Genomic DNA, 52,100 nt, shown 5'->3' with positions numbered 1-52,100 from the left:
TCCCTGACCAAACTTTGATAACGAGAAACCGACATGCTCGATTCCAAACTGTTACGTAGCAACCTTCAGGACGTAGCGGACCGCCTGGCTTCCCGTGGCTTTGCCCTGGATGTCGCGCGCATCGAAGCGCTGGAAGAACAGCGCAAGACCGTCCAGACCCGCACCGAAGCACTGCAGGCTGAGCGTAACGCGCGTTCCAAATCCATCGGTCAGGCCAAGCAGCGCGGCGAAGACATCGCGCCGCTGATGGCGGACGTCGAGCGCATGGCGGGCGAACTGAGCGCCGGTAAAGTCGAGCTGGACGCGATCCAGACCGAACTGGATTCGATCCTGCTGGGCATCCCGAATTTGCCGCACGAATCGGTACCGGTCGGCGAAGACGAAGACGGCAACGTCGAAGTCCGCCGCTGGGGCACGCCGACCGCTTTCGACTTCCCGGTTCAGGATCACGTGGCCCTGGGCGAGAAGTTCGGCTGGCTCGACTTCGAAACCGCCGCCAAGCTGTCCGGCGCACGTTTCGCCCTGCTGCGTGGCCCGATTGCCCGTCTGCACCGCGCACTCGCGCAGTTCATGATCAACCTGCACGTCACCGAGCATGGCTACGAAGAGGCTTACACGCCTTATCTGGTTCAGGCCCCGGCGCTACAAGGCACCGGTCAACTGCCGAAGTTCGAAGAAGACCTGTTCAAGATCGCTCGCGAAGGTGAAGCCGATCTGTACCTGATCCCGACCGCCGAAGTGTCGCTGACCAACATCGTGGCCGGTGAAATCGTCGATTCGAAGCAGCTGCCGATCAAGTTTGTTGCCCACACTCCGTGCTTCCGCAGCGAAGCCGGCGCGTCGGGTCGTGACACTCGCGGCATGATCCGTCAGCACCAGTTCGACAAAGTTGAAATGGTCCAGATCGTCGAGCCGTCGAAGTCGATGGAAGCGCTGGAAGGCCTGACCGCCAATGCCGAGAAAGTCCTGCAACTGCTGGAGCTGCCTTACCGCACTCTGGCGCTGTGCACCGGCGACATGGGCTTCAGCGCGGTCAAGACTTACGACCTGGAAGTGTGGATCCCGAGCCAGGACAAGTACCGTGAAATCTCGTCGTGCTCCAACTGCGGCGACTTCCAGGCCCGCCGCATGCAGGCGCGTTTCCGCAACCCGGAAACCGGCAAGCCTGAGCTGGTGCATACCCTGAACGGTTCCGGTCTGGCAGTCGGTCGTACCCTGGTGGCCGTGCTGGAAAACTACCAGCAGGCCGACGGTTCGATCCGTGTGCCGGACGTGCTGAAGCCGTACATGGGTGGCCTTGAGGTCATCGGCTAAATGAAATATCTGCCGCTGTTTCACAACCTGCGCGGCAGTCGTGTGTTGGTCGTCGGTGGGGGGGAGATTGCCTTGCGCAAGTCCCGCCTGCTGGCCGATGCCGGTGCGCTGCTGCGGGTGGTCGCACCTGAAATCGAAGCGCAACTGCGCGAACTGGTCGCCGCCAGCGGTGGCGAATGCCTGCTGCGTGGCTACGCCGAAACGGATCTGGATGGCTGCGGGCTGATCATTGCCGCCACCGACGACGAAGCGTTGAACGCGCAGGTCTCCGCCGATGCCCATCGGCGTTGCGTGCCGGTAAATGTGGTCGATGCGCCGGCGCTGTGCAGCGTGATTTTCCCGGCGATCGTCGATCGTTCACCGCTGATCATCGCGGTCTCCAGCGGCGGCGATGCGCCGGTGCTGGCCCGGCTGATCCGCGCCAAGATCGAAACCTGGATTCCCTCGACCTACGGCCATCTGGCCGGTCTGGCCGCGCGGTTTCGCGATCAGGTCAAAGGCCTGTTTCCCGATGTGCAGCAACGTCGCGGTTTTTGGGAAGACGTGTTCCAGGGGCCGATCGCCGACCGGCAACTGGCAGGACAGGGCGCCGAAGCCGAACGTTTGCTGCAAGCCAAGATTGACGGCGAAGCCATGGTTACGACCGGTGAGGTGTATCTGGTGGGCGCAGGGCCGGGTGATCCGGATCTGCTGACCTTCCGCGCCTTGCGCCTGATGCAGCAAGCCGATGTGGTGCTGTACGACCGCTTGGTGGCTCCGGCGATTCTTGAACTGTGCCGCCGCGATGCCGAGCGGGTTTACGTTGGCAAGCGTCGCGCCGATCACGCCGTGCCGCAGGATCAGATCAACCAGCAATTGGTGGATCTGGCCAAGGCCGGCAAGCGTGTGGTGCGGTTGAAGGGCGGGGATCCGTTCATCTTCGGCCGTGGCGGCGAAGAGATCGAGGAACTGGCGGCCCATGGCATCCCGTTTCAGGTGGTGCCGGGGATCACGGCGGCCAGCGGTTGCGCGGCATATGCCGGGATTCCGCTGACTCATCGCGACTACGCTCAGTCGGTGCGTTTCGTCACCGGGCACTTGAAGGACGGTTCGACCGATCTGCCGTGGTCGGACCTCGTCGCGCCGGCGCAGACGCTGGTGTTCTACATGGGGTTGGTGGGATTGCCGATCATCTGCGAGCAGTTGATCAAACATGGTCGTGCGGCCGATACCCCGGCAGCGCTGATCCAGCAGGGCACCACGGTCAATCAGCGGGTTTTCACCGGCACGCTGGCCGACCTGCCGCGGCTGGTGGCGGAGCATGAAGTGCATGCGCCGACGCTGGTGATCGTCGGCGAAGTGGTGCAACTGCGCGAGAAACTGGCGTGGTTCGAGGGCGCTCAGGGTCAGATCTGACGACTCTGAAGGGATCGTTCCCACGCGGTGGGAACGATCCTGCTCTCAACCTCGGCGCCAAACCCCTTTCCCGCCCAACCGGTCCCGGTCATGGGCAACAGTGAAATCCTGCTCCGGCCCCTTCGGCACAACCCCGGTCGGGTTGATGGTCTTGTGGCTGCCGTAGTAGTGGTTCTTGATGTGCTGGAAATCCACGGTCTCGGCAACGCCCGGCCACTGGTACATCTCCCGCAGCCAGTTCGACAGATTCGGATAATCGCTGATCCGCCGCAGATTGCATTTGAAGTGCCCGTGGTACACCGCGTCGAAACGAATCAGCGTGGTGAACAAGCGCACGTCCGCCTCGGTCAGGTATTCACCCGTCAGATAACGGTTGGCGCCCAGCACCTGCTCCAGATGATCCAGTTCGGCAAATACATCATCGAACGCTTCTTCATAGGCCTTCTGTGAGGTGGCGAACCCGGCGCGGTACACGCCGTTGTTCACGGCAGGGTAGATCCGCTCGTTCAGCGAATCGATCTCACTGCGTAATGGCGCCGGATAGAAGTCCAGATCGTTGCCGGTCAAGTCATCGAACGCACTGTTGAACATGCGGATGATCTCCGCCGATTCGTTGCTGACGATGCGCTTGAGCTTCTTGTCCCACAGCACCGGCACGGTGACGCGGCCGGTGTAGTCGGCGGTGTCGGCGGTGTAGCGCTGGTGCATGAAATCGAAGTGGTCGAGTTTGTCGCCGGTCGAACCGAGGTTCTGATCGAAGGTCCAGCCGTTTTCCAGCATCAGCCAGCTGACGACGGAAACGTCGATCAGGCTTTCCAGGCCCTTGAGCTTGCGCAGGATCAGCGTGCGATGCGCCCACGGACAGGCGAGAGAGACATAAAGGTGATAACGCCCGGCTTCGGCGGCAAAACCGCCTTCACCGCTCGGGCCCGGCTCGCCATTGCGAGTGACCCAGTTGCGGCGCTGCGCCTGTTCGCGCTGGAACGCGCCGTCCTTGCTGCTTTCGTACCACTTGTCCTGCCAGCGGCCGTCGACGAGTAAACCCATGATCAAGACTCCAGAAACCAATAATTCGTTGGAGTTGAGTCTATTCCGATGAGTTCGAACAAAAAGCGCAAAGATCGGGCGTTAATGATCGGTTAAATCGATTTATCCCGCGCGGCCCAGTATTGCTCCGCGGTTTCAAAAGCCTGTTCACGGCTTTGGCCGAGGCCGCGCAGCGCCAACGCCATGGTCGAGATCAACGCCATTTGCGGGTAACTGTCGACCACATCGCCGCGCCAAACGGCCTTCAAATGCTCGATATCCAGCGACGCCGGTTTGACGTGACGCTGCGCCGACAGCTGCGGCCATTCCTCGTCCCAGCTCTCGCCGCCGGTGGTGCCGTACAAGTGGCTGTCGGCATCCGGGTTGATCTCGATCTCGCCGCCGTCGCCCTTGATCACGATCGCCGTGTCGCCGAGCAGGCCGCTGGCATCGCGGTGCACCGCCTGATAGCCGGGGTGGAAAATACTCTGCAGGCCGCAACGCGCGCCCAGCGGATTGAGAATCCGCGCCAGTGAGTGAATCGGCGAGCGCAGGCCGAGGGTGTTGCGCAGGTCGATCATCCGTTGCAATTGCGGCGCCCAGTCCACCAGCGGCATGAACGCCAGACCACCGTTGTCCAGCGCCGCGCCAACCTGTTGCCAGTTGCGGCACAGCGGAATGTTCAGCTCACCGAGCAATTGTTCGGAGTACAAGCGCCCGGCGGTGTGTGCGCCGCCGCCGTGCATGAAAATGCGCAGGCCGTTCTGCGCCAGGCACTTGGCGGCCAACAGATACCACGGCAGGTGACGCTTCTTGCCGGCGTAAGTCGGCCAGTCCAGATCGACGTTCAGCGCCGGGGCCTGCAAGCGCTCGCGAAGGGCCTCGGTGAAACCGGCCATCTCCTCGGCGCTTTCTTCCTTGTGCCGCAGCAACATCAGGAACGCGCCGAGCTGGGTTTCTTCGACCGCTTCGTCGAGGACCATGCCCATGGCTTGCCGGGCTTCCTCGCGGGTGAGGTCGCGGGCGCCGCGCTTGCCCTTGCCGAGGATGCGCACGAACTGGGCGAATGGATGCTCGGCGGGCGTTTCGAGGGTCAGCGCTGGATAGTCGGTCATAGGCAATTCGTCGGTTTGGGCAGGCCCGCCAGTTTCGCGGCGAGTTTGGCAGGGGTGCCTTTGAACAGTCGGTTCAGGTGCAGGCTGTTGCCTTTCTCCGCGCCGAGCTTGAGTGCGGTGTACTTGATCAGCGGCCGGGTGGCCGGTGACAGCTGGAATTCGGCGTAGAAGCTGCGCAGCAATTCGAGGACTTCCCAGTGTTCCGGGCTCAGTTCGATATCTTCGGCAGCGGCGAGGGCGCTGGCGACTTCGGCCGACCAGTCGTTGAGGTCGACCAGAAAGCCGTCCTTGTCCAGTTCAATGGCGCGGGCGCCGATGGTCAACGCATTCATAGCCAGCTGTTGACCTTGTCGTGGTGGATCGACAGCTCGACGAAGGCCGGATAATCGATGGCTTCGGCCCAGTCCGGAACCTGCACGGCACGGGCTTGCGCGTCTTCGGCCAGCACGAACAATTTCACCTGACGTATTTCCAGCGCACTGAACGGCGCGGTGCCAGGCTGCAGCGCATAAACGGCATCGCCAGACAGCAACAGTGCATCGGCAGAACCGAGCAGGCGCAGGCAACTGGTCAGGCGTTCGTCGCCGAACGGGGAGTGGGACAACACATGCAAAGTCGACATCAGAGGGTGATCACCTGGTCGTAACGGTCAATGAGGGCGGTGATTTGCTCGGCGGCCAAAGGCTGCGCCTCGTCCAGCGAACGATCGCCGAGGCCGCGAACACTGGCGCTGTCGGCGCAGTAGAACAGCTCTTCGACGCCAAACATCGGCAACGCTTGCAGGTTGGCGCTCAGGTCTTTCTGTTGCAGGGCCTTGGCGTTTTGCCCGGCTGCCAGTTGCAGCACGCCGTCGTCGAGAAACAGCAGACCGATCGGCAGATCGAAGGCGCCGCCGGCCAGCACGATGTCCAGCGCTTCGCGGGCGCCGGGACCGGACCACGGCGATTGACGGCTGATAATCAGAAGGGATTTGGCCATGTCATGCGCCTCCGAAACAGATGAGGCGGTCGGCATCCTGCACCGCGTCATGCAACTGACCGAGGCCGGACAATTCCCACGGCGCGCTGACGGCCACGGCATCACGCTGATAACGCCCGGCTTCCTCGGTATTCAACACGCCACGGCGCAGGGCGGCGGCGATGCACACCACGCCGTCGAGGTTTTGTTCGGTGATGAAATTGCGCCACTGCTTGGGCAGGTCCAGTTCGTCCTGCGGCGTGACCACGGCGTCGGATGCGTTGTGGACCCCGTCCTGATAGAAAAACAGCCGGACAATCTCATGCCCGCCGGCCAGCGCGGCCTGAGCGAACAGCAGGGCGCGGCGCGAGGAGGGCGCATGGGCGGCGGAAAACAGCGCAATGGCAAACTTCATGACGGACTCGATCAGCAAAACTGCGGCCATGATAAAGCTTTCTCGGCGGGGCGGCGAAGTGGATGTTTCCCGCGCCCGTCTCGATACGAGCAGGCGTCCTTCAGCGTGGCATGTAGCCCAGCTGCCAACGCCGCGGAATCTTCAAGGTCACCAGCCCCAGAACGGCGGCGAACAGACCGCTGACCAACATCGCCTTGAGCCCCAGATGATGTTCCAGCACCGCCCCCAGAATGGCCCCGACCAGCATCCCGCTCCACGGCACCAGTTGCACCCGCCAGCCACTTCGCCGTTCGCCGAGCACCCAGCGGCCCAATCCACGGCCGAATCGGGACAGGGCGCCGGTGACGTACGTCAGCCCGACCGGCAGGCCGTTCACTTCTTCCACCGCCGCGTTGAGCATGCCCATCGCAATGATCGCCGCCAGCAGGGCCGGCAGTTGCGTGTCAAAGGGCCAGGCTGCCAAACACAGCAGGGCGGCGATGGACAACAGCAAGGGCAGAGCCCGTCGACCACCCAATCGACTGACCACGACCCCTAGGGCATTACCGACAATGAACGTCGCGACCAGCAGGATCAGCCTTAATGTCAGTCCGCTGTCGCCATCACTGATCGCCACCGCCAGCCGCGTGGTGTTGCCGCTCATGAAGGAAACGAAATCGCCGCTGGCCATGAAGCCGATGGCGTCGGTCATGCCGGCCAGTACCGACAGGCTGGCGACCAGCGCCAGCCCCACACGGCCGCGCCATTTCTGTATATGAAGATGTCCGGGGCTGGCGCGGTGGGTCGAAATGGAAGGCAGCATCGAGGCAGCGTCCTTGAGCGGGGTTTACGGTTCTATGCCATACAGATCGCAATATTCCAGCCAGTCCATGCCGGCCATTTCCGCCACTTCGCGATGCACCTCCAGGCGTTGTGCCTGATACTCTTCGGGCGTCGCGGCGGTGAGCTGCAACGTCAGCTCCCAGGCAAACAAACCTTGGCTTTCGGCCTCGGCTTCGAAGGCTTCGTGCAGACGTTCTTCGCGGTACTGCGCCTGGGTTTCGCCTTTGGCCTGTGCCAGCAGCGGATTGAGGTGGTCAAGGGCTTCGCGCAGTTCCGGGCGCGCTTCTAGAAACAGTTTCAGAGCCTGTTCGTGTCGTTGGTCTGTAGGCGCCATTGGCTTTCCTTGTAAGGCTGATGACCGTTAATGTGCCGCAGCGGCCGGCATGTGTCGCGCTCTAAATGCAGTAAAGCAGAACGATTTTTGGCGTTGCGGTGGTACAGTCCGGTTTTTTCCGAATGAGCGAATGCAATGCGAATGCTGATGGTGGCACTGGCGGCAGCCCTGCTGGCCGGTTGCGCGGGTTCGGCGATGGAAGACGCCCGCACGCAAACCCCTTACAAGACCCTGAATTCGGACAAACCCGAAAAAGTCGTGGCCCAGTGCGTGCAATTTGCCTGGCAGGACGAAGCGGTGTTCGGCGTGGACGCGGCGGCGTATCTGCAACCGGGCAAGAAGGGCGGTTCCACGGTCTATACGCGCTCGGCGGAGTCGTTTGTCGACTTGACCACGGATGCGTCCGGTACCGTATTGAATTACTACGCGCAGAAGGATGATTTTGTGGCCAAGCGCCGCTTGGCGGCGCTGGCGACCTGTCTGTAACGGGCGGCTGGATGCGTTGATTTTGCGACCCTCACCAGCCTGCGGGCGAGGGTCGCTGAAATCAATCAATCAAGCGTTTCTGGAAGAAATGCCGCTTGTGCCCCAGCGGATAATCCACAATCTCGCCACATTCGCTATAACCCAGTTTTTTGTAGAACCCGGGCGCCTGAAAATCAAAGGTATCGAGCCAGATCCCAACGCAGTCCTTTTCCCGTGCAAACTCCTCGACCATGTTCATCAGCTTCGAGCCGATGCCCTGTCCCCGGCCTTGTTCCGGCACCGCCAGCAACTCGATAAACAGCCATCGATAGAACGTGTGCCCATAGAGGCCACCGAGGATCGCGTCGTTATCGTCGCGCACCAGCAGCGCGACCGGTTCGTACAGCGACGGCCCGGCCTTGGCAATGTTGTAGGCACGCAGCGGCGCCAGGATGGCCGCGCGCTGTTCTTCGGTGGGGTCCTGCGACAGCTCGATCCGCAACGTCATGTTGTCTTCCTTGTAGTAATGAATCGGCAGCCTATCGCGCCACAGCCGATTGAAGCAATCGCTTGGAACCGTCGCTCCTGCGCCGCGGTCTAGCCCTTCAGGGCGTCCATCCGGTACGCGTTTGCCTGGGAGATTCCATGAACATTTTCGAAGCCCTGCGTGAAAGCCACGATCGTCAGCGGACCTACGCGAAATCGTTGATCAAGACCAGCGGTGACACCCCGGAAAGGGTTGAGGCCTACAAACAGCTGAAAGCTGAGCTTCAGGCCCACGAAACCGCCGAAGAGCGCCATTTCTATATTCCGTTGATGGAGATCGACAAGGGTGTCGACCTCAGTCGCCATGCCATTGCCGAACACCATGAAATGGACGAGATGATGGAAGAGCTCGACGAGACCGACATGTCCAGCCCGGCCTGGCTGGCGATGGCAAAAAAGCTCGCGGATAAGGTCCATCACCACTTGCAGGAGGAAGAGCAGAAATTCTTCCAGATGGCCGGCAAGCTGCTCGACGACAAGCAAAAGGAACAGCTCGCCGGGCAGTATGAAAAGGAGTTCAGAGCGCAGCTTCCCTGAACCGGTGAACGCAGGTGTTTGTAATGACGCGGTGTAGTCTTTTTGCCATGCGTTGAGTGAGCGTCGTCGCAGCGAGCTGTGTTTATATACAGTGTTTTCGGCATTTTTGAAGTTTCGCCGAGGCCGACTGCGACAAAACCGCCGATGGACAAAAAATCCCCCTCCGTTAGCTTGAAGGCCTCTCCTCGGACTGGAGAGTTCTTAAATCAACGGAGTGAAAAACATGAACCAACCACAAGCTCAAACCCAACTGCGACACGGTCGCGTCATTTCCCCTGCAAGCCGCGGCGCGGTGGCCATCGAGCAAGGATTGCTCGGTGGCTGGCAGGTCAATGAAATGGAGGGCGGCAAGAACTTCCCGGCACTCGCGGCTGGTCCGTTCCCCGCGCCGTTCGAAAGCGACAACCCGAGCGTCGTACCGCCCGCTGACGGCTATATTCTCAGTGGCGGCAAGAACGACGCACGTGACTGTGTGAACTTCACCGCAGAAGAAATGAGCAAGAAACTCGGGCGCCCGTTCTCCTGGCCACTGCTCAATGTCACTCCCGGCCAGACCCTTGAGGTCAAATGGGAATACACCGCGCCGCACACCACTCGCGGTTACCGCTGGCTGATCACCAGAGATGGCTGGGACCCGAAACAACGCATCACCCGAGCGCAATTGGAAGCGCAACCGTTTGCCGAGGATTTCTATCCGCAAGTGCCGTACTACAGTCATGCGGCGGAATTGAAAGCCAAGGTCACCCACACGGTGCAACTGCCGGGCAACAAGCAGGGGCATCACGTCATCGTTCTGATGTGGATCGTCGCCAACACCGGCAACGCCTTCTATCAGGCCTTCGATGTGGACTTCAAATAAGTCCGCAACGTCCACCCACACGTTCTGAAGGATTAGAACATGTCAAACATTGACTTCACCCTATTGAATAACCAGGCCAGCGATGCGGCATCGCTGATGCCGAGCCTTGCCGGCAAGAAGATCCTCATGGGTTTCTGGCACAACTGGCCGGCCGGCCCGAGCGATGGTTACCAGCGCGGCCAGTTCGCCAACATCACCCTGGAAAACGTCCCGAAGGAATACAACGTGGTCGCGGTGGCCTTCATGAAGGGCAGCGGGATTCCGACCTTCAAGCCGTTCAACGTCTCCGATGCCGAGTTTCGCCGTCAGGTCGGCGTGCTCAACAGTCAGGGGCGGGCGGTGCTGATTTCCCTGGGCGGTGCCGATGCGCACATCGAGTTGCGCGCCGGTCAGGAGCAACCGCTGGCCAATGAAATCATCCGTCTGGTGGAAACCTACGGCTTTGACGGCCTGGACATCGATCTTGAGCAGAGCGCGATTGATTTCGCTGCCAACAAGACCGTCCTGCCGGCCGCGCTGAAACTGGTCAAGGATCACTACGCAGGCCAAGGCAAGCATTTCATCATCAGCATGGCGCCGGAGTTTCCGTACCTGACCACCGCCGGCAAATACGTCGGATATCTGCAGGCGCTGGAAGGCTATTACGACTTCATCGCTCCGCAGTTCTACAACCAGGGTGGCGACGGGGTCTGGGTGCCGGAAGCCAATAACGGCAGCGGAGCGTGGATCGCCCAGAACAACGACGCGATGAAAGAGGATTTCCTCTATTACTTGACCGAGAGCCTGGTGACCGGCACTCGCGGTTTCACCAGGATCCCGGCGGACAAGTTCGTCATCGGCCTGCCGGCCAACGTCGATGCCGCCGCCACCGGTTACGTGATCGACAAGACCGTGGTCGGCAACGCGATGAAACGCCTGGCGGTCAAAGGGCATCCGATCAAGGGCCTGATGACCTGGTCGGTGAACTGGGACAATGGCACCAGCAAGGATCGCGTGCCGTACAACTGGGAGTTCTGTCGGCGTTATGGGCCGCTGATTCACGGCGCGCCCTCTGCGGCACAGGGTGCTGATGCAGCGACGGTGAACGTGGCACATCAGTAGTCAATGAAGGAAAGCCCGGTAGCGCTGCCGGGCTTTTTTTCGTCGGCGGTTTGCATCATTTCACCTACCATGGCCTTCTTCCGATGACAAAAAAGGATCACGCGTCATGTCCAACACAGCCGAGCGGGTCAACATCGTCGATACCCAGGTGTTGTCCCACGACTGGTATCTGCTGAAGAAAATCACCTTCGACTATCACCGCAACAACGGTGACTGGCAGCGTCAGACGCGCGAGGTCTACGACCGTGGCAATGGCGCGGCGATTCTGCTGTTCAACCGCGAGCAACGCACCGTGGTGCTGACCCGACAGTTCCGCCTGCCGGTGTTCGTCAACGGTCACGACGGTTTGCTGATTGAAGTGGCGGCCGGACTGCTCGAAGGCGCGGCGCCGGAGCAGCGCATCCGCGACGAGGCCGAGGAAGAAACCGGTTACCGCGTGCATGACGTGAAGAAGGTGTTCGAGGCCTACATGAGCCCCGGCTCGGTGACCGAGAAATTGCACTTTTTCATCGCCGAGTACGATGCCTCGTCAAAGGTCAGTGAAGGGGGCGGTCTGGAAGAGGAAACCGAAGAACTGGAAGTGCTGGAGTGGCGTTTCGACGACGCGCTGGCGGCATTCCAGCGAGGCGAGATCTGCGATGCCAAGACCATCATGCTGCTGCAATACGCGGCGATGAATAACCTGTTTGGCGGTTAAAACAGATCACCGGTTTTACCGATGCCTGACCACTGGACACCTTCCAGGGTCAGCAGACGCTCCTTGGCTTCCAGGCCTCCGGCAAACCCGGTCAGTTTTCCTGAGGCGCCGATGACCCGATGGCACGGCGCAATGATCGAAATCGGATTGCGCCCGTTTGCCGCGCCGACCGCACGCACCGCACTCGGGTGGCCGATCTGTTCGGCAATCTGGCTGTAGGTGCGGGTTTCGCCAAACGGAATGGTCAGCAACGCGGCCCAGACCTTTTTCTGGAATTCGGTGCCGGCAAAGTCCAGCTCCAGATCGAACGCGTTTCGCGTTCCTGCAAAATATTCTTCCAGCTGTCGCGCGGTTTTCAGCAACAGCGGATTGTCCGGTGCCTCGCTCATCGGCCCCAGGCGCACCCGGTTCGGTTTGTCGTTTTCCCAGAGGATGGCGGCCAGACGTGAGCCGTTCGCGACCAGCTTCAACTCGCCGACAGGCGAGGGCAGGGTGATGAACGTGTAGGCCATGGGCAAAACTCCGGGATGGGGCGGGAAACAGCGCCCAGCATACTGCCGGATCGGGGAGGCGCAAACCGCAATCGCGACCATACTGGCTGGTGCTCTTGAAGCGCTTTCCTACCTTATAAAAAGAAGAGACCGACTCATGAAGTACGAACCTTTTGCCAAATCGCTGATTGCGACCTCATTGGCGCTCAGCTGCCTTATGGCCCATGCGGCTTCGGTTGCCCCGGTGGCCGCCGAAAACGGCATGGTGGTCACCGCCCAGCACCTGGCCACTCACGTGGGTGTCGACGTGCTGAAAAGTGGTGGCAACGCGGTGGATGCGGCGGTCGCCGTGGGTTATGCACTGGCAGTGGTTTACCCGGCGGCGGGCAACCTCGGTGGCGGTGGTTTCATGACCATTCAACTGGCGGACGGACGCAAGACCTTCCTCGACTTCCGCGAAAAAGCCCCGCTGGCCGCGACGGCCAACATGTACCTCGACAAGGACGGCAACGTCATCCCTGATCTGAGCACCCGTGGCCACCTCGCGGTCGGCGTTCCGGGCACCGTGTCCGGCATGGAGCTGGCACTGAGCAAGTACGGCACCAAACCGCGCAAGGAAATGATTGCCCCGGCCATCAAACTGGCTGAAGAAGGGTTTGAACTGGAACAGGGCGACGTCGAGCTTTTGGAGTACGCCACGGACGTGTTCAAGAAAGACATCAAGGATTCCGGCGCGATCTTTCTGAGCAACGGCGAGCCGATGCAGGTCGGGCAGAAACTGGTGCAGAAGGACCTGGGTAAAACCCTGCGCACCATTTCCGAAAAAGGCGCCGACGGTTTTTATAAAGGCTGGGTGGCCGACGCCATCGTTACCTCCAGCCAGGCCAACAAGGGCATCATTACCCAGGCCGACCTCGACAAATACAAGACCCGCGAACTGGCCCCGGTGGAGTGCGACTATCGCGGCTATCACGTCGTATCGGCACCGCCGCCAAGCTCCGGTGGCGTCGTGATTTGCCAGATCATGAACATCCTCGAAGGCTACCCGATGAAGGATCTGGGCTTCCATTCGGCCCAAGGCATGCACTACCAGATTGAGGCGATGCGCCACGCGTACGTGGATCGCAACAGCTATCTGGGCGACCCGGATTTCGTGAAGAATCCGATCGAACACCTGCTGGACAAGAACTATGCGACCAAGCTGCGTAACGCGATCCAGCCGCAGAAGGCCGGTGTGTCGGCGGAACTCAAACCCGGCGTCGCGCCCCATGAAGGCAGCAACACCACGCACTATTCGATCGTCGACAAATGGGGCAACGCGGTCTCGGTCACCTACACCCTCAACGACTGGTTCGGCGCAGGCGTGATGGCGAGCAAGACCGGGGTGATCCTCAACGATGAAATGGACGACTTCACTTCCAAGGTCGGCGTACCGAACATGTACGGCCTGGTGCAGGGTGAGGCCAACGCCATTGCTCCGGGCAAGGCGCCGCTGTCCTCGATGAGCCCGACTATCGTCACCAAGGACGGCAAAGTGGTGATGGTGGTCGGTACGCCGGGTGGCAGTCGCATCATTACCGCGACGTTGCTGACCATGCTCAACGTCATCGACTACGGCATGGGCCTGCAGGAAGCGGTCGACGCTCCACGTTTCCACCAGCAGTGGATGCCGGAGGAAACCAACCTCGAAGACTTCGCCGCCAGCCCCGACACGAAGAAGATTCTCGAGAGCTGGGGCCACAAGTTCGCGGGTCCGCAGGACGCCAACCACATCGCTGCGATTCTGGTCGGTGCACCGTCGCTGGGGGGTAAACCAGTCGGAAAGAACCGCTTCTACGGCGCCAACGATCCACGGCGCAACACCGGGTTGTCATTGGGTTACTGAGCGGAGTAAAAAGGGGGCGGGCACAGGTCCGCCCCTGTCCAAGGACCGATCAAGGAAGGCTCACCATGACCACCGCATTGCTGATCATCGATGTCCAGCGCGCCCTGTGCGCGGGCGAATACGAGTGCCACGACGCCAAACGGGTAATCGACACCATCAACGGCCTCAGCGCCCGTGCGCGCCAGTCGGGTGTGCCGGTGGTGCTGATCCAGCACAACGAAAAGGACAGCCCGTTCGCCCACGGCGCCGAAGGCTGGCAATTGGCTGAAGGCCTGAACACTGCACCTGGCGATCTGCGCGTCGACAAGACTGCCAACGACTCGTTCTACCAGACCAATCTGCAGAAACTGATCCCCCGGGAAGACTTCGATCGCCTGGTGATCTGCGGCATGCAAACCGATTACTGCGTCAACGCCACCGTGCGTCAGGCCCATCAACTGGGCTACGACGTGGAGCTGGCGGCCGACGCCCATACGACGGTCGACAACGGCAACATGAGCGCCGAAGACATCATCGCCGAACACAACAAGGACTGGGCGCACCTGACCGGTTCAGTGGCGCGGATCGATGTGAAGCCGGCGGCTGAAATCAGATTCTGAGTCGTTCTTGCACAAGAGCCCGGTTGTCCGCCAGCAACCGGTGAAAAATCAGAGCATCGATAGCCCGAGCCCGGCATACTGCTGCCGCCTCAGGAATGGAATCTGTCGATGCTCGCTTTCAATCTCCGTCACGCCTTGCTGCTGACGTGTCTCGTATTTGCTACCACGTCCCACGCTGCCAGTTTTGACTGTACTGGCGCTTCCAGTCCCGTTGAAAAAGCCGTTTGTGCGGATCCGTATACCTCGAGTCTCGATGAGAAACTCGGGGCGCTCTGGCGGACAACGTTGGCGCAGGTGGCTGACCCGCAAGCGCTCAAGGCTGATCAGCGTTCATGGTTGAAACAGCGCAATCAATGCGCTGCCAATAGCTCCTGCCTGCGCCGTGAATATTTGATGCGTCTGAAAGCGCTTGAATACGTGGCCAAGCCTTTCAGCTGGGATGCCACCTGGCAGATGATTCCGTGGGGCGTTTCATCGGCGGCAGAAGTCATAACCAAGCGTGTGGACGCCACGCATATTGCCTTTGATGTTTCTGCGTCAAATGGTGGCAACTCTGGTGACATGGACGGTGTGGCCACAATCGACGGTGCCGTAGCGCATTTCGCTGAAGGCAACTGCACCCTGAAATTCAGCGCCCTCAACGGTTTGCTGGATGTTGATTCCGATGGCGGTGAGGGGGCTTGTGGTGGCGGGATGGGCGTTTACTACGATGGAAGGTATGTGGCATCTGACCAACCGATCGCGATTGAATACGACTTGCTGAGCCTTGGCGTCGTGCGTACGCAGCAAGAAGATCAGGCATTACGCACGTTGCTCAAAAATGACTATCAGACGCTGCTGCAAAATAGCGGCTCAATGGCAGCCGGCGAGACCTCTAGTGATGTGCCGGGGGGTGAGGTCAATGAGTTCTGGCTGCGAGGTCTGGCTTCCAGCAACGCGGCGATTCTGATGAGCGCGCCGGGAGGCCGAGTTTGGCTGGTGCTATTGGTTTTCGATGAGCAACGCAAAGTCAGGGCGCGGTATTACACCAACGTTCCCAAATGGAAAAAGCGGGTGCCTGATGTGCTGCTGGCGTGGCATGAACGCTTGGCGGGAGAGGCGACACTGCCCCTGGACCTGATGCCCTGACTCTCACGTTCAGGTCGCAAACATCAACCTGCGAACATCACTCACCGGCTCGGACACGGCACCGCTCAACACCAGCCGCGTAATCGTCTGCGCCGCCACCGCATAATCCTCATCCTGCGGCACCTCCCGCCCGGTGATGCGCCCCATCTGCCAGCCAATGTTGGTGTAGGTGCGCGTCGCCGACCAGATGAACAACATCAAATGCTCGGGATCGACCGGCGCCAGCAGACCACGGTCGATCCAGCTGCGCAGGCACTCGACATTCCGCCGTGCCTCACCGTGCAATAGGTCGCGGCATTCGTCGGGCAACTGACGGCCGCCGAGCAGCAACTCACTACTGAAAACCTTGGCGATCGCCGGATGCTCGCGGGCGATGCGGATGCGGGCGGCAACGTAGGCGCGCAGGCCAATCAGTGGGTCGTCGCTTTCGCGCAGCACCGCCGAGGCTTCCAGCAACGGTTCGACGAAGCCGAGCAGCACTTTGCCGTAGAGGTTTTCCTTGCTCTGGAAGTAGTAATACAGGTTGGCTTTGGGCACACCGGCGCGTGCGGCGATGTCGCGGGTCTGGGTCGCGTCGAAGCCGTTGGCGGCGAATTCTTCACTGGCGGCGGCCAGGATCAGTTGCTGGTTGCGTGCGCGGATGCTGCTCATGGACGGCATGGAGGTCTGGCCATTTCGGGTTCGAAATATACAAAACTATATAGCGATTAGGCCAGCGAACTCGTTTCTCGGCGCTATGCTGGTTTCAATTTCAATAACGTCAGGAAAAGGCCAATGACTCTCCGGGCCCTGCGCGCCACGACGACTCACCTCGACGCGGTGGCGAAGCTGTTCGACGCCTATCGCGGCTTTTATGGCCAGCCGTCGAACCTCGAGCAATCGCGAGCCTTTATTGCCGAGCGCATGGCCGGCAATGAATCGGCGATTTTTCTGGTTGAAGATGAAAGCGGTGAGGCGCTGGGATTCGTCCAGCTATACCCGACGTTTTCTTCGATTGACGCCCACCGCATCTGGCTGCTCAGCGACCTGTTCACCACGCCGGCCGCCCGTGGCCGTGGAGTGGGGCGGCTTTTAATGAACACCGCCCGCGACTTCGCCGTCGAAACCGGCGCCAAGGGACTGGTACTGGAAACCGCCACCGATAATTTCAGCGCCCAGGGTTTGTACGAATCACTCGGTTGGGTGCGCGATACGGGCTATTACACGTACACCCTCGATTTGCGCCAAAGCTGAGCTGGCGCACTCTTTTTCACGTTTTTCCCGAATCAGGTCTTTTCCTGAACGTAGACGATCACTAGAATCCGCCCCGGTGCTCCGCAATGGAGGCTCTTTGATATCACTTTTAGGGAAGACATCATGCAATTCGGGAAAATCCTGGCGCTGAGTCTGGTGCTCGCGCTGGGCGGCTGTGCCAGTTTCACCCAGGACGAAGTGGCTCCGGTCACGCTGCCATCGATGGCCAGTTATGCCAACAAGCCAAACATCTATGTCGATTTCGACTTTTACCAGGGCGAGCCGAAAAGCGCTTCCGCCGTGGAAATGCCACAAGCTCGGGACATGCTCAAACCGCAATTGCAAACCGTCCTGAAGGATTCGGGTTTGTTCGGTCGTGTGACCTTCGACCAGTTCGAGAAGCAGCCAGGTGACTACAGCCTGCGTCTGAAAATGTACAACCATCCACCGAATGGCGGTCAGCTGGTGCTGGCGTTCATCAGTGGTCTGAGCATGACGATCATTCCAGCCTATGCCACCGACCAGTACACCATGAGCCTGGAAACCCTCGATCAGCAAGGCCAGCCGTTGTCTACCGCCAGCAACCATGACGCGGTCGGCACCTGGATGGGCATCTGGTTCCTCCCGCTGGCGTTCAATACGCCGAAAGCGGCGGTGACCGATACATTCACTCGGCAGGTCAATGCGCTGCTCAAGGAATGGGCCGACAGCAACCGTCCGAAGTATTCGGGCATCTGACTCACTCCAGCGAGTGGGCAAAAAAAGAGCCGCAATCGCGGCTCTTTTTTTTGCCCTTACTTCAGGGCCTGAATGAACTGTGGATCGCTGTACAGATTTTTCAGCAAGTCCTGCAGCATCGGGTTGTAGGCGTTAGTCGCGTTGGGAATCGCGATAAAGCCGAAAAAGCTGCTGTTCCATTGATGACTGACGTCTTTGGTGGCGTCGTACACCACATCGTTGCCGTTGCGCAGAGTGAAGCGCGCGGCGATGGTGCCATCACCGGTACCCATGCCGGCGTTCAATTGGTTCTTTACAACCAGCACTTGCAGATGACGGGGCGACTGCGGATCGAGCAGACCGGCCTTGCGCAGTTCTTCGGTGATCGCGTCCTGGATATGCGCCGGGATGCTGCCGGTCGGCGACTTGATCGGGTTGGCGCGGACCATCAACGAGCCTTCGCCCGATTCAGCGCTGACCTGTGGATTGCTGATCGCGTGCAGCGGCGGGGTTTGCTTGAGCTTCTGAACATTGTCGAAGCTTGGCTCGTAACGGGCCATGGTCATGCCACAGCCTTGCAGGAGCAGAGCAAACAACGGGATCAACAACAGCGATTTTTTCACGGCAGTTCCTTGCGCGTAGAAGAGGGGGGCGAATTATGGGCAGAGTGCCATCATTGAGCAACTCTGATTGCCGTCTCTCATTCACGTTGCCGCAACAAGCCTTCGATCTGCGCCAGTTCCCAGGTACTCAACAGACTGACCGGATCGGTGCCGAAGCGCTGCCGGGTGTCGAGCGTCCATTCGCGACCGTCCGGGCACAGACAATCAGCGCAGTGATGCAGGCGCTGGCCGTCGAAGTCCAGTTGCAAGCGCCAGCCTTCAATGTCGACCGCAACCCGATCCGCTCGCGCGTCCATCACCCGCAAGGCACACACGCCCAGCGCGGCATCGCGCAAGCGCTGGCACACTTCGCGGCTGGTCAATTCGCTCGGCATCCGAGGCTCCACTGGCAAAAACTGCGCGCCAGCATAAAGCGCGTGCCGACGGTTGTCAGCGATGACTGGCCCACGCCGGTGCATTTGCGTAACATCCGCAACCCTCTTTTTCCGCGGCGCTCTTTTGCGCCAATGCATGCGGCCGCGCCCGTCGGCCGCTCTGTCAGGTAAGCCATGAAACCGATTCGTCTGCGCGCCGATGTCCTGGCCGGACTCACCACCTCGTTTGCCCTGTTGCCCGAATGCATTGCGTTCGCGCTGGTGGCTCACCTCAATCCGCTGATGGGCCTGTACGGCGCCTTCATCATTTGCACGCTGACCGCGCTGTTCGGTGGCCGGCCGGGCATGGTCTCCGGGGCGGCCGGTTCGATGGCGGTGGTGATCGTCGCGCTGGTGGTGCAGCACGGCGTGCAGTACCTGTTGGCGACGGTGTTGCTCGGCGGCTTGATCATGATGGCGTTCGGGCTGTTGCGGCTGGGCAAACTGGTGCGCATGGTGCCGCACCCGGTGATGCTCGGGTTCGTCAACGGTCTGGCGATCATCATTGCATTGGCGCAACTGGAGCATTTCAAGAGCGGCGAACAGTGGCTCAGCGGCACGCCGTTGTACCTGATGACCGGGCTGGTGCTGCTGACCATGGCCATCGTCTACATCCTGCCGCGCCTGACCCGCGCGGTGCCGCCGGCACTGGTGGCGATCCTCGGCGTAGGCTTGCTGGTTTATCTGCTTGGCCTGCCGACTCGCACCCTCGGCGACATGGCGCACATCGCCGGCGGCCTGCCGAAATTTGCGCTGCCGGACATCCCGTGGAATCTCGACACACTGCGCATCATCGCGCCTTACGCGATTCTGATGGCGCTGGTCGGTTTGCTGGAAACCCTGCTGACCCTCAACCTCACCGACGAAATCACCGAAACCCGTGGCTACCCGGATCGCGAGTGCGTGGCGCTGGGCGCGGCAAACGTGGTCTCCGGTGCATTCGGCGGCATGGGTGGTTGCGCGATGATCGGCCAGACCGTGATCAACCTCAGTTCCGGCGGACGCGGACGGTTGTCTGGCGTGGTAGCGGGTGTGTTGATTCTGCTGTTCATTCTGTTTCTGTCGCCGCTGATCGAGCGGATTCCGCTGGCGGCGCTGGTGGGGGTGATGTTCGTGGTGTCGCAGCAGACGTTTGCCTGGGCTTCGTTGCGGGTGCTGAACAAAGTGCCGCTCAACGATGTGCTGGTGATCATCGCGGTAACCACCATCACGGTGTTTACCGACCTGGCCACGGCCGTGCTGTGCGGGATTATCATCGCCGCGCTGAATTTTGCCTGGCAGCAGGCGCGCGAGCTCTACGCCGATGAACATCTGGAAGCGGACGGCAGCAAACTCTATCGCCTGCACGGCACGCTGTTTTTTGCCTCGACCACGCCGTTCCTCAATCAGTTCGACCCGGCCAGTGACCCGCAACGGGTGACGCTGGATTGCCGGCACCTGAGCTTTGTCGATTACTCGGCCATCGCTGCGCTGAAAACCCTGCGCGAACGCTACGCCAAGGCGGGCAAGCAGTTGCAGGTGTTTCACCTGTCCGAACGCTGCAAGAAATTGCTGAAACGCGCCGGGGTCGATCACGACTGAGATCGACCCCGGTCACTGATCAGGCATCGATGGCGGGGAAATCGATGTCGGTCAGCGCCGCGTTGTTCAGGTAGTTGGTGAGGGTTTGCACAGCGACGAGGGCGATCACTTCGATGATCTTCTTGTCGTCGATGCCGGCAGCGCGGGCGGCGGCGATCTGCTCATCGTTCAATTGGCCACGAGTCTCGGTCAGTTGTTGGGCGAGGGTGGCGAAGGCATTGAGCCGGCCATGACGCGCTTCGATGATTTCTTCTGCTGCCAGCCCGGCCTTGCTGGCGAACAGGGTGTGCGCTGCCAGGCAATAGTCGCAACCGTTGACTTGCGAGGTGGCCAGGTACACCGCCTCTTTTTCCTTGGCACTCAGGGATGTCTTGCCCAGGGTTGCCGAGATTTGCACGTAGGCATCCAGCGCGACAGGTGCAACGGCCAGGGTCTTGAACAGGTTGGGCAGGAAACCGATTTTTTTCTGCACGCCTTCAAGCACTGGGCGAGTGGCGTCAGTGGCGGTTTCGAGGCTGAGAGGGGCGATGCGGCTCATGGTGATTCTCCGAAAGTCCGGTGCGAAGTGCACCGGGGATGGAGGTCATGTTATTGAGCGCGGCTGGTGCTTTGGGTGCAAATCGTCGAGGATATGCGACAGATCGTCCAAACCTGTCCTTGCGAGAATCAGTCATGGATCGCCTTTCTACGTTGCTCAGCCATTTCGGCGTCAATGCCGGCACCTTTCACAGCGGCACGTTCTGCGGGTTGAGCGCCTACGGCGGCGATCAGGTGTGCGGGCATGTGCATTTGCTCCAGGCGGGAGAGCTGTTGCTCAAACCGGGAAATGATCCTGAACTCTCGCTCAAAGAACCGACCCTGATCTTTTTCCCGCGCCCCATGGCCCATCGCTTGTTCGCCAACGAAGCCATGGGCACGCAACTGGTGTGTGCTTCGCTGACCTTCGACGGCGGCGCGGGTAACGCGCTGGCGGCAGCGCTGCCGGATTATCTGGTGCTGAAACTCGCCGACCTGCCGGAAATGGCCAGCACCCTGGAGTGGCTGTTCAAGGAAGCTTTCGACGGCCACTGCGGGCGCGAAGCGGTGATGGACCGATTGTTCGAGTTGCTGGTGATTCTGTTGTTGCGCCATCTAATCAGCAGTCGCAACCAGCAGCCGGGCATGATGGCCGGGCTGGCCGATCCGAAGATTTCCCGAGCCTTGAACCTGATGCACGAGCAACCGGCCAAGGCCTGGAGCGTCGCCGAACTGGCGAGCGCCGCCAACCTGTCCCGCGCCGGTTTCGCCGACCACTTCCGGCGGGTGGTGGGGCAGACGCCGGTGGATTATCTGGTGAACTGGCGGATCAGCCTCGCGCAGAAACGCCTGCGCGAGGGACGACCGATCGCCCTGATTGCCGAAGAAGTCGGTTATGAAAGTCCTTCGGCGCTGGCCCGGGCGTTTCGACGCAAGACCGGGCTCAGCCCGCGGGAATGGAAGGCTGGCGCGAGTTGAAGACTATCTGGCGAATTTCTTCGCCCCGGCCACGCACAGGATCACCCCCAGCGTAACCACCAGCATGCCCACGCTGACATGCTCATGCAGCAAGGTCGCGGCCAGTGCCAGGCCGAAAAACGGTTGTAGCAATTGCAGCTGTCCGACCGCCGCAATCCCGCCCTGAGCCAGCCCGCGATACCAGAACACGAAACCGATCAGCATGCTGAACAGCGAAACGTAAGCCAGACACACCCACGCCGACACGCTGATACCGCTGAACGAGGCGGGCGCAAGCCATACGCTCAGCACGGCCATCACCGGCAACGACAACACCAGCGCCCAGCAAATCACCTGCCAGCCGCCGAGGGTGCGCGACAGTTTTGCGCCTTCGGCATAACCGAGGCCGCAGGCGAGAATCGCCGCCAGCATCAGCAGATCGCCGGCGGGCGAGGCAGTCAGGCCTTGCGAGATCGCGAAGCCGACCACCAGCGAACTGCCCAGCACCGAAAAAATCCAGAACACCGGACGCGGCCGTTCGCCACCGCGCAACACACCAAAAATCGCCGTCGCCAGCGGCAGCAATCCTACAAACACAATTGAGTGCGCCGACGTCACGTATTGCAGCGCCAGGGCCGTCAACAGCGGGAAACCCACGACCACGCCCAGCGCCACGATCAACAACGAGAACCACTGATCCCGCGTCGGACGTGGTTCGCGAAACAGCCACAGCAAGCACAACGCCAGGGTGCCGGCGATGGTCGCGCGGATGACGGTGAGAAACACCGGGTCGAACTCCAGCACCGCCAACCGCGTGGCGGGGAGCGAGCCGCTGAAGATCACGACGCCGATGAAGCCATTGATCCAGCCGCTGGTTTTTTCCAGGGCCGGGGTGCCGAGGTGGGTGGTTCGTTCCATGGATGTGGCGCTCGGAGGTGGGTTGCGTTGGATCGATCCTAGGGCTGAGAATCAGCACAATCAAAAAATTGTCATGGATACAAGCCGACATGCCGCGCTCCCGCTACAAGACCCTCGTCGACACCTATGCTGCCGATATCCGCGCCGGCCGCCTGTTGCCCGGCACGCGGCTGCCGACTCACCGGCAATTGGCAGCCAGCGAAGGGCTGGCGCTGGTCACGGCCTCGCGCGTATACGCCGAGCTCGAGGCCATGGGCCTGGTCAGCGGCGAAGCCGGGCGCGGCACGTTCGTGCGGGAAACGTCGTTGTTGCCGGGGCAGGGCATCGACCAGAAAGACGTCGCGGTGGGCATGATCGATCTGAACTTCAACTACCCGTCATTGCCGGGGCAGGCCGAGCTGCTGCGCACCGCGTTGCGGCAGCTGGCGTTGTCCGGCGACCTTGAAGCGCTGCTGCGCTATCAGCCCCACGCCGGTCGCCAGCATGAACGGGCCTCGGTGGCGCGGCACCTGCAAACACGGGGCTTGAGTGTCGAGGCCGAGCAGGTGCTGATCGTCAACGGCGCGCAGCAAGGGTTGGCGGTGACGCTGATGGCGCTGCTCAAACCCGGCGATGTGGTTGCCGCCGACGCCTTGACCTATTCGGGATTCAAAGTGCTGGCCGAAGCGCTGCACCTGGAAGTGGTGGCGATTCCCGTGAAAGAGCAGGGCCCCGATCTGGCGGCCCTCGACAGACTTTGCCGCCAACGACCGGTGCGTGCGGTGTACAGCATGCCTACCCTGCACAACCCACTGGGCTGGGTGATGCCTTTGGAGCAACGTGAGGACTTGATCGCGATTGCCCGCCGGCATGATCTGACAATCATCGAGGACGCGGCCTACGCCTTTCTGGTCGATAACCCGCCACCTCCCTTGGCGGTTCTGGCACCGGAACGCACGGTCTACGTGTCGGGCCTGTCGAAAAACATCGCCACCGGCCTGCGTGTCGGTTTCATCGCCGCGCCGGTCGAGCGGGTGGCGGCGCTGGAGCGGATCATCCGCGCCACTACCTGGAACACCCCCGGCGTGATGACCGCCATCGCCTGCGGCTGGCTCGACGACGGCACCGTCACCTTGCTCGAAGCACAAAAGCGCAGCGACGCCCAAGCCCGGCAAGCTCTGGCTGCGCAGATCCTCGAAGGCCTGCTGACGTTGGGCCATCCCTCTTCGTATTTCCTTTGGCTGCCGCTGCCGGAAGATGTTCGGGCCGACCATATCGTGGTGGAGTTGATGCACGAACAGGTTTCCGTCACGACCGCAGAACCCTTCACCGTTTCAGCCCATGTGCCCCATGCGATTCGTCTGGCGTTGGGATCGGTGGACATGCTTGCCCTGCGTCAAGCCTTGCTCAAAGTCCGCCAGGTCGTGGGCGCCTACCTGTAGCGCAAGTGACCGCGCAGGATTACCCTTGGCGCCGCCGAAGCTCTGGAAATCCCTGATGAAAAACGCTGCACTGACTTTCGCCCTGATCCTCAACGCTGGCCTGCTCAGCACACCCGTTCTGGCCGCTGGTGACGCTGAGGCCGGCGCAAAAATCTTCCCGCGCCTGTGCGGCGGTTGTCATCAAGTCGGCGAATCTGCCCGCCCGGGATTCGGTCCGGAACTCAACGGCATCATCGGCCGCCCGGCGGGGACGTCGGCGAATTACGTGTATTCGGACGCGATGAAAAACTCCGGCCTGACCTGGGATCGTGAAACGCTGACGAAGTATCTGAAGGATCCGAAGGGCGTGGTGCCGGGTACGCGGATGATCTTCTGGGGGCTGAGTGACGAGGAGAAGATTGATAATTTGTTGGCGTATCTGCAGACGTTTTCTCAGTAATGAAGCGCCTGTGCGGGAGCTGCACATTTGAGGGGGCGGGGCGTTAGCCTTGCACGCGCCCCAATTTTTCCGTGGCAATGAGTCATGCCAGGTTCAAGGATTGGCGAGTGCGGGCGATAAGTCTGATGTCCAATCCCTCGAACTTTCCCCACCATGAAAAAATTGCTCGTTGTTATTGGCGCACTCTTGCTGTTATGTGGATGCGTCACCAAGAACTTCAGTGTCGAAGATCGTCAACAGATCAAGACACTGAAGGTGCTACCGGTATTTGTTGCCGTCGATAACTTCAAATACACCAGCATGACTCAAGCCTGGAGCGCGGGACTGGGGGCCGGCGCCGGGGCGGCCACCGGGATGGCGGCCGGTGCATCGACGACACAAGTCAATGCATTGGCAGGCGCGGGGTCCGTTGCGGGGACAAAAAATGGTGATGTGCTGACGGGGGATATTTCCCGGGCAATCCTCAACAACATGAAGGCCAATGATATCGACCTGGCCAAACTGGTCCGCCAGAGTTTCGTTGACCGGGTTCAGCAGGAGCGGCTGTTCACAATAGTCGGAGAAGGCGAGCAGGCCGACGCCGAAATCGAAATCATGGTCGGACAGTGGGGGCTGTGCCTCAAAAACTTCAGCGAGGTGCTGTATCCGGTGATCGGCGCCAACGCCCAGATCAAGCGCAAGGGTTCGGCGGTCTGGCGAAACTTTGAAACGATCACGGTATTCAATGATGCCAACAACCTTGCCTATCTACCGGAGCAATACGCGAAAGATCCGGAAGTCCTGCGCAAGGCATTTACCCATGTGTCTGATCTGCTGATGGCTGAACTGGTCAAAGATATGAAGCAATAAAGCGGTTTACTTCAGCGCCAGCCTCAATCGCGCAGTCACATCTTTGATCGACGCCCCCTGAATCGCAGGGGGTGTCGGGCTTTCGCCAAACTCTCGCCAGATAAACAACATCAACTCGGCGCCATCGGTGGCAGTCTGCGCATTCTCCAGACTGCCGAATGCCATGTGGTGATTGAGAATCCAGTGTTCGGTCTCGTGGAGGATGAATCGTGGCGGGATCGAGTGCGCATCAGCCATTTTCGCTCACCTCGATGAGCGAAGCCTGGCAGGCCACTTGATTGCGACCTGCCGCTTTTGCCTTGTACAACCGCTGATCGGCACGTTTGACCAGTGCTGTCGGGGTGTTGTCGGCCGGGTCGGCCAGGCCGACACCAATGCTTACGGTAACGAGCCCGACCAGCGGAAATGTCGCTTCGGCAATGGTGGTCCGGATCTTCTCGGCGACCACTTCCGGGGTGTCCGGTTTGGCGATTTCCGGCAGCAGCACGGCAAACTCCTCACCGCCATAGCGTGCGACAAAATCGGTGGCCCGGGTGCTGATCTGTATGAGTTGCGCCAGTTGTCGCAGCACGTCATCTCCGACCGCGTGGCCGTGGGTATCGTTGATGCGTTTGAAATGATCGACGTCGATCAGCAACAACGCAAACGGCCGTCCGGTACGGCGAAACAAAAGACTGTACTCGGTGAGCTTTTCGTCAAGCCGGCGACGGTTGAACGCGCCGGTCAAACCATCATGAGTCGCCAGACTCAGCAGTTCGGCATTGGCCTGGGTGAGGGCAGCGGTACGTTGTGCGACCGTGGCTTCCAGCGAAGCGTTTGCTTCCTGCAACTCGCGCTCCTTGGCCAGCAGCGATTGGGTCATCGTGTCGATGGACTGGCCGAGCTGGGCGATTTCCCGAACCGGATGCTGCAACTGAAAACGCGTCCCCGGCTGATTGTTCTGCACCTGTTGAGCCGAGCGTGCCAATTGCTCGATCGGGCGACTCAGGTACAGCGCCAGATAGTAGGCGACCAGTGCAAACACCACCGCAGCCATCACCCCCAGCAGCAACAATTTATAGAGCAGCAGGCGCGCCGGTTGCAGCGCGGTGTCCAACGGCTGGCGCACGGCAATCGACCAGGATAACGCAGTGCTCAAGGGCGTCGGCACCGTCACCGCACTGGTCAGGTAACCGTCGCCGACGGTCCAGCCCGGCGAGTCGGGATTGTTCGCTGCCAGTTGCTGGCCAACCAGCGCTTCCGGATACAGCACCTTGCCGTCGTGATCGACGATCAATGCCTCGATGTCCGGCGCGACGCCTTTGTGCGAAAGCGCCGCCGATTCGACGATGCGTGTCACCCAACTCCAGTGCGCGTGGGCGCCGAGCACGCCGATCACCTGGCCGTCGGCATTGTGAATCGGCGCGGCGAAATCGATGAAGCGCAGCGGTTCGCCATTCGCCAGCGCCGGCAACATTTTTGCCAGCAACACGGCTTCGTGTGGGTCGCCGGTGTATTCACCGCGCAAACCCGCCTGGAACCACGGACGCTGTTGGACAGACTGGCCCACCAGCAATCCGTTGACGGCCTGATGCACTTGACCGTTGGCGTCGGCGATACCCATCCACGCATATTCGGCGCGGGCCTGGGTGCGCAGCTGCATCGATTTGAGGATCGCCGGGTTATCCAGATCACCACGCTCCAGATGCGGCGCACGACTGAGCAGATAAACCTCCAGTTGTCGCTCACGCAATTGCTCACCCAGCAATGCTGCGGCCGACCGTGCGGTGCTCAACAGGGCATTGCCGCTGGCCTGTTTCATTTGTTCGGTGGCGATGTGGCCGACATAGAAGCCAACGCTCAACAGCGTCAGCAGGGACAAGCCGGCAAACCAGAGAGTCAGGTGGCTACGCAGACTGGCTTTGAGCATGGAGAAATGTCTGTCTTTATTGGAGTGGCGCCATGGTATGCGACATCGCGGACGGGCTGCCAGCAAGGCGTTTAATGAAAGTCTGCCGAGGCCGATATCAATGAGCCACTGTGTTCGGTAAAGTGTGCGCCGCCCGAGAGACGGATCCCGGGCGTTTTCCCATGGAGTCTTGCAGTGAAATACCTCAGCAAAGTAGTCGCCGCCGCACTGTTCGGTGTGGTTCTGGCAGGTTGCACCGGCACCCCGATGAACACCAGACATTACGACAGCAGCCAATACACCGTGATTGGCCACAGCGAAGCCACTGCCACCGGCCTGATGCTGTTCGGCGTGATCCCGATCCGGCAGAACAGCCGTTTCGTCCGTGCACAGGATGCCGCCATCAAGGCCAAGGGCGGCGATGCCATGATCAACACTCAGATTCAGGAAAACTGGTTCTGGGCGTGGGTCCTGAGCGGCTACACCACCAAGGTCTCCGGTGACGTGGTCAAACTGAAAACCGTGCAATAAGCACCGGTTGGACGTGAAAAAGCCCGGCTGATCAGGCCGGGCTTTTTGTTTGTACAGCGGTAGAGCGTTTGATTCAGGCGACGCGGCGTTCTTGCAGGCGATCAGCGCCACCTTCGGCAACGCGGCGTTCCAGCAGACGATCCGAGCCACCTTCAGCAACGCGGCGTTCTTGCAGACGATCAGCACCACCTTCAGCAACGCGGCGTTCTTGCAGGCGATCAGCGCCACCTTCGGCAACGCGGCGTTCGATCAGACGATCAGCGCCACCTTCAGCCACGCGACGTTCGATCAAACGATCAGCGCCACCTTCAGCCACACGACGTTCGATCAAACGATCCGAACCACCCTCAGCTAAACGACTTTCAATCAGCCGATCCGAACCGCCTTCGGCGATCATGGTGTGGGCGGGTTTGGCTGCAAAAGCGTTGACGGCAAGAACCGAGAAAGCGATGCCGAGAAGGATTTGGCGTTTCATGATCGTGTGCTCCAGGGGTGTTGTTTGTTTGGTATGGAGCCGATGTTACGCCGCGGATTTTTTATGAGAACTTCATTGAACTGATGGTGACTATCGACGCCATCAATGAATGCCGTTATCGCTGCATGTGCCTGATTTCATTGGCCAACTCGTAGGCTTGCTCACGGAGTTCGGCAAATTTTGCATTCAGTTCGCCATAGCCGCGCTTCCAGGCAAATGCACCGTTGATGCTGGTTTGTCCGAGCACGACATCATTGAAGGACCCCATCCCGCCATAGGCCGAGAGCAGCCACGTGATTCCGGAATAATCGGAGTCCAGCAATCGTGCGCGAGCTTTTCGCATCCACGCGCTCCAGTGCGCTTCTCCGTCGCTTTCCAGAACACTGATTAGCTCATTCAGTACCTTGATCAGCGTTTCGGTTTTCGGGCCCATGTTCAATGAGTGCTCCTTTTGATGAGGCGTAGATATTCAACCAGTGACGACTTCAAGACGCCGAAGAGTGAGCGTTGCGCAAAGAGCGATCAAACAAGCTGACGCTTCACGTCCAGCGCGATCGAGGCAAAGCCTTTACCTGTGCCCGGATTAGATGTCGAAGTATTTTGCATCGACGAGACGTCCTCCCAGCGATCCACGGATTCAATGTGTTCATGGGAGGCGTCCGTATCGATTTCAAATGCGATGAAACATTCGTTTTGATCCAGCAAAAGTCCGAACAGGCGAGGCATGCCGGGAAAGTCGATTTCCAGTTCCAGCACGATGGACGACGACCAGTCGATGCCTTGGTACTCTGCGTATCGGGCCAGGGCGACAGGTACACCCTGTTTGCGCCATTCACTGGCGCAAAGCATCAAACGATGCGCAACGACTGCGTTTTGCTCCTGCACGTTGAGCTGTTTTTTCTTCAGTAGTCGTTCAATGTCCATGGGAAACCTGAAATTCGCAGCGTCGGGCTAAGAGCTTACCCAGCAAACGCAAAAAAGCGCGCGCAAAGAAAAGCCCGGCTGATCAGGCCGGGCTTATCTTTATGCGCTGCTTACTTATGCAACGCGGCGTTCGATCAGACGATCCGAACCACCTTCAGCCACACGGCGTTCGATCAGACGATCCGAACCACCCTCTGCCAAGCGACTTTCAATCAACCGATCCGAACCGCCTTCGGCGATCATGGTGTGGGCAGGTTTGGCTGCAAAAGCGTTGACTGCAAGAACCGAGAAAGCGATGCCGAGAAGGATTTGGCGTTTCATGATCGTGTGCTCCAGGGGGGGTGTTTGTTGGGTATGGAGCCGATGTTACGCCGCGGATTTTTTATGAGAACTTCATTGAGCTGATGGTGACTATCGACGCCAGCAATGAATGCATGTCGGTTTTGTGAGGGATGTTTTCGTGTTCGTTCATTGCCGTCACGTCGTTGCCTCAAACGACCTAGTCTGCTACCGATACAGTTGAATGACTGTTGCCTGTTGCTTTGCCGATCGGGGGATGAACGCGATCATGCTGAGTATTCCCAATGTTTAACCAGGTGAAATTTTGCACATAGAAAAAATCAAGTTCAGTGCGTTACGAGGTGTCATTTTTCATGTCGGTAATGACATGTTCGGAGCCGATGCCGGGTTTCTCGATTTGCCAAGCGCTCATTTGGAACAGATCAATGTTTTCGGAGGACGAAACGGGTCGGGCAAGTCGACGCTGCTAGATGTGGTGCGGGCCCTATCCGAGCCTCGATTGTTTCAAACGCTTAAGCGCTCAGCGTTGAATCAGCAAGTCTTTCACGGCATGGACCTCACTTTCAGGGGAGGGAACACGAAATACCCTAAGTCTCCTTCTCCACTGGTTCTGCACGTGGAGTTTGAGTCTTCCCGCACACCACCGGTTCTGGCATTGCGCGTACTTGATCGGGCCAATCACGATGAAATAATTCTGGACGAGCTCTATTCAAGGATCCTTCCTGCAGGAATGACGATCACCGAGGTGAATAAAGTTAACCAGATCGTAGACAGAATGGGGGTTGTTATCGGCTATTGGCGCGGGCCTGAACAGGTTTGTTTAAGCAAAGACTTTGTCGTCGCGTTGAGAAGTATTCTGTCCGAGTTGGCCGGGGTCGACGAGGTGGAGCTCTCGTCTGCCGCTGACTTGCGAAATACCGCTTCTGTGAATTTGAGGCTTTCTGCCGATCCGACCATTGCTCAAGCGGTTCCGTTTGAATATCTGCCGTCAGGCTGGAAGGCTGCCTCAGGTTTGCTGGCATGGGTCAAGAAGCAAAACAATGGCGCTATTTTGGTTATCGAGGAGCCAGAAACTCATTTGCATCCGCGCCTTCAACGCGTACTGGCAATGAAGCTGGCCGCACTGGCCAGGAAAAAGGATCTGCAATTGCTGGTCTCATCGCATTCCTCGGTATTTCTCAGCCCGGAGGTTTGGAAATCTACGGATAGGAAGCCAGCAGTTGACGTTGCGCATTTTCATGTCGACGGCCAGCACATCCGTGCCTTGCATGGCCCTCGTGTAGAGAACTCACCGCAGCAGTTATTGAACGAACTGGGTGTGCGCGCCAGCGATCTCTACCAGGCGAATTTCGTGATTTGGGTAGAAGGTCCGTCGGATCGCATCTACATAAAGTACTGGTTGGAGCGTTGGTGTCAGACGAACAGGCAAAAATCCCCCTTGGAGAATGTCCACTATTCGTTTGTTTTGTACGGTGGCTCTGTCCTTTCTCACTATCAGGCGAATGAAATTCTGAAGGTCGGCCAAACCATTTCCATGCTGAGCATCAACAGGAACTCGTTCGTGGTTGTTGATTGTGATCATGACTTCAAATTTGACCAGGGCGTGCGTGTTCGTACCCGGGATGAGTCTTCGAAATACAAGATTCTCGATGCACTGAGTGAGGACAGAACCTGGATTACCCATGGTTACACCGTGGAATGGTACTTACCGCGCAAGTTCGGCAAGTATTTGATCAGAAAAAAGGACGGGACCATCGCGATCGGTACGGCGCTGACCAAAGTCGAGCTCGCAAAAAAATATGTGAAGGCTACGGCGAGTAGCGGTTTTCGCAATCTCTTCAAACGTAATCAAGCCAACCCGATCAACGAGATCGCAAAGATCTTCCAACTTATCAACGATGCCAATAAGTGAATGTCGGATGGGCTAGCCTGAAAGCCGACTAGCGCGCCAGCGGCCGAATGCACAGCTCTCCGGTGGCGCGGGTCAGGGCCAGATCATGCAGCGCATCGCGGGTCAGACCGGTGCGTGCCTTGGCCAGCCACACCGGGCAGTTCGGGTCTTGACGGTAGGGTGTGAAGTCGGCGTATTGCTGCAGCAGACGGGTTTGCAACTCGTCCAGGCGTGGGCGAATCTGTTTGCCCAGATCCGGGCGCGGCGTGTCCGGCGCGGCACCGGCTGCCTGCCACTGTGCGAGCAAACCGTACTGCACCAGTTTGTTGGCCTCCATCTGTGCGGCGATCAACTGCGCGACATCTTCCGGGTCGAGCTTGCGTTCGGCGGCCAGCTTGCGGGCGTTGTCGATCACCTGCGCCTCACGGGGACTGTCCTGGATCGGCTTGCCGCTGTCCCATTTGGTCAGGGCGACGAGGTCGCCGATGTTCAGGCGTTCGTTCAGGGTTGCTACTAAAGGTTGCAAGGATTCGGGTGCGGCACCCGTTGTGGCGGCTTGCGTGGTGTTAGTGACCAGCACCAGGAGCGAGCAGGCGAGCAGGCGTGGGGATTGAAGCATGATAAATTCTCGAGCGTTGTAGAGTTGGAAGAGCGTCATTGTCGAGTATTGGCATGGAGTCAGCCGGTGTTGAAAGTACTTTTTATTTGTAGCCAGAATCGTTTGCGCAGTCCGACCGCCGAACAACGGTTCGCTGGTTGGCCCGGCGTGGAAACTGCGTCGGCGGGTACCGATCGCGAGGCGGATGTCCCGGTCAGCCCTGAACTGCTGCATTGGGCTGACCTGATTTGTGTGATGGAGCCAGCCCATCGCAAAAAACTTTCCAGTCGATTCCGCTCGGCGCTGGCGAACAAGCACGTTGTTTGTCTGCACATACCGGATGAGTACGAGTATATGGATCCTGAGCTGATCAAATTACTGGAAGAGAGCGTTATTCGGTATTTACCCGCTTGAATTTCAGTTCAGGCACCCATGCATACCGAGCTTCGTCATGACGACCGCAGAAACCCAATGATGCTAAAAGCCAACCTTCATGCACTCATGGCAGGTGATCGCGCACGCATGCAAATTCTTGAGATTGTAAGAGGATTGCAGTTGCGTGATTGCTGGGTCGCCGCCGGATTCGTACGTAGTCTGGTCTGGGATCATCTTCATGGGCGGGCGTTCTCTGCGTTGCCTTCTGATGTAGACGTCATTTGGTACGACTCGGATGACGCAAGTCCAGAGCGTGACGCGCAGTTGGAGTCATTGCTAATGACGCTGGACAGCAGCATAAGTTGGTCGGTCAAGAATCAGGCAAGAATGCATCAGCGTAACGCAGATCAGCCCTATGCTTGTGCAACCGAAGCAATGATGTTCTGGCCTGAGACGGCCACAGCCATAGGCGTCAGACTTGGTGCCAACGGCATTATTGAAATAGCTGCACCCTTGGGCCTGCAGGATCTGTTTTCCCTCATTGTCCGTCCTACGAGCAGGTTCCTCGCCGAGAAGCATTCGATCTATCTGGAGCGTGTCCGCGCCAAATCCTGGCATCTTGATTGGCCGCTTTTGCAGATCATGATTGAACGATGAACTCAGCTTCGTCCGCTTTTAATCAGACAGAAAAACCTTCACCGCTATTACCTCCGACAAGTCTCAAAACATCTAGCGTAATATCCAGGCAATCCTCCACCCGAGACGGACCTCAATGCAAACCCCCGCTCAATCCCCCCTCTGGAAAACCTACCTGCTGTTCCTGGCCCCGATGGTGCTGTCGAACTTCCTGCAATCGATGTCGGGCACGGTCAACAGCATCTACATCGGCCAGATGCTCGGTACGCAGGCGCTGGCGGCGGTGTCGGGGATGTTTCCGATCATTTTTTTCTTTATCGCGCTGGTCATCGGCCTGGGTGCCGGGGCAGGGGTGTTGATCGGTCAGGCGTGGGGCGCGCGTGAGTCGCACATGGTCAAGGCGATTGCCGGGGCGACGCTGTTGCTGGGGGTATTGATCGGGCTGACGGCGGCGGTGCTGGGCAGTGTGTTTGCGCGTCAGGCCTTGCAGGGTTTGGGTACGCCGGCGGATGTGCTGGACGATGCGGTGGCCTATGCCCGGGTGATGATGTGGACCTTGCCGGTTGTGCTGGTGTACGTGCTGTTCACCCAGTTGTTACGCGGGGTGAGCGACACACTGTCGCCGATGTTGGCGCTGCTGCTGTCGACCGTTGTCGGGCTGGCGCTGACTCCGGCGTTCATTCGCGGCTGGATCGGCTTGCCGCAACTGGGCATCCAGAGCGCGGCGGTTGCAGGTCTGGCCGGTACGCTGGCGTCGATGGCGTGGCTGTCATGGAGCCTGATCCGCAAGGGCCATCCGCTGGCGCCGGATCGTGAGTTCTTCACGGCGCTGCGACTGGACGGCGCAATTCTCGGCAAGGTGTTGCGTATCGGCCTGCCGACCGGGGTGCAGATGATTGTGCTGTCGCTGTCGGAGCTGGTGATTCTGGCGCTGGTCAACCAGCACGGCTCGCAGGCGACAGCGGCGTATGGCGCGGTGACGCAGATCGTCAACTACGTGCAGTTCCCGGCGCTGTCGATTGCGATCACCGCGTCGATCCTCGGCGCCCAGGCGATCGGTGCCGGGCGGTTGGAGCGAATGGGCCCGATCCTGCGCACCGGGCTGTGGATCAACGTGTGCCTGACCGGTGGCTTGATCCTGTCGGGTTACCTGTTGTCGCACTGGTTGCTGGGGCTGTTCCTGACCGAAGACTCGACCCGGGCGATGGCCGAGCACCTGTTGCACATCATGTTGTGGAGCCTGTTGATCTTCGGTTTCCAGGCGATCATCGGCGGCATCATGCGCGCCAGCGGCACGGTGCTGGTGCCGGTGGGCGTGGCGATCATCTGTGTGCTCGGTGTGCAGTTGCCGGCGGCCTACTGGCTGGACGGGCAGTTCGGTCTGCAGGGTGTGTGGATGGCGTTTCCGATCGCGTATCTGGGGATGCTGGTGCTGCAGACGCTGTATTACACACGGGTCTGGCAGCATCAGAAGATCGAGCGACTGGTGTGACGGGCCGGGCGGGCCTTGGCGGGGCTGGCGCAAGTGCCGGATGTTTGCTTAAGTCATTCGAGCCCCATCGGGCGCCGGAGCATTGCATGTCGATTCGATTGTTGTGGGCTGCCGCGTGTTGCCTGATTGTCGTCCCTGCTGCGCAGGCGGTGGAGTACACCCGCGTCAACACCACCGCCAGCCAGATCAGTTTCACCTACAACCAGATGGGCTCGCGGATGTACGGCACGTTCGGCAAGTTCGATGCGACGCTGGATTTCGACAGCGACAATCTCGCCAATGCCCGCACCACGCTGCACATCGACCTGACCAGCATCGACGCCGGCAGTGAGGACGCCAACACCGAGCTGGTGAAACCGGCGTGGTTCGACACCGAGAAATTCCCGGTGGCGGTGTTCGAATCGACCCGCTTCAGCCCGGCCGGCGACAACCGTTATCTGGTTGACGGCCATCTCACGCTCAAAGGCATCACCCGTGAGGTGCAGGTGCCGGTGCAACTCAAACCCGACAGCAGCATCGGCATTTTTGACGGCGAACTGGTGCTCAAGCGCGACCAGTTCGGGCTCGGTGCAGGGGAGTGGGCGGACACCGTGGTGTCCAAGGACATCGACATCAAGTTCAAGGTCGTTGCCCCCGCGCAGTGACCGGCCTCAGTACGCTCGCCAATGCCCTGGCATCCAGCGCCATTGGTTGCCGGCCCAGCGGTAATGCCCGGCGACCCAGTGATAACCCGGCGCAGGCATGACCGGAACCACCTCAACGATCGGTGGTGGCCGATGCGGGCGAACCGGTTCGACGACACAGCCCGAGAGGGTGATCGCTACCAGCGCGGCAGCGAGCAAGGATTTGATGGTTTTCGCGGAACGCAGAACGTTCATGGCAACTCCTCAAGGCGTGCGTCGGGAATGAACGCAGCTGAAAAATTGGACGCCAAATCGGCGAAAGATCCGTTCTCGGGCAGATGAAATTTTTGTCAGGCGTGCACAAGGTATGATGTCGCGGTTCGCCGGTCGCTCAACTCGCCCGGCAACCTGTGTTTTACCGTTGGAGTCCGCCCGCCATGCCCCGCATCACCCACTACAAATCCCCATGCCCCGAAGGCGTCAACAGCCAGATCCTGCAGATGGTGGTCGACTACCTGACCGACATCAGCGCTGTCGGGCTGGGCCCGAGCAACCTGCTGTACAACGTCTATCAGTACGCGGTCGGCTACGAGGTTCATCTGTATCTGGAGGCGTTGAACGGCGAGAAGGGCACCGAGGTGGAATTGCTGGTGGCCACCGACGACGATGATCCGGAGCAGGTGATCGGCTTCCTGTTGTATCTGCCGGTGCAGGGTGATTGGGAGGCGTGCAACGTGGCCTATCTGGCGGTGCGCGAAGGGCATCGGCGTCAGGGTGTGGCCCGTTCGTTGATCGCGGACATGGTGGCGCGTTACCCCCATGCCGAGCTGACCTGCAGCGTCGGCAAGGTGCCGTATTTCGAGGCGCTGGGCTTCGAGGTGCTGGGCCAGCTCGAAACGCAGGTGCTGATGAGCACTCGGCATTACCGCAGCAACGGGCTGCGCGGTTTTATCGACACGACGCCAATCTACCGTTCGCTGGAAGTGCAGCAGATCCACACCTATCTGCTGCAAAAGCACGGCAAGCGGGCGATGCTCGATGCCGAGAAACAGCGCGACCGGCATCTGGATCAGGTCACCCGCCGCACCGAAGAATTTGTTCGTCAGCGCCTGACCGTTCACTGATCCCTTCTCTTTGAAACGACGAAAGCCCTTGTTGCGATCAGCGCAGCAAGGGCTTTTTTGTGCCGGTGATTTCAGGACAGTTTCACGTTCATGGTGATCCGCGCCGTGAACACTTTCTTGCCTTCGGCGTCGTGAACATCCACTGGGACGATCTTGTCGCCTTCGGTCTGCCAGTCCAGCCCTTCGCCATTGGCCACGGCGGTCACGTCGGTCTTGGCCTTGGCCAGGTATTCGACGGTCATGCCCTTGGGAATCCAGCGTGCGCCAGCGGGAATTGACACGTCGGTCATCATCCCGGCTGCCAGTTCAGCGGCGTTGCACAGGGCGATGGCGTGGACGGTGCCGAGGTGGTTGGTGATCTCGCGGCGAAACGGCACTTGCACCTGCGCGGAACCTGCCCGCAACTCGGTGACCAGTGGGTTGATGGTGCTGAAATAGGGAGCGACCTGGCAGGCCATCTGGCTGAACGCCTGGGAACCGACACTGTTGAACATGCTGAGAAACTGACTCATGGGTGGAGCCTCGCGGTTAGGGGATATACAGAATCATGTTCCGTAACAGAATATTGTTCTGTAGCGGAACGGTATTCTGTCTGCGGGAAATCTGTCAACCTGTGCGCGTTTCGCTCACCGGCACGGACGTGCCCTTTACCCGGATTTTCAAGGCCCATGGACACCGCAGATCTTCTCGAACGCAGCTACCCCGGCCGCCGCGCCGAACTCAAGCGCGACATCTTTCGCAAGGCCCTGCGCCTGTTCAACGAGCAGGGCATCGAGGCCACCACCATCGAAATGATCCGCGCCGAATGCGACACCAGCGTCGGGGCGATCTACCACCACTTCGGCAACAAGGAAGGGCTGGTGGCCGCGCTGTTCTTCACTGCGCTGGAGGACCAGGCGCGCCTGCGCGATGCCTATCTGGCCGACGCGACGACCACCGAAGAGGGCGTGCAGGCGCTGGTCTACAGCTACGTGGATTGGGTCGAGAACCAGCCGGAGTGGGCGCGGTTCCAGTATCACGCGCGCTATGCCGTGACCCGGGGCCCGCACAAGGACGAACTGGCCGAGCGCAACAAGACCCGCAACCTCGGCTTGCGTACCTGGCTGGCCGAGTCCGGGCGCGCGGCTGAACTCAACGAGTGCCCGGCCGAGTTGTTGCCGTCGCTGATCGTCGGTCAGGCCGACAGCTATTGCCGCGCGTGGTTGTCCGGGCGAGTGCAAGGCAGTCCGAAGGCCTATCGCGAATTGCTGGCTCAGGCCGCATGGCGTTCGATCCGCCGTGAACCCGAACGCTGATTTTCCGAGACAAAAAAAGAGCCTCAAGACTCTTTGATGGGGAGGAAGTAGAGCCCGCGAGGCTCAAGATGCGCATGAAGCCAGGTGCAGGCTTGATTGGGGTTCAGAGCACCCGCACCTACGCAACGGCTTGGCGGACCAAGCGACTGCGCAGTTCCATCGTAGGAAGGTGGGGGGATGCGCTCAAGTACCGTCAGTCACCTGCCTGGGTGGCGCGGGCGGCGGCTCTTTCGACCATCGCAATGATGGTTGCCAGCAGCTCGTCACGGGCCTGTTCGGCGCTGATTTCGTCGGTGGCTGCCGCTTGCGACAGCGCTTCGGCGGCGCCGAGCATGGCGCGTAATCCTGCCTGACCGATCTCTGCGCCTTCAGCGAAAGGTGAGAGCACGCTGCGGCACTTCTCCAGGAAAATCGCCTCGTATTCGCGCTTGATCCTCTCCAGTTCCGGCGTGCTCGCCAAGGCCGCAATCACCCCTGGAATCTCGTTGCCCTGGGTCAGCACGCAATCGACGTACGCCGTGGCAATCACCGTCGCAATGCCGTTCAAGGTTGCTTCGGCGTTGGCCAGCGCGGCGTCCATCAACGCCGTCTGGCGCCGGTCGAAATCCTGGTACAGCGCCGCGAGCAGACCGGCGCGGGTGGTGAAATGGTCGTAGACCACCGGTTTGGTCACGCCGGCCTTTTCCGCCAGATAACCGAGGGTCAGGGCATCGGTGCCTTCTTCGCGAATCAGTTGCCAGGCCATGTCGAGCAACTGGCGCTGGCGATCTTCCCGGGACAGGCGTCGACGGGGTTGTGTGTGTTCGGGGATTTCAGTGGTTGACATTGCTTATATACCAAACGTAACTTACTGAAGGTAACTTACTAGTAGTAGCTTACCAATCGTAGCTTTTCGCAAGGGTAAGCCCTTGGTCAGCAATCACCAACCGGAGATTTCCCCATGCACGCATTGATTGTTGTAGATCACGATGATCCACGTTCGCTGACCCGCGCGTTGGCGCAACAGATTGCCAAAGGCCTGTCGGAAAGCGATCCATCCAGCACCTTCGAAATCGCCGACCTGCACGCCGAAGAATTCGACCCACGCTTTGGCGTGGCCGACTGGGCAGTGCATCACCGCGAATCCGCCCCACCCGCTGATGTACTGGCCGAGCAGGCACGCATCGACCGCGCCGACGTGCTGGTGCTGGTCTATCCGGTGTTCTGGTGGTCGATGCCGGCGCTGCTCAAAGGCTGGATCGACCGGGTATTCAGCAACGGTTGGGCGTACGATTTCGACGGTGATAAGACGCTGAAGAAGCTCGGACGACTGCGCGTGCACTTGCTCGCGCTGGGCGGGGCGGATGCAGGCACCTATGAGCGCCATGGCTACGACGCGGCGATGAAGACGCAGATCGATCACGGGATTTTCGATTACTGCGGGGCGACGGTGGCGGGCTCGGCGTTGCTGCTGGAGTCCGAGTCGAGCGATCCGGCGATGCAGTTGCAGGCGGCGCGCGAAATGGGCCTCGGACTATTCCGCTGAAACCGGCGAGGAAGTTATTCAGTGCGCTTGAAGACTAGCGCCTTCAGACCGCTTTCCGGGTCGATATCCGGAAACTCCGGTGGATTCTCCAACCGCTGCTCGAAGCGCAGGCTCGGTGCCTCTTGGGTCACACCATCAATCAGGAAGTCCGAACCGAACGAAGGATCGTTCATGCACGCCAGCACCGCGCCCTGCGCCGTGAGCAATTCCGGCAGACGACGCAGCACGCGCTGGTAATCCTTGGTCAGCAGAAAACTGCCTTTCTGGAACGACGGCGGGTCGATGATCACAAGGTCATACGGGCCGCTGTTGATCACCTTGCCCCAGGACTTGAACAGGTCGTGGCCGAGGAAACTCACCTTGCTCAGATCATGCCCGTTCAACCGGTGATTGTCGCGGCCCCGGCTCAGCGCGGCGCGGGACATGTCGAGGTTGACCACATGGCTGGCGCCGCCCTCGATGGCCGCCACCGAAAAACCGCAGGTGTAGGCGAACAGGTTCAGCACCCGTTTGCCCGCCGCCTGTTCGCGCACCCAGTTGCGCCCGTAACGCATGTCGAGGAACAGCCCGGCGTTCTGCTTGCGGCCCAGATCCACGCGGTATTTCAGGCCGCCCTCGACGATGGTCATTTCGTCGATTTCTTCACCCAACAGCCATTCAGCGGTGCTCTGCGGCAGGTAACGATGCTGGATCAGCAGGGTGTGGGCGCCGGACTGCTGCCATGGCGCCGAAGCGGTGATTTCCAGCAACAGACGCTTGAGGTCTTCCAGCTGCGAAGTCTCGGGCTCCTTGAACAATGACACCAGCACCACGCCCTGCAGCCAATCCACGGTGACCTGCTCCAGCCCCGGCCAGCAACGCCCGCGCCCATGGAACAGACGCCGGGTTTCGGCCGGTGCCGAAGTCAGTGCGGTGAGCAGGTGGGCATGGAGAACGGCGAGGGCTTGAGGGTTCATCAATCAGGATCGGCCAGCAAAAGGGCGCGCATTTTAACCGCAATTACGCGCCGGCGACTGCCCGTCGACCGGGTGTTATCGAAAAGAGCTGTATCAAAAATGAATTTCTGTAGAAGGTGCTGCTCATACCTGATAAGCAGCGGATTCAAGCCGCTAAATCGTTCATGCAATTCAGGGAGTGCCAGTTCATGTGTCCAATTTCGACGTCGAGCGCGCACCTTCCTGGCGGATTGATTCTGGTAGTCGAGGACGATCCGTTGATTCTGGAGTTTCTGTGCGAAATTCTTCAGGAGGAAGGTTTCAAGGTCGAGCCGCAGACCAGTGCCGATGCGGCCTCGCAATACCTGGAAGAGCACGCGCCGGAAGTTGCGTTGCTACTGACCGACATCACCATGCCCGGCACCCTTAACGGCGCGGACCTGGCCAATCTGGTCGGCGATCGCTGGCCGGACAAACCGGTGATGGTCATGTCCGGTTATGAAACGCCGGAAACCTCAGGGGTGAAACATCCGGTAGCGTTTATCAAGAAGCCTTGGGCAATCGGCCAGTTGCTCGATTGCGTGGACAGTGCGTTCAAATCCAGGGCGCCGCGTCTGCACTGAAGCGTCCCGCAAGTGCTACATTGCCGGGCATCGTTGCCCGGCCCCTTGCGAGGAAGTGATCTTTTGTCAGCTCACGAGACTGTTTTCAACCGCGCGTTCGGCGCGTTCCTGTTCGACATGGACGGCACCGTCCTCAACTCCATCGCCGCCGCCGAGCGGATCTGGTCCGCCTGGGCCGTGCGGCACGGGGTGAACGTCGAAACGTTCCTGCCGACCATCCATGGTGTGCGCGCCATCGACACCATCACGCGTTTGAACCTGCCGGGCGTGGACGCCGAGGCGCAAGCGGCGTTCATCACCAAGGCGGAAATCGAAGACGTCGAAGGCATTGTCGAAATCCCCGGTGCAGCGGCATTTCTCAAGTCGTTGCCGGCGGATCGCTGGGCCATGGTGACCTCGGCGCCACGGGATCTGGCGTTGCGGCGGATGGCGGCGGCGGGAATTCCTGAACCGGTGGTGATGATCACCGCTGAAGACGTGAGCGCCGGCAAACCGGATCCGGCCGGTTATCGACTGGCGGCCAAACGCCTGGGCCTGGAGCCGGCGGACTGCCTGATTTTCGAAGACGCCACCGTCGGCATCCAGGCCGCTGAAGCCGCTGGCGCGCCTTTGATGATCATCACCACCACTCACCAGCATCCGCTTGAAACTGCACACGCGACCATCGCCAGTTACCGCGACATTGCGCTGAGCATCGACAGCGACGGCCAGCTGCGCCTGCAACCTCAATAAACCCCGGGCACCAGTCGCCAGCTGCGCGCGCAATAAGCGTCGTATTCGGCGCCGAACTGTGCGCGCAGCAGGGCCTCTTCGGCGTGGATGCGGGCGATCAGCGGGATCAGCGTCAGCGCCGCCAGCAACAGGCCGACCACCGAACGAAACGCCAGTGCCCAGCCGATCGCATTGATCACCAGCCCCAGATAACTGGGGTTACGCAAATGTCGATAGATCCCTTCGGTAACCAATCGGTGCCCCGGCTGAATCGCCACCAACCCGCTGAACCGATGGCCCAGCACAAACACCGGCCATAAACGCAATCCGCCGCCGACGATAAACAACAGCGCTCCCAGCCAACGGGTGCCTTCGCGGCCGATGGTCCAAAAGCCGATGCGGTCGCAGTAAGCCGGCAGAAAGGCACTGACCAATCCGATTACGGCGAACGCCGGAATCACCCAGCGATTGGCCCGGTCCTCGCGCTCGCCGGTGCTCAGATTCACTTCCGTGAACAGCGACGCCACCACCATGGCCAGCGTGGCCAGGGCCACCACGACCAATGCGCCGTGAGAAAAAAACACCGCCACGCCACCGATGCCCCACATCGCCAGGCCCAGATAGGCGAGGGTGGCGAGCACGGCGACCACGGTCATTTGCGCAGACATTTTCATAGGCACCTCACGGGCTGTTCCGTTCAGTGTAGATCCCGGCACGATCCCCGGCGTTTAGCCGCTGGCAACGGCGTATGGAGGATCAACGGCGTGCGGGATTTCACTGGAGGTGGCGTATCTTGACCTCCCGGCGCTGGCGGGGGCACGGGATGTGGTGATCATTGTTTGTGGCGGGGTAAGTATCAGTGCGCAACTGGTGACGGGGTGGGCGCGGTTGGGGGCTTTAGCGCAAGCGGAAGGTATTCACCTTCGACCAATAGTCAGCACCACCGCCATTCCCGCGAGAGAGGTCTATCCTAGGCGAAGCCCTTTTTCGTGCCTACGGTGACCCGCGATGATCAATCTGGCCACGGCCCATCTGCTCACGGACTACAAGACCTGGGCCAATCAGCGTCTGTTCGACAGCCTGCAAGCGCTGCCGGCGGGGGAGACGACGAGGGAGCGCAAGACGGTTTTCAAAAACATGATCGGTACGCTGAACCACATCTACGTGGTCGACCGGATCTGGCAGGCGCACCTCGAAGGGCGCGAGCACGGTTTCACGACGTCCCATGATCTGGTGCACGCCGACCTCGGCGAGTTGCGCCAGGCCCAGCAGGAAGTCGATGGCTGGTATCGCACCTGGAGCGCGCAGCAGACCGAAGCCTCGCTGAACCGCTCGATCGATTTCAAATTTGTTTCCGGCGATGGCGGCACCATGAACGCCGGGGCGATCCTGATGCACGTGATCAACCACAACAACTACCACCGTGGCTGGGTGGTGCAGATGTATTTCGAGATCCCGCAGATGCCGCCGATGACCGACCTGCCGGTGTACCTGCGCGAGGTCGATCCGGGGTTCAAGCCGATCAGTGCGCCTGTGGCGGAAGCGGCGCCGACATGTGATGGGCAATCAGCGAGCGCAACCAGCGTTCCGCCGGATCGTTGTCGTTGACCCCGTTCCAGACCATCGACAGCTCCGAAGGCACGATGTCGAACGGCGGGTCGTCGGCGCGCAGCACGCTGCTGCCTTCGACCAGCGCACAAGCGGCGAAATCCGGCACGGTGGCGAGCATGTCGGTGCCGGCCAGAATCGCCCGCAGCGGAGCGAATTGCGGCACTGCCAGCACGACACGACGTGCACGGTTGATTCGCGCCAGATCGCTGTCGATGGCACCGCCCAGATCGCCGGAAAACGACACCAGCGCATGGGGCCGTTCGCAGTAGTCGTCGAGGGTCAGCGCGCCGGGACGATCATCGCCGCGCAGGATCTTGCAGCGCAGGTCCCGCAGTTTTTTGCGTTTGGCATTGGCCGGCAGCTCAGTGGTGTAACTGACGCCGACGGAAATCTCCCCGGACGCCAGCATCGACGACATCAGCAGGAAATTAACCCGGCGGATGACGACCACCACGTCCGGCGCTTCCTCGCGCAATTGCTTGAGCAGCGGCGGCAGCAGGCCGAACTCGGCATCGTCCGACAGACCGATGCGAAACACGTCGCGGCTGCTCAGCGGGTCGAAATCCTTGGCCCGGCTGACCGCGCCGGAAATGGTGTCCATCGCCGGCTGCAATTCCTTGAGGATCGCCAGCGCCCGCTGGGTCGGCTCCAGCACGCGACCGTTGCGCACCAGCAACGGGTCGTCGAATAGGTCGCGCAGTTTCGCCAGTGACGCACTGACGGCGGGCTGGCCGAGGAACAGCTTTTCCCCGGCGCGGGTCAGGTTCTTTTCGAACATCAGGGTTTCGAAAATCACCAACAGATTCATGTCCACGCGACGCAGGTCATTGCGGTTCATGCCGGAAGACTCGCTGGTTTTTTGAGTCTTTTCAGTAAAGCAGCAAAGTCTTGCGCTGTCGGGTCACTGGGCGGGATCGACGCCGGTCAATACCTTGCGAAACGTTTCCACCAGCGGCCGCAGGTTGATCCGGTGCCAAGCCGCCCACAACGGCGTGGTAAACGCCAGCCACGGCACTTCCCGCAACACCACGCCCGGCGGTGCGTTGTGGCTCAGGCCTTTCTGGATCATCGCGATCCCCAGACCCGAAGCGACCAGCCCCAGCGCGGTAAACGGCTCGGTGGCCTGCATCCGCACATCCGGGGTGAAGCCTGCGCGGATACAGGCGCTGACGAACTCATCGTCGGCCCCTTGGCGAGGCTGTACGCCGATCCATTCCTGATCGGCCAGATCCGCCGGGGTCAGCGATGCCAGTTGGTTCAGCGGGTGATGTTCGGGCAGCGCCAGCAACATCGGGTCGTCCAGCACCTGGAAGCCCAGCAGGTCAGGGTCGTCGATCGTCGGCGGCTCACTGACCAGCGCGATATCGAGGCTACGCTGACGCAGGCCTTCCAGTTGTTCGGCAGAACTCAGGTTGTACAGCGCGACATGCACGTTAGGCCGGTCGACCCGCAGTACGCGCAAGGCATTGGGCAAAACCCCGGCGTGCATCGCGTTCTCGATGTAGCCGATGCACAGGCCGCCTTCTTCGCCACGGCCCAGGCGTTTGCCGAGGGATTCCAGGCGATTGGCGTGGGTCAGCAGGGCGCGGGTTTCGGCGAGAAAGGTCTGGCCGTCGCGGGTCAGGCGTATGCGCTGCTGGCTGCGTTCGAACAGGGTCAGGCCCAGGCGTTCTTCGAGCTGGGCGATCTGTCGGCTCAGGGGCGACTGGGAAATGTGCAGGCGCTCGGCGGCGCGGCCGACGTGTTCTTCCTCGGCGACGGCGACGAAGTAGCGCAATTGGCGGATGTCGATCATGTCAGACCTTCAAGGACTCAAGTGCTGCGGATTATGTCTTGGACGGTCTGAGTGGCGCAATCTAGGATCTGCTCAACGGTCAACACCGACCACGAACTACGAGGACAGCATCATGAGCTTGAAAGACAAACTCCCCGGCCAACTCGGCTTCGGCACCGCGCCACTGGGCAACATGTTCCGCGCCATTCCTGAAGAAGAAGCCCAGGCCACCGTGCACGCGGCGTGGGAGGCCGGCGTGCGTTACTTCGACACCGCGCCGTTCTACGGCTCGGGCCTCTCGGAAATCCGCCTCGGCGAAGCATTGTCCCGCTACCAGCGCGATGAGTATGTGCTGAGCACCAAGGTTGGCCGGGTGATTCTCGATGAAGTCGAAGACGCTGCCGCCCGGGATCTGGGCGAGAAAAGCGGGGTGTTCGAACACGGCCGCCCGAACAAGATCGTCAACGACTACAGCGCCGACGCCACCTTGCGTTCGATCGAAGACAGCCTCAAACGTCTGAAAACCGATCGCCTCGACATCGTCTGGGTCCATGACATCGCTCAGGATTTCTACGGCGACCAATGGCTTGAGTACTTCAATCAGGCCCGCACCGGCGCCTTTAAAGTCCTGACCCGTCTGCGTGAAGAAGGCGTGATCAAGGGTTGGGGCCTGGGCGTGAACAAGGTCGAGCCGTGCGAGTTGACGCTGGACCTGACCGAGGCGCAGCCTGACGGCTTCCTGTTGGCCGGCCGCTACACCTTGCTCGACCACGATCGCGCCTTGCAGCGTTTGATGGATTCGGCACGGGCGCAGAACGTTGAAATCGTGGTCGGCGGCCCCTACAGCTCGGGGATCCTGGCCGGCGGCGCGCACTTCGAATACCAGAAGGCCAGCCCTGAGATCGTGGCGAAGGTCGAGCAGATCAAACGCATCGCCGCGGCCCATGGCGTGGATGTCAAAGCCGCTGCACTACAATTCTCGCTGGCCAATCCGGCCGTGGCAGCCGTGATTCCCGGCGCGAGCAAGCCGGGGCGCATCGCTGAAGATGTGGCGGCGTTGTCGGCGGTCATTCCGGCCGGTTTCTGGCAGGCCATGCGTGAAGCGAAACTGGTGTCCGAACGAGCACCATTACCCATCGACGAGGTGAAAGCATGAAGATCGATCTGAGCGGAAAACTGGCGATTGTCAGCGGCAGCACGGCGGGCATCGGTTTGGGCATCAGCCAGTCGCTGGCCGAGGCGGGCGCCACGGTGGTGGTGATCGGTCGCGACGCGGCCAAGGTCGAGCAGGCGCTGGCAAGCATTCGAGACAAAGTGCCGGGCGCGCAACTGCGCGGTCTGACGGCGGATCTGGGCACGGCCGAAGGCGCGCAGAAACTGTTCGCCGCTGAACCGAAAGCCGACATCCTGGTGAACAACCTCGGCATCTACAACGCCGTGGATTTCTTCGATGCGCCGGACGATGAGTGGACGCGCTTCTACGAAATCAACGTGATCTCCGGCGTTCGCCTGTCGCGGCATTACGTACCGGCGATGGTCGAACAGGGCTGGGGCCGGGTGATCTTCCTGTCTTCGGAATCCGGCGTGGCCACTCCGGCCGACATGATCAACTACGGCGTGACCAAAAGCGCCAACCTCGCGGTGTCCCATGGCCTGGCTAAACGTCTGGCTGGCACCGGGGTTACGGTTAATGCGATTTTGCCCGGGCCGACCTTCACCGACGGTGTCGAGGAAATGCTCAAGGATGCCGCCGCCGAATCTGGCCGCAGCCTGCGGGACGAGGCTGACGCCTTTGTGCGCCGGGCCCGTCCGAGCTCGATCATCCAGCGCGTGGCGGATGTCGAAGAGGTCGCGCACCTGGTCACCTACATCGCTTCACCGCTGTCCTCGGCCACCACCGGCGCCGCGTTGCGGGTCGACGGCGGCGTGGTCGACAGCCTGACTATCTGAATTCATTGAGAGAGATTTTTTATTTATGGCAACAGCATCAGCAACGATCGACATCCCGGCTTCGGCCGAACTGGTCTGGCAATTGATTGGCGGCTTCAACACCCTGCCGGACTGGCTGCCGTTCATTCCCAACAGCGAACTGAGCGAAGGCGGGCGCGTGCGCACTTTGCAAACCGCTGACGGTGGCGTGGTGGTCGAGCGTCTTGAGACGTTCGATAACGCGGGCAAGACGTACAGCTATTCGATTCTGCAGGCACCGTTTCCGGCCACCGATTATCTGGCGACGATTCGCGTTGAAGCCCAGGGGCAGGGCGCGAAGGTAACGTGGTCGGGACGCTTCACGGCCAAGGGCGTGAGCGATGAGGAAGTGGTGGCGTTGTTCAGCGGGATCTATCAGGGCGGCCTGGAAGCGCTGCGCGCCAACTATCCCGCTTAGTTGATGATCGTTCCCACGCTCCGCGTGGGAATGCAGCCCGGGACGCTCCGCGTCCCTTCCGGAGCTGGAACGCGGAGCGTGCCTTGAGGCATTCCCACGCAGAGCGTGGGAACGATCTATCTCAAGACTGTGAAATCAGGCTCTGCCGACAATCCAGCACCAGCTTCGCCCCGCCCAGATCGCTGCGTCCCACCTCAAGGCTGAACCCATGCAGGTTGACGATTGCCGCAACGATCGACAGCCCCAGGCCAAAGCCGTTCTGCGGTTGCCCGCCCTCGGCGCGATAAAAGCGCTGGAACACCGCCTCCCGTTCGGATTCGGGAATACCGGGGCCGGAGTCATGCACTTCGATCCGCGTATGCCCTGTATCATTGACCCCGCGCAACACCACCGTGCCACCGGCCGGGGTGAACTTGATCGAATTGCTCAACAGGTTCGCCAGCGCTTCAAACAGCAACGCCCGATCACCGTTCAGCATCGGCAGGGTTTCCGGCATGTTCAGTTCGAAACGCAACTCGTCGTCTTCGGCCAGCGGCAAATAGAACTCGTGCAGTTCCTGCAGCAACAACACCGGATCGAGCTCGACAAAACCCGAGCGCCGCTGACGATCCTCCAGTTCGGAAATCCTCAATAAACCGCGAAACCGCGCCATCAGCGTATCGGCCTCGGCCAGCACCAGATCCAGTTGCGCCGCTTCCGGCGAACCTTCGCCGGCCTGTTGCTGCATGCGATACAACTGCGCGCGCAACCGGGTCAACGGGGTGCGCAGGTCATGGGCGATGTTGTCGCACACGCCTTTGACTTCGTTCATCAAGCGCTCGATGCGATCAAGCATGGCGTTGACGATGGCGGCGAGCATGTCCAGTTCATCGCGGCGATTGGACAGCGGCAAGCGGTGGGTCAGGTCGCCGGCGACGATCGACTGGGCACTGTCCTGGATCGCCCGGATCCGCCGCAACGGCCGCCGACGCAGCAGATGCCAGCCAATGATCCCCGGCACAATCGTCAGCGACACACCCCAGAGCAAGGCATGCAGAATGATCTTCGTCACCGCGAACAGCGAGCCGTTGTCGCGCAACAACACCAGCCAGCGGCCGTCGCGGGTCGGGGTGGCGACTGCGTCGCAGCTGTCGGCGGGCAGGGTCGGGTCGTCGGAGTCGGCGCATTCGCTGAGCATATGGATCTTGCCGTCCAGCGGCAGGCCCTCGGGGATCCTCTGCAACGCGCCGCCGAGGTAGCGATGCTGAGCGTCGAACAGACCGTAGGCGTCGATGCCGCGAATGTCGAAGGTCATGCTGGCGGCGAGCGCGTCTTCCAGCTGATCGCCGCGAAAGTGCGAAAACAGATGCTGACGTTGCATCAGCGAATGCTTGGCCAGGTTGTCGAGGTAACCGGACACCTCGAAATACATGACCCCCATCAGGATCGCGCTCCAGGCCACGAACAACGAACTGTACAGCGCCAGCAAGCGGCTGCTGGAGGAGCGCCAACCGTCAGACGGGTTCGGCAATGACATAACCCGAGCCTCGCACCGTGCGGATCAACGGGACATTGCCCGGCGGGTCGATCTTCTTGCGCAAGCGGCCGATGTGCACGTCGATCAGGTTGGTGCCAGGGTCGAAGTGATAGCCCCAGACCTCCTCGAAAATCATCATCCGCGACAGGATCTGGCCGCTGTTGCGCATCAAAAATTCCAGCAACTTGTACTCGGTCGGCAACAGCGTCAGCACCTGCTCGGCGCGGCGGGCTTCGTGGCTGATCAGATCAAGTTGCAGATCCGCCACCTGCAACGTGGTCGGCTGGGCGCCGTTGCTGTTCTGGCGACGCAGCAATACTTCGACCCGGGCGGCCATTTCATCGGTGGCGAACGGTTTGGTCAGGTAGTCATCGCCGCCGGCACGCAAGCCACGCACGCGCTCGTCGACGTCGGAGAGCGCGCTGATCATCAGGATCGGCGTGGCCACGCCCATGGTCCGCAGCGTGGTGACGATGGCCAGGCCATCGAGCTCCGGCAGCATGCGGTCAAGGGTGATCAGGTCGTAATTGCCGCTGACGGCGCGGTCCAGGCCTTCACGGCCGTTGTCGACCCAGTCCACGTCGAGGCCGTGGCTGCTCAGTTCGGCGACAATTTCCCGGGCGGTCACGGCGTCGTCTTCGATGGTGAGGATGCGAGTCATGGTGGGCCTGCTGGTCTGTTCAAACGCAATGGCAGCATTTTGCCAAGATTTTGCGCGGGCGCTTTAAATTAACTTTCATGTTGTAGCGGATACAAACGCCACGGCCGGGCTTTTGTGCCAATGCATAAAACCCGCTGTTATCGAGCCGTTGTTGCAAATTGCATGGTCCTAAGAAGTTCAGAGTTTTTAACTGATTGAATTAAAACGATTTATTTAATGTTGCCGACTGGCACGGTCACTGCAATTCATCTGATGACGAGTTGTAACACCATTTTTCATGCCTGGAGCACTACAACAATGAATAGATCCTCTGATGGGTTTTATCCTGCCTACGAAGGAGAGTCGAGCAACGTCTCGGGCGTGTCCTGGGGCGCGATCTTCGCAGGGGCTGCCGCTGCAGCGGCACTGTCGCTGATTCTGGTGCTGTTGGGATTCGGTCTGGGCTTTTCCGCCGTTTCTCCGTGGGCCGGGGAGGGCGTCAGCGCCAAGGGCCTGGGCATTTCCACCATCATCTGGCTGGCCGCCACGCAAATCATCGCCTCGGGGCTCGGTGGCTATATCGCCGGTCGCCTGCGGGTGAAGTGGGCCAACATGCACGGTGACGAGGTGTACTTCCGCGACACCGCCCATGGCTTCCTCGCCTGGTGCGTGGCCACGCTGGTCACCGCGACGCTGGTGGTCGGTTCGGTCAGCAGCATCGTCAGCGGCGGCGTGCAGGCCGGTGCGAGTGTTGCCGGCGGCGCAGCAGGCGCCATGACCCAGGCCGCTGGCACCGCAGCGGGCAATACCGACAGTGATCAATACGGTTACTTCGTCGACAGCCTGTTCCGCGACGATCGTCCCGCCGCCGTCAGCGATGACGCCGCCCGTGGCACCGTGACCCGGATCTTCGCCCAAAGCCTGGCCAACGGTCAGCTCAGCGCCGAAGACCGTACCTACCTCGCCCAACTGGTCGCCCAGCGTACCAACCTGACCCAGGCCGACGCCGAACGTCGGGTCGATGAAATCTACGCCCGCACCCAGAAGGCAATCGCTGACGCCAAGGTTAAAGCGCAACAAGCCGCCGACACCGCCGCCAAAGTCGCTGCCTGGACCTCATTGTGGATGTTCATCGCGCTGCTGGCCGGTGCGTTCTTCGCCAGCCTTTCGGCCACCTTCGGCGGTCGCCGCCGGGATGCGGTCGAGTACGTCGAAGTCGAAACCTACACCACGACCACGCTGCCGCCAGTCCGTTAATCAAGGAGACTCACCATGCGCTCACTACTGCTGTTTTTCCTCGGCGTACCGATCCCGATCATCATCCTGATCGCCCTGTTCGTGCACTGATTCCTTGAGGCATATGCCTTGGCCGCTTCCACCTTCGGGTTGAAGCGGCTTTTTGCTTTCTGCGCGGGGCCGAAGGCGCAGAACCGACCAGTCATTTCCATGGCCTGGATCAATATTCGTCGGCGCAATATCCCCTACCGTGAAATTTCCAGGCCCTTGCCGCTGGATCGACTACATTGCTTGCGCGCACTTTGCTGCGCGAGCCCAATCAACCTGCCGGCCCGATAGAGAGCGATAACCCCCACGAGCCGGCGAGGTGTAGTGCAGCAAGGAGCTGTTTCAACCTCACCTGAACTTTTCACGGATGATCATTGCAATGCACTGCCTAGAAAGAACCTTCGATATCCAGCCTTTGACGCAGGCGGATATGACTGTCCACATCAACGGCCAGCCGGTCAGCGCCGCCATCGGCGAAACCGTGCTCAGCGTCATTCAGTCCCTCGGCGTGCGCCAGGTCGCGCGCAACGATCACAACCAGATCAGCGGTGCCTATTGCGGCATGGGCGTGTGCCAGTGCTGCCTGGTGAAAATCAACGGTCGGCACAAGCGCCGCGCCTGCCAGACCGTAGTGCGCGACGGCATGCTGATCGAGACCCAGGCCAACCGTATTCACGGGCAGGAGGTGGTATGAGCCTGCATCCGGTGATCGTCGGCGGTGGCCCGGCGGGAATGGCCGCGGCCATCGAACTGGCCCTGCACGGGGTGCGCTGCACCTTGCTCGAAGAGGCGTCGCGCCTGGGTGGCGTGGTCTATCGCGGGCCGCTGCGTGACGGTGTGCAGCTGGATTACCTGGGGCCGCGCTATTCCGAGGCGCTGGGCAAACTGCACGGTGATTTCCAGGAGCAGTCCGGGCTGATCGACGTGCGCCTCAACCACCGCGTGGTCGGCGCCGAAGGCACGCGCTCGCTGGTGGTGCTGGACGGCGACGAGCGTCTGCACGAAATCGAATACCCGCAGTTGCTGCTGGCCGCCGGTTGCCATGAACGCAGCGTGCCGTTTCCAGGCTGGACGCTGCCCGGCGTGATCATGCTCGGCGGCCTGCAATTGCAGATCAAAAGCGGCGTGGTCAAACCGCAGGGGCCGGTGGTGATCGCCGGTACCGGGCCGCTGTTGCCGCTGGTGGCGACTCAGTTGCATGCGTCTGGCGTGAGCGTGGCGGGTGTCTACGAGGCCTGCGCGTTCGGCAAGATCGCCAAGGAAAGTCTGGCACTGCTGAACAAGCCGCAACTGTTCCTCGATGGCTTGAGCATGCTCGCTTATCTGAAACTGCATGGCATCCCGATGAACTACGGCTGGGGCGTGGTCGAAGCGCACGGCGAAGGCGAACTGAAAAGCGTCAGCGTGGCGCCGTACTCGGCAACGTGGGAGCCGGACATGAGTCGCGTCGAACGCTTCGAGGCGAAGACGCTGGCGGTCGGCTACGGCTTCATTCCGCGCACGCAACTGAGTCAGCAAATGGGCCTGGATCACGGCTTCAGCGACGACGGTTACCTGCGCGCCAACGCCAACATCTGGCAGCAAAGCAGC

66 protein-coding genes and 3 pseudogenes (2 of these 69 only partly in view) are annotated in these 52,100 nt (G+C 60.5%); 37 read left to right on the top strand and 32 right to left on the bottom strand.

The genetic code is table 11. From position 1 onward, the window contains the following. The 3 genes in view from crcB to cysG are tightly spaced (at most 15 nt apart) and all read left to right on the top strand, a layout consistent with a single transcriptional unit that may run on beyond the window. Positions 1-18, top strand: the end of a protein-coding gene (gene crcB / locus AC07Y2_RS10405; RefSeq protein ID WP_103385909.1) for a fluoride efflux transporter CrcB. The gene continues 357 nt to the left of window position 1, outside the view; the window shows 18 of its 375 coding nt (coding positions 358-375); its start codon lies off the left edge, out of view; it ends in the stop codon at positions 16-18. 15 nt (positions 19-33) lie between these two features. After that, positions 34-1,314 (top strand): serine--tRNA ligase, encoded by a 1,281-nt coding sequence (gene serS, locus AC07Y2_RS10400; RefSeq protein ID WP_007958190.1) that lies wholly within the window; start codon positions 34-36, stop codon positions 1,312-1,314. After that, the gene (gene cysG, locus AC07Y2_RS10395; protein WP_074688936.1) at positions 1,315-2,709 is read left to right on the top strand and encodes a siroheme synthase CysG; all 1,395 of its coding nucleotides are present in this window, start codon (positions 1,315-1,317) and stop codon (positions 2,707-2,709) included. 45 nt (positions 2,710-2,754) lie between these two features. Here cysG and AC07Y2_RS10390 read toward each other — a convergent pair whose 3' ends face one another. The 8 genes from AC07Y2_RS10390 to AC07Y2_RS10355 form a co-directional block, all read right to left on the bottom strand. Next, the gene (locus AC07Y2_RS10390) at positions 2,755-3,756 is read right to left on the bottom strand and encodes a glutathione S-transferase family protein (RefSeq protein WP_103385910.1); all 1,002 of its coding nucleotides are present in this window, start codon (positions 3,754-3,756) and stop codon (positions 2,755-2,757) included. Positions 3,757-3,848: 92 nt separating this feature from the next. Beyond that, complete coding sequence (locus AC07Y2_RS10385) at positions 3,849-4,850, bottom strand: glycosyl transferase family protein (RefSeq protein ID WP_074688932.1); 1,002 nt, start codon at positions 4,848-4,850, stop codon at positions 3,849-3,851. Continuing rightward, positions 4,847-5,182 (bottom strand): TusE/DsrC/DsvC family sulfur relay protein, encoded by a 336-nt coding sequence (locus AC07Y2_RS10380; protein WP_039767398.1) that lies wholly within the window; start codon positions 5,180-5,182, stop codon positions 4,847-4,849. The genes AC07Y2_RS10385 and AC07Y2_RS10380 overlap by 4 nt, the downstream gene beginning before the upstream one ends. Continuing rightward, on the bottom strand, positions 5,179-5,472 hold the full coding sequence (tusB, locus tag AC07Y2_RS10375; protein WP_039767396.1) for a sulfurtransferase complex subunit TusB: 294 nt from the start codon (positions 5,470-5,472) through the stop codon (positions 5,179-5,181). Before tusB ends, AC07Y2_RS10380 begins: the two co-directional genes overlap by 4 nt. Further along, positions 5,472-5,828 carry a sulfurtransferase complex subunit TusC gene (gene tusC / locus AC07Y2_RS10370; protein ID WP_039767393.1) on the bottom strand — a complete coding sequence of 119 codons (357 nt, stop codon included), beginning with the start codon at positions 5,826-5,828 and terminating at the stop codon, positions 5,472-5,474. The genes tusB and tusC overlap by 1 nt, the downstream gene beginning before the upstream one ends. A 1-nt stretch (position 5,829) precedes the next feature. Next, on the bottom strand, positions 5,830-6,222 hold the full coding sequence (gene tusD / locus AC07Y2_RS10365; protein ID WP_039767683.1) for a sulfurtransferase complex subunit TusD: 393 nt from the start codon (positions 6,220-6,222) through the stop codon (positions 5,830-5,832). A gap of 100 nt (positions 6,223-6,322) precedes the next feature. Beyond that, positions 6,323-7,024 carry a YoaK family protein gene (locus tag AC07Y2_RS10360; protein ID WP_103385911.1) on the bottom strand — a complete coding sequence of 234 codons (702 nt, stop codon included), beginning with the start codon at positions 7,022-7,024 and terminating at the stop codon, positions 6,323-6,325. 24 nt (positions 7,025-7,048) lie between these two features. After that, positions 7,049-7,378, bottom strand: a complete 330-nt coding sequence (locus AC07Y2_RS10355) for a DUF6388 family protein (RefSeq protein ID WP_039767391.1) — start codon at positions 7,376-7,378, stop codon at positions 7,049-7,051. A 135-nt stretch (positions 7,379-7,513) separates the two neighbouring features. Here AC07Y2_RS10355 and AC07Y2_RS10350 point away from each other — a divergent pair, with 135 nt between their 5' ends. After that, positions 7,514-7,864 carry a hypothetical protein gene (locus AC07Y2_RS10350; protein ID WP_039767389.1) on the top strand — a complete coding sequence of 117 codons (351 nt, stop codon included), beginning with the start codon at positions 7,514-7,516 and terminating at the stop codon, positions 7,862-7,864. 61 nt (positions 7,865-7,925) lie between these two features. On the opposite strand, the gene AC07Y2_RS10345 is transcribed toward AC07Y2_RS10350, so the two are convergent. Further along, positions 7,926-8,351, bottom strand: a complete 426-nt coding sequence (locus AC07Y2_RS10345) for a GNAT family N-acetyltransferase (RefSeq protein WP_074688926.1) — start codon at positions 8,349-8,351, stop codon at positions 7,926-7,928. A gap of 137 nt (positions 8,352-8,488) precedes the next feature. On the opposite strand from AC07Y2_RS10345, the gene AC07Y2_RS10340 reads away from it, so the two are divergent. From AC07Y2_RS10340 to AC07Y2_RS10325, 4 genes and pseudogenes are all read left to right on the top strand, one after another. Next, complete coding sequence (locus AC07Y2_RS10340) at positions 8,489-8,926, top strand: hemerythrin domain-containing protein (protein WP_039767386.1); 438 nt, start codon at positions 8,489-8,491, stop codon at positions 8,924-8,926. A gap of 223 nt (positions 8,927-9,149) precedes the next feature. After that, positions 9,150-9,785 carry a lytic polysaccharide monooxygenase auxiliary activity family 9 protein gene (locus AC07Y2_RS10335; protein WP_039767385.1) on the top strand — a complete coding sequence of 212 codons (636 nt, stop codon included), beginning with the start codon at positions 9,150-9,152 and terminating at the stop codon, positions 9,783-9,785. A gap of 39 nt (positions 9,786-9,824) precedes the next feature. Beyond that, positions 9,825-10,850 (top strand): annotated as a pseudogene (locus tag AC07Y2_RS10330) (chitinase); the annotation flags it as partial. 142 nt (positions 10,851-10,992) lie between these two features. Beyond that, positions 10,993-11,583 (top strand): NUDIX domain-containing protein, encoded by a 591-nt coding sequence (locus tag AC07Y2_RS10325; RefSeq protein WP_064380653.1) that lies wholly within the window; start codon positions 10,993-10,995, stop codon positions 11,581-11,583. Here the strand turns inward: AC07Y2_RS10325 and AC07Y2_RS10320 are convergent. Further along, a complete protein-coding gene (locus AC07Y2_RS10320; protein ID WP_103385913.1) occupies positions 11,580-12,095 on the bottom strand; it encodes a methylated-DNA--[protein]-cysteine S-methyltransferase in 516 nt (171 codons plus the stop codon). The genes AC07Y2_RS10325 and AC07Y2_RS10320 overlap by 4 nt on opposite strands. Before the next feature lie 136 nt (positions 12,096-12,231). Between AC07Y2_RS10320 and ggt the strand changes: the two genes are divergently transcribed. The 3 genes from ggt to AC07Y2_RS10305 all read left to right on the top strand — a co-directional run bounded on the left by ggt (position 12,232) and on the right by AC07Y2_RS10305 (position 15,686). Beyond that, positions 12,232-13,959 carry a gamma-glutamyltransferase gene (gene ggt, locus AC07Y2_RS10315; protein ID WP_039767376.1) on the top strand — a complete coding sequence of 576 codons (1,728 nt, stop codon included), beginning with the start codon at positions 12,232-12,234 and terminating at the stop codon, positions 13,957-13,959. A gap of 65 nt (positions 13,960-14,024) precedes the next feature. After that, on the top strand, positions 14,025-14,558 hold the full coding sequence (locus tag AC07Y2_RS10310; RefSeq protein WP_103385914.1) for a cysteine hydrolase family protein: 534 nt from the start codon (positions 14,025-14,027) through the stop codon (positions 14,556-14,558). A gap of 108 nt (positions 14,559-14,666) precedes the next feature. Next, positions 14,667-15,686 (top strand): lysozyme inhibitor LprI family protein, encoded by a 1,020-nt coding sequence (locus AC07Y2_RS10305; protein ID WP_103385915.1) that lies wholly within the window; start codon positions 14,667-14,669, stop codon positions 15,684-15,686. Between the two features lie 9 nt (positions 15,687-15,695). Here AC07Y2_RS10305 and AC07Y2_RS10300 read toward each other — a convergent pair whose 3' ends face one another. Further along, positions 15,696-16,337 (bottom strand): TetR/AcrR family transcriptional regulator, encoded by a 642-nt coding sequence (locus tag AC07Y2_RS10300; protein ID WP_103386010.1) that lies wholly within the window; start codon positions 16,335-16,337, stop codon positions 15,696-15,698. Between the two features lie 123 nt (positions 16,338-16,460). On the opposite strand from AC07Y2_RS10300, the gene AC07Y2_RS10295 reads away from it, so the two are divergent. Next, a complete protein-coding gene (locus AC07Y2_RS10295) occupies positions 16,461-16,919 on the top strand; it encodes a GNAT family N-acetyltransferase (protein ID WP_103385916.1) in 459 nt (152 codons plus the stop codon). A 123-nt stretch (positions 16,920-17,042) separates the two neighbouring features. Further along, positions 17,043-17,657 carry a hypothetical protein gene (locus AC07Y2_RS10290; RefSeq protein ID WP_039767369.1) on the top strand — a complete coding sequence of 205 codons (615 nt, stop codon included), beginning with the start codon at positions 17,043-17,045 and terminating at the stop codon, positions 17,655-17,657. Positions 17,658-17,713: 56 nt separating this feature from the next. Here AC07Y2_RS10290 and AC07Y2_RS10285 read toward each other — a convergent pair whose 3' ends face one another. Then, complete coding sequence (locus tag AC07Y2_RS10285; protein WP_103385917.1) at positions 17,714-18,259, bottom strand: hypothetical protein; 546 nt, start codon at positions 18,257-18,259, stop codon at positions 17,714-17,716. Positions 18,260-18,336: 77 nt separating this feature from the next. Next, the gene (locus AC07Y2_RS10280) at positions 18,337-18,633 is read right to left on the bottom strand and encodes a DUF7693 family protein (protein WP_085667541.1); all 297 of its coding nucleotides are present in this window, start codon (positions 18,631-18,633) and stop codon (positions 18,337-18,339) included. Between the two features lie 174 nt (positions 18,634-18,807). Between AC07Y2_RS10280 and AC07Y2_RS10275 the strand changes: the two genes are divergently transcribed. Next, on the top strand, positions 18,808-20,253 hold the full coding sequence (locus AC07Y2_RS10275) for a SulP family inorganic anion transporter (protein ID WP_039767363.1): 1,446 nt from the start codon (positions 18,808-18,810) through the stop codon (positions 20,251-20,253). Positions 20,254-20,272: 19 nt separating this feature from the next. Here AC07Y2_RS10275 and AC07Y2_RS10270 read toward each other — a convergent pair whose 3' ends face one another. Continuing rightward, complete coding sequence (locus AC07Y2_RS10270; protein WP_085648296.1) at positions 20,273-20,791, bottom strand: carboxymuconolactone decarboxylase family protein; 519 nt, start codon at positions 20,789-20,791, stop codon at positions 20,273-20,275. A gap of 134 nt (positions 20,792-20,925) precedes the next feature. On the opposite strand from AC07Y2_RS10270, the gene AC07Y2_RS10265 reads away from it, so the two are divergent. Further along, a complete protein-coding gene (locus tag AC07Y2_RS10265; RefSeq protein ID WP_103385918.1) occupies positions 20,926-21,747 on the top strand; it encodes an AraC family transcriptional regulator in 822 nt (273 codons plus the stop codon). A gap of 3 nt (positions 21,748-21,750) precedes the next feature. Here AC07Y2_RS10265 and AC07Y2_RS10260 read toward each other — a convergent pair whose 3' ends face one another. Next, a complete protein-coding gene (locus AC07Y2_RS10260) occupies positions 21,751-22,644 on the bottom strand; it encodes a DMT family transporter (RefSeq protein WP_103385919.1) in 894 nt (297 codons plus the stop codon). 89 nt (positions 22,645-22,733) lie between these two features. Here AC07Y2_RS10260 and AC07Y2_RS10255 point away from each other — a divergent pair, with 89 nt between their 5' ends. The 3 genes from AC07Y2_RS10255 to AC07Y2_RS10245 all read left to right on the top strand — a co-directional run bounded on the left by AC07Y2_RS10255 (position 22,734) and on the right by AC07Y2_RS10245 (position 25,353). Further along, on the top strand, positions 22,734-24,065 hold the full coding sequence (locus AC07Y2_RS10255) for an aminotransferase-like domain-containing protein (protein WP_103385920.1): 1,332 nt from the start codon (positions 22,734-22,736) through the stop codon (positions 24,063-24,065). Between the two features lie 55 nt (positions 24,066-24,120). Next, complete coding sequence (locus AC07Y2_RS10250; RefSeq protein WP_103385921.1) at positions 24,121-24,504, top strand: c-type cytochrome; 384 nt, start codon at positions 24,121-24,123, stop codon at positions 24,502-24,504. A 153-nt stretch (positions 24,505-24,657) separates the two neighbouring features. Then, positions 24,658-25,353, top strand: a complete 696-nt coding sequence (locus AC07Y2_RS10245; RefSeq protein WP_085667546.1) for a hypothetical protein — start codon at positions 24,658-24,660, stop codon at positions 25,351-25,353. Between the two features lie 6 nt (positions 25,354-25,359). On the opposite strand, the gene AC07Y2_RS10240 is transcribed toward AC07Y2_RS10245, so the two are convergent. Both AC07Y2_RS10240 and AC07Y2_RS10235 read right to left on the bottom strand, forming a co-directional pair. Further along, entirely contained in the window at positions 25,360-25,590 is a 231-nt protein-coding gene (locus AC07Y2_RS10240; protein ID WP_103385922.1) for a hypothetical protein, read from the bottom strand. After that, positions 25,583-27,262 carry a sensor domain-containing diguanylate cyclase gene (locus AC07Y2_RS10235; protein ID WP_074688895.1) on the bottom strand — a complete coding sequence of 560 codons (1,680 nt, stop codon included), beginning with the start codon at positions 27,260-27,262 and terminating at the stop codon, positions 25,583-25,585. The genes AC07Y2_RS10240 and AC07Y2_RS10235 overlap by 8 nt, the downstream gene beginning before the upstream one ends. A 174-nt stretch (positions 27,263-27,436) precedes the next feature. Between AC07Y2_RS10235 and AC07Y2_RS10230 the strand changes: the two genes are divergently transcribed. Next, positions 27,437-27,772 (top strand): hypothetical protein, encoded by a 336-nt coding sequence (locus AC07Y2_RS10230; protein WP_085667548.1) that lies wholly within the window; start codon positions 27,437-27,439, stop codon positions 27,770-27,772. 73 nt (positions 27,773-27,845) lie between these two features. Here the strand turns inward: AC07Y2_RS10230 and AC07Y2_RS10225 are convergent, their stop codons facing one another. The 4 genes and pseudogenes from AC07Y2_RS10225 to AC07Y2_RS10210 all read right to left on the bottom strand — a co-directional run. Then, a complete protein-coding gene (locus AC07Y2_RS10225; protein WP_103385923.1) occupies positions 27,846-28,247 on the bottom strand; it encodes a hypothetical protein in 402 nt (133 codons plus the stop codon). A gap of 115 nt (positions 28,248-28,362) precedes the next feature. Beyond that, the gene (locus AC07Y2_RS10220) at positions 28,363-28,680 is read right to left on the bottom strand and encodes a DUF6966 domain-containing protein (RefSeq protein WP_011334909.1); all 318 of its coding nucleotides are present in this window, start codon (positions 28,678-28,680) and stop codon (positions 28,363-28,365) included. A gap of 89 nt (positions 28,681-28,769) precedes the next feature. Beyond that, positions 28,770-29,171 (bottom strand): hypothetical protein, encoded by a 402-nt coding sequence (locus AC07Y2_RS10215; RefSeq protein ID WP_039767347.1) that lies wholly within the window; start codon positions 29,169-29,171, stop codon positions 28,770-28,772. A 117-nt stretch (positions 29,172-29,288) separates the two neighbouring features. After that, positions 29,289-29,492: pseudogene (locus tag AC07Y2_RS10210) on the bottom strand (hypothetical protein); the annotation flags it as partial. A gap of 283 nt (positions 29,493-29,775) precedes the next feature. Between AC07Y2_RS10210 and AC07Y2_RS10205 the strand changes: the two are divergent. Continuing rightward, entirely contained in the window at positions 29,776-31,383 is a 1,608-nt protein-coding gene (locus tag AC07Y2_RS10205; RefSeq protein WP_039767345.1) for an ATP-dependent nuclease, read from the top strand. A 28-nt stretch (positions 31,384-31,411) separates the two neighbouring features. On the opposite strand, the gene AC07Y2_RS10200 is transcribed toward AC07Y2_RS10205, so the two are convergent. Continuing rightward, positions 31,412-31,981, bottom strand: a complete 570-nt coding sequence (locus tag AC07Y2_RS10200) for a chorismate mutase (RefSeq protein WP_103385924.1) — start codon at positions 31,979-31,981, stop codon at positions 31,412-31,414. A gap of 66 nt (positions 31,982-32,047) precedes the next feature. On the opposite strand from AC07Y2_RS10200, the gene AC07Y2_RS10195 reads away from it, so the two are divergent. The 4 genes from AC07Y2_RS10195 (at position 32,048) to AC07Y2_RS10180 (ending at position 35,107) form a co-directional block, all read left to right on the top strand. Then, positions 32,048-32,374 (top strand): low molecular weight protein tyrosine phosphatase family protein, encoded by a 327-nt coding sequence (locus tag AC07Y2_RS10195; protein WP_103385925.1) that lies wholly within the window; start codon positions 32,048-32,050, stop codon positions 32,372-32,374. Between the two features lie 57 nt (positions 32,375-32,431). Further along, positions 32,432-32,992: a nucleotidyltransferase family protein gene (locus AC07Y2_RS10190; RefSeq protein WP_103385926.1), complete on the top strand. Its 561-nt coding sequence runs from the start codon at positions 32,432-32,434 to the stop codon at positions 32,990-32,992. A 115-nt stretch (positions 32,993-33,107) separates the two neighbouring features. Beyond that, a complete protein-coding gene (locus tag AC07Y2_RS10185) occupies positions 33,108-34,463 on the top strand; it encodes an MATE family efflux transporter (RefSeq protein ID WP_103385927.1) in 1,356 nt (451 codons plus the stop codon). 86 nt (positions 34,464-34,549) lie between these two features. Beyond that, the gene (locus AC07Y2_RS10180; RefSeq protein ID WP_074688882.1) at positions 34,550-35,107 is read left to right on the top strand and encodes a YceI family protein; all 558 of its coding nucleotides are present in this window, start codon (positions 34,550-34,552) and stop codon (positions 35,105-35,107) included. A gap of 6 nt (positions 35,108-35,113) precedes the next feature. On the opposite strand, the gene AC07Y2_RS10175 is transcribed toward AC07Y2_RS10180, so the two are convergent. After that, entirely contained in the window at positions 35,114-35,341 is a 228-nt protein-coding gene (locus tag AC07Y2_RS10175; RefSeq protein WP_039767335.1) for a YXWGXW repeat-containing protein, read from the bottom strand. A gap of 182 nt (positions 35,342-35,523) precedes the next feature. Between AC07Y2_RS10175 and AC07Y2_RS10170 the strand changes: the two genes are divergently transcribed. Continuing rightward, positions 35,524-36,210, top strand: coding sequence for a GNAT family N-acetyltransferase (locus AC07Y2_RS10170; protein WP_085613234.1), 687 nt, complete (start codon positions 35,524-35,526; stop codon positions 36,208-36,210). Between the two features lie 71 nt (positions 36,211-36,281). Here the strand turns inward: AC07Y2_RS10170 and AC07Y2_RS10165 are convergent, their stop codons facing one another. Then, positions 36,282-36,722, bottom strand: coding sequence for a hotdog fold domain-containing protein (locus AC07Y2_RS10165; protein ID WP_011334899.1), 441 nt, complete (start codon positions 36,720-36,722; stop codon positions 36,282-36,284). A gap of 156 nt (positions 36,723-36,878) precedes the next feature. Here AC07Y2_RS10165 and AC07Y2_RS10160 point away from each other — a divergent pair, with 156 nt between their 5' ends. Further along, positions 36,879-37,505, top strand: coding sequence for a TetR/AcrR family transcriptional regulator (locus AC07Y2_RS10160; protein ID WP_039767329.1), 627 nt, complete (start codon positions 36,879-36,881; stop codon positions 37,503-37,505). Between the two features lie 193 nt (positions 37,506-37,698). On the opposite strand, the gene AC07Y2_RS10155 is transcribed toward AC07Y2_RS10160, so the two are convergent. Beyond that, entirely contained in the window at positions 37,699-38,331 is a 633-nt protein-coding gene (locus AC07Y2_RS10155; RefSeq protein ID WP_103385928.1) for a TetR/AcrR family transcriptional regulator, read from the bottom strand. A 114-nt stretch (positions 38,332-38,445) separates the two neighbouring features. Between AC07Y2_RS10155 and AC07Y2_RS10150 the strand changes: the two genes are divergently transcribed. Further along, complete coding sequence (locus tag AC07Y2_RS10150) at positions 38,446-39,030, top strand: NAD(P)H-dependent oxidoreductase (RefSeq protein ID WP_103385929.1); 585 nt, start codon at positions 38,446-38,448, stop codon at positions 39,028-39,030. A 14-nt stretch (positions 39,031-39,044) separates the two neighbouring features. Here the strand turns inward: AC07Y2_RS10150 and AC07Y2_RS10145 are convergent, their stop codons facing one another. Next, the gene (locus tag AC07Y2_RS10145; RefSeq protein WP_103385930.1) at positions 39,045-39,986 is read right to left on the bottom strand and encodes a class I SAM-dependent methyltransferase; all 942 of its coding nucleotides are present in this window, start codon (positions 39,984-39,986) and stop codon (positions 39,045-39,047) included. Between the two features lie 188 nt (positions 39,987-40,174). Here AC07Y2_RS10145 and AC07Y2_RS10140 point away from each other — a divergent pair, with 188 nt between their 5' ends. Both AC07Y2_RS10140 and AC07Y2_RS10135 read left to right on the top strand, forming a co-directional pair. Continuing rightward, entirely contained in the window at positions 40,175-40,588 is a 414-nt protein-coding gene (locus AC07Y2_RS10140; RefSeq protein ID WP_039767308.1) for a response regulator, read from the top strand. Positions 40,589-40,651: 63 nt separating this feature from the next. After that, positions 40,652-41,320: an HAD family hydrolase gene (locus AC07Y2_RS10135; RefSeq protein WP_103385931.1), complete on the top strand. Its 669-nt coding sequence runs from the start codon at positions 40,652-40,654 to the stop codon at positions 41,318-41,320. Here the strand turns inward: AC07Y2_RS10135 and AC07Y2_RS10130 are convergent. Beyond that, on the bottom strand, positions 41,314-41,973 hold the full coding sequence (locus tag AC07Y2_RS10130) for a methyltransferase family protein (RefSeq protein ID WP_039767303.1): 660 nt from the start codon (positions 41,971-41,973) through the stop codon (positions 41,314-41,316). The two genes, AC07Y2_RS10135 and AC07Y2_RS10130, sit on opposite strands and share 7 nt — an antisense overlap. Before the next feature lie 88 nt (positions 41,974-42,061). Here AC07Y2_RS10130 and AC07Y2_RS10125 point away from each other — a divergent pair. Next, a pseudogene (locus tag AC07Y2_RS10125) lies at positions 42,062-42,199 on the top strand (pyridoxal-phosphate dependent enzyme); the annotation flags it as partial. Positions 42,200-42,307: 108 nt separating this feature from the next. Further along, on the top strand, positions 42,308-42,907 hold the full coding sequence (locus AC07Y2_RS10120) for a DinB family protein (RefSeq protein WP_039767301.1): 600 nt from the start codon (positions 42,308-42,310) through the stop codon (positions 42,905-42,907). Here AC07Y2_RS10120 and AC07Y2_RS10115 read toward each other — a convergent pair. Both AC07Y2_RS10115 and AC07Y2_RS10110 read right to left on the bottom strand, forming a co-directional pair. After that, positions 42,822-43,748, bottom strand: a complete 927-nt coding sequence (locus AC07Y2_RS10115; RefSeq protein ID WP_039767299.1) for a LysR substrate-binding domain-containing protein — start codon at positions 43,746-43,748, stop codon at positions 42,822-42,824. The two genes, AC07Y2_RS10120 and AC07Y2_RS10115, sit on opposite strands and share 86 nt — an antisense overlap. A gap of 63 nt (positions 43,749-43,811) precedes the next feature. Beyond that, positions 43,812-44,705, bottom strand: a complete 894-nt coding sequence (locus tag AC07Y2_RS10110; protein ID WP_039767297.1) for a LysR substrate-binding domain-containing protein — start codon at positions 44,703-44,705, stop codon at positions 43,812-43,814. 112 nt (positions 44,706-44,817) lie between these two features. Between AC07Y2_RS10110 and AC07Y2_RS10105 the strand changes: the two genes are divergently transcribed. Genes AC07Y2_RS10105 through AC07Y2_RS10095 form a run of 3 tightly spaced genes read left to right on the top strand, consistent with a single transcriptional unit; the run spans position 44,818 to position 47,070 of the window. Further along, a complete protein-coding gene (locus AC07Y2_RS10105) occupies positions 44,818-45,840 on the top strand; it encodes an aldo/keto reductase (protein ID WP_103385932.1) in 1,023 nt (340 codons plus the stop codon). Further along, positions 45,837-46,634: an SDR family NAD(P)-dependent oxidoreductase gene (locus tag AC07Y2_RS10100; protein ID WP_007952959.1), complete on the top strand. Its 798-nt coding sequence runs from the start codon at positions 45,837-45,839 to the stop codon at positions 46,632-46,634. The genes AC07Y2_RS10105 and AC07Y2_RS10100 overlap by 4 nt, the downstream gene beginning before the upstream one ends. Before the next feature lie 25 nt (positions 46,635-46,659). After that, on the top strand, positions 46,660-47,070 hold the full coding sequence (locus tag AC07Y2_RS10095; protein WP_039767291.1) for an SRPBCC family protein: 411 nt from the start codon (positions 46,660-46,662) through the stop codon (positions 47,068-47,070). Positions 47,071-47,191: 121 nt separating this feature from the next. Here AC07Y2_RS10095 and AC07Y2_RS10090 read toward each other — a convergent pair whose 3' ends face one another. Together AC07Y2_RS10090 and AC07Y2_RS10085 are read right to left on the bottom strand one after the other, a co-directional pair. Continuing rightward, positions 47,192-48,586, bottom strand: a complete 1,395-nt coding sequence (locus AC07Y2_RS10090; protein WP_103385933.1) for a sensor histidine kinase — start codon at positions 48,584-48,586, stop codon at positions 47,192-47,194. After that, positions 48,564-49,247: a response regulator transcription factor gene (locus tag AC07Y2_RS10085; RefSeq protein ID WP_007952956.1), complete on the bottom strand. Its 684-nt coding sequence runs from the start codon at positions 49,245-49,247 to the stop codon at positions 48,564-48,566. The genes AC07Y2_RS10090 and AC07Y2_RS10085 overlap by 23 nt, the downstream gene beginning before the upstream one ends. Before the next feature lie 297 nt (positions 49,248-49,544). Between AC07Y2_RS10085 and AC07Y2_RS10080 the strand changes: the two genes are divergently transcribed. Then, positions 49,545-50,483 (top strand): hypothetical protein, encoded by a 939-nt coding sequence (locus AC07Y2_RS10080; RefSeq protein ID WP_039767287.1) that lies wholly within the window; start codon positions 49,545-49,547, stop codon positions 50,481-50,483. Here the strand turns inward: AC07Y2_RS10080 and AC07Y2_RS10075 are convergent. Then, positions 50,480-50,674 carry a hypothetical protein gene (locus tag AC07Y2_RS10075; RefSeq protein ID WP_103385934.1) on the bottom strand — a complete coding sequence of 65 codons (195 nt, stop codon included), beginning with the start codon at positions 50,672-50,674 and terminating at the stop codon, positions 50,480-50,482. The genes AC07Y2_RS10080 and AC07Y2_RS10075 overlap by 4 nt on opposite strands. 215 nt (positions 50,675-50,889) lie before the next feature. On the opposite strand from AC07Y2_RS10075, the gene hcnA reads away from it, so the two are divergent. Both hcnA and hcnB read left to right on the top strand, forming a co-directional pair. Continuing rightward, positions 50,890-51,204, top strand: a complete 315-nt coding sequence (gene hcnA, locus AC07Y2_RS10070; protein WP_103386011.1) for a cyanide-forming glycine dehydrogenase subunit HcnA — start codon at positions 50,890-50,892, stop codon at positions 51,202-51,204. Then, a protein-coding gene (hcnB, locus tag AC07Y2_RS10065) for a cyanide-forming glycine dehydrogenase subunit HcnB (RefSeq protein WP_085602652.1) crosses the window boundary here: on the top strand, positions 51,201-52,100 show its 5' portion. 510 nt of this gene lie beyond the right edge of the window; the window shows 900 of its 1,410 coding nt (coding positions 1-900); it begins with the start codon at positions 51,201-51,203; its stop codon lies off the right edge, out of view. Before hcnA ends, hcnB begins: the two co-directional genes overlap by 4 nt.

This window comes from Pseudomonas sp. GW456-12-1-14-TSB6, assembly GCF_059424205.1.
Note: the sequence above shows the minus strand (reverse complement) of the source record. Positions and strands in the feature narration are given on the sequence as shown.

Coding starts and splice junctions, on each gene's coding strand:
- serS (WP_007958190.1), top strand. CDS start 34: ATGCTCGATTCCAAACTGTTACGTAGCAACCTTCAGGACGTAGCGGAC.
- cysG (WP_074688936.1), top strand. CDS start 1,315: ATGAAATATCTGCCGCTGTTTCACAACCTGCGCGGCAGTCGTGTGTTG.
- AC07Y2_RS10390 (WP_103385910.1), bottom strand. CDS start 3,756: ATGGGTTTACTCGTCGACGGCCGCTGGCAGGACAAGTGGTACGAAAGC.
- AC07Y2_RS10385 (WP_074688932.1), bottom strand. CDS start 4,850: ATGACCGACTATCCAGCGCTGACCCTCGAAACGCCCGCCGAGCATCCA.
- AC07Y2_RS10380 (WP_039767398.1), bottom strand. CDS start 5,182: ATGAATGCGTTGACCATCGGCGCCCGCGCCATTGAACTGGACAAGGAC.
- tusB (WP_039767396.1), bottom strand. CDS start 5,472: ATGTCGACTTTGCATGTGTTGTCCCACTCCCCGTTCGGCGACGAACGC.
- tusC (WP_039767393.1), bottom strand. CDS start 5,828: ATGGCCAAATCCCTTCTGATTATCAGCCGTCAATCGCCGTGGTCCGGT.
- tusD (WP_039767683.1), bottom strand. CDS start 6,222: ATGAAGTTTGCCATTGCGCTGTTTTCCGCCGCCCATGCGCCCTCCTCG.
- AC07Y2_RS10360 (WP_103385911.1), bottom strand. CDS start 7,024: ATGCTGCCTTCCATTTCGACCCACCGCGCCAGCCCCGGACATCTTCAT.
- AC07Y2_RS10355 (WP_039767391.1), bottom strand. CDS start 7,378: ATGGCGCCTACAGACCAACGACACGAACAGGCTCTGAAACTGTTTCTA.
- AC07Y2_RS10350 (WP_039767389.1), top strand. CDS start 7,514: ATGCGAATGCTGATGGTGGCACTGGCGGCAGCCCTGCTGGCCGGTTGC.
- AC07Y2_RS10345 (WP_074688926.1), bottom strand. CDS start 8,351: ATGACGTTGCGGATCGAGCTGTCGCAGGACCCCACCGAAGAACAGCGC.
- AC07Y2_RS10340 (WP_039767386.1), top strand. CDS start 8,489: ATGAACATTTTCGAAGCCCTGCGTGAAAGCCACGATCGTCAGCGGACC.
- AC07Y2_RS10335 (WP_039767385.1), top strand. CDS start 9,150: ATGAACCAACCACAAGCTCAAACCCAACTGCGACACGGTCGCGTCATT.
- AC07Y2_RS10325 (WP_064380653.1), top strand. CDS start 10,993: ATGTCCAACACAGCCGAGCGGGTCAACATCGTCGATACCCAGGTGTTG.
- AC07Y2_RS10320 (WP_103385913.1), bottom strand. CDS start 12,095: ATGGCCTACACGTTCATCACCCTGCCCTCGCCTGTCGGCGAGTTGAAG.
- ggt (WP_039767376.1), top strand. CDS start 12,232: ATGAAGTACGAACCTTTTGCCAAATCGCTGATTGCGACCTCATTGGCG.
- AC07Y2_RS10310 (WP_103385914.1), top strand. CDS start 14,025: ATGACCACCGCATTGCTGATCATCGATGTCCAGCGCGCCCTGTGCGCG.
- AC07Y2_RS10305 (WP_103385915.1), top strand. CDS start 14,667: ATGCTCGCTTTCAATCTCCGTCACGCCTTGCTGCTGACGTGTCTCGTA.
- AC07Y2_RS10300 (WP_103386010.1), bottom strand. CDS start 16,337: ATGAGCAGCATCCGCGCACGCAACCAGCAACTGATCCTGGCCGCCGCC.
- AC07Y2_RS10295 (WP_103385916.1), top strand. CDS start 16,461: ATGACTCTCCGGGCCCTGCGCGCCACGACGACTCACCTCGACGCGGTG.
- AC07Y2_RS10290 (WP_039767369.1), top strand. CDS start 17,043: ATGCAATTCGGGAAAATCCTGGCGCTGAGTCTGGTGCTCGCGCTGGGC.
- AC07Y2_RS10280 (WP_085667541.1), bottom strand. CDS start 18,633: ATGCCGAGCGAATTGACCAGCCGCGAAGTGTGCCAGCGCTTGCGCGAT.
- AC07Y2_RS10275 (WP_039767363.1), top strand. CDS start 18,808: ATGAAACCGATTCGTCTGCGCGCCGATGTCCTGGCCGGACTCACCACC.
- AC07Y2_RS10270 (WP_085648296.1), bottom strand. CDS start 20,791: ATGAGCCGCATCGCCCCTCTCAGCCTCGAAACCGCCACTGACGCCACT.
- AC07Y2_RS10265 (WP_103385918.1), top strand. CDS start 20,926: ATGGATCGCCTTTCTACGTTGCTCAGCCATTTCGGCGTCAATGCCGGC.
- AC07Y2_RS10260 (WP_103385919.1), bottom strand. CDS start 22,644: ATGGAACGAACCACCCACCTCGGCACCCCGGCCCTGGAAAAAACCAGC.
- AC07Y2_RS10255 (WP_103385920.1), top strand. CDS start 22,734: ATGCCGCGCTCCCGCTACAAGACCCTCGTCGACACCTATGCTGCCGAT.
- AC07Y2_RS10250 (WP_103385921.1), top strand. CDS start 24,121: ATGAAAAACGCTGCACTGACTTTCGCCCTGATCCTCAACGCTGGCCTG.
- AC07Y2_RS10245 (WP_085667546.1), top strand. CDS start 24,658: ATGAAAAAATTGCTCGTTGTTATTGGCGCACTCTTGCTGTTATGTGGA.
- AC07Y2_RS10240 (WP_103385922.1), bottom strand. CDS start 25,590: ATGGCTGATGCGCACTCGATCCCGCCACGATTCATCCTCCACGAGACC.
- AC07Y2_RS10235 (WP_074688895.1), bottom strand. CDS start 27,262: ATGCTCAAAGCCAGTCTGCGTAGCCACCTGACTCTCTGGTTTGCCGGC.
- AC07Y2_RS10225 (WP_103385923.1), bottom strand. CDS start 28,247: ATGAAACGCCAAATCCTTCTCGGCATCGCTTTCTCGGTTCTTGCCGTC.
- AC07Y2_RS10220 (WP_011334909.1), bottom strand. CDS start 28,680: ATGGGCCCGAAAACCGAAACGCTGATCAAGGTACTGAATGAGCTAATC.
- AC07Y2_RS10215 (WP_039767347.1), bottom strand. CDS start 29,171: ATGGACATTGAACGACTACTGAAGAAAAAACAGCTCAACGTGCAGGAG.
- AC07Y2_RS10200 (WP_103385924.1), bottom strand. CDS start 31,981: ATGCTTCAATCCCCACGCCTGCTCGCCTGCTCGCTCCTGGTGCTGGTC.
- AC07Y2_RS10190 (WP_103385926.1), top strand. CDS start 32,432: ATGATGCTAAAAGCCAACCTTCATGCACTCATGGCAGGTGATCGCGCA.
- AC07Y2_RS10185 (WP_103385927.1), top strand. CDS start 33,108: ATGCAAACCCCCGCTCAATCCCCCCTCTGGAAAACCTACCTGCTGTTC.
- AC07Y2_RS10180 (WP_074688882.1), top strand. CDS start 34,550: ATGTCGATTCGATTGTTGTGGGCTGCCGCGTGTTGCCTGATTGTCGTC.
- AC07Y2_RS10175 (WP_039767335.1), bottom strand. CDS start 35,341: ATGAACGTTCTGCGTTCCGCGAAAACCATCAAATCCTTGCTCGCTGCC.
- AC07Y2_RS10170 (WP_085613234.1), top strand. CDS start 35,524: ATGCCCCGCATCACCCACTACAAATCCCCATGCCCCGAAGGCGTCAAC.
- AC07Y2_RS10165 (WP_011334899.1), bottom strand. CDS start 36,722: ATGAGTCAGTTTCTCAGCATGTTCAACAGTGTCGGTTCCCAGGCGTTC.
- AC07Y2_RS10160 (WP_039767329.1), top strand. CDS start 36,879: ATGGACACCGCAGATCTTCTCGAACGCAGCTACCCCGGCCGCCGCGCC.
- AC07Y2_RS10155 (WP_103385928.1), bottom strand. CDS start 38,331: ATGTCAACCACTGAAATCCCCGAACACACACAACCCCGTCGACGCCTG.
- AC07Y2_RS10150 (WP_103385929.1), top strand. CDS start 38,446: ATGCACGCATTGATTGTTGTAGATCACGATGATCCACGTTCGCTGACC.
- AC07Y2_RS10145 (WP_103385930.1), bottom strand. CDS start 39,986: ATGAACCCTCAAGCCCTCGCCGTTCTCCATGCCCACCTGCTCACCGCA.
- AC07Y2_RS10140 (WP_039767308.1), top strand. CDS start 40,175: ATGTGTCCAATTTCGACGTCGAGCGCGCACCTTCCTGGCGGATTGATT.
- AC07Y2_RS10130 (WP_039767303.1), bottom strand. CDS start 41,973: ATGAAAATGTCTGCGCAAATGACCGTGGTCGCCGTGCTCGCCACCCTC.
- AC07Y2_RS10120 (WP_039767301.1), top strand. CDS start 42,308: ATGATCAATCTGGCCACGGCCCATCTGCTCACGGACTACAAGACCTGG.
- AC07Y2_RS10115 (WP_039767299.1), bottom strand. CDS start 43,748: ATGAACCGCAATGACCTGCGTCGCGTGGACATGAATCTGTTGGTGATT.
- AC07Y2_RS10110 (WP_039767297.1), bottom strand. CDS start 44,705: ATGATCGACATCCGCCAATTGCGCTACTTCGTCGCCGTCGCCGAGGAA.
- AC07Y2_RS10105 (WP_103385932.1), top strand. CDS start 44,818: ATGAGCTTGAAAGACAAACTCCCCGGCCAACTCGGCTTCGGCACCGCG.
- AC07Y2_RS10100 (WP_007952959.1), top strand. CDS start 45,837: ATGAAGATCGATCTGAGCGGAAAACTGGCGATTGTCAGCGGCAGCACG.
- AC07Y2_RS10095 (WP_039767291.1), top strand. CDS start 46,660: ATGGCAACAGCATCAGCAACGATCGACATCCCGGCTTCGGCCGAACTG.
- AC07Y2_RS10090 (WP_103385933.1), bottom strand. CDS start 48,586: ATGTCATTGCCGAACCCGTCTGACGGTTGGCGCTCCTCCAGCAGCCGC.
- AC07Y2_RS10085 (WP_007952956.1), bottom strand. CDS start 49,247: ATGACTCGCATCCTCACCATCGAAGACGACGCCGTGACCGCCCGGGAA.
- AC07Y2_RS10080 (WP_039767287.1), top strand. CDS start 49,545: ATGAATAGATCCTCTGATGGGTTTTATCCTGCCTACGAAGGAGAGTCG.
- AC07Y2_RS10075 (WP_103385934.1), bottom strand. CDS start 50,674: ATGGAAATGACTGGTCGGTTCTGCGCCTTCGGCCCCGCGCAGAAAGCA.
- hcnA (WP_103386011.1), top strand. CDS start 50,890: ATGCACTGCCTAGAAAGAACCTTCGATATCCAGCCTTTGACGCAGGCG.